We start from the raw sequence: 57,671 nt of genomic DNA, 5'->3' as shown, positions 1-57,671 counted from the left end.
GTAGCTATCCGTTCTACCCGGCTATGATCGCCGAGTGCGTTCTCTTCCAGAATCAGGTTGCGCCATTCGATATCCAGCGCGTCACGCTCCAGCACTAACTGTTCGCGCTGCGCCGTTAGCAGGCGCGTTTTATGCGTCGTTGTCACCACCATCACCGAGGACACCAGCACCGCAGCCAACAGCAACATTGGGATCTTGCCGAATCGCAACAAGTCCCCGCCGATGACGCCGGGTAAGCTGTGACGCTCGTTACCGATCATGATGCTGTTCTCTCCGCAATACGCAGTACCGAACTGCGCGCACGTGGGTTTTCGCTAACTTCTGCTTCACCGGGAATCAATTTGCCGAGGGTTTTCAATTCGCGGCCCCCCAAGGCTTTAAGCTGTGATTCGGTCATCGGAATACCGGCTGGCACTTGCGGACCGCGGCTCTGATCGCGCATGAAGCGCTTCACTAAGCGGTCTTCCAGCGAATGGAAGCTGATGATAGACAGTCTTCCGCCCGGAGCCAGCACCGAAAGAGCACCTTTCAATGCCGTTTCAATCTCTTCCAACTCGCTGTTGATCCAGATGCGAATCGCCTGAAAAGTGCGCGTCGCTGGATGTTTAAATTTGTCTTTAACCGGCATCGCCGCAGCGATCACCGTGGCCAGTTCTTTGGTGCGCGTCATTGGCTGCTCACGATTGCGTTCTACAATGGCGCGCGCGATACGTTTTCCGAAACGCTCTTCACCGTAGGTTTTAATCACGAACGCGATGTCTGCTTCTTCTGCGCTCAGCAACCATTCCGCCGCTGATTGTCCGCGCGTGGGATCCATACGCATATCCAGCGGCCCATCGCGCATGAAGGAGAAGCCACGTTCAGCGTCATCCAACTGCGGTGAAGAGACGCCGAGATCAAGTAAAACGCCATCGATCTTGCCAGTCAGCCCACGCTCTTCGACATACTCTGCCAGCGCCGAAAACGGCCCATGCACTATCGAGAAACGCGGATCATTTATCTCAGCGGCTGCGGCTATCGCTTGCGGATCGCGATCAATCGCTATCAATTGTCCTTTCTCGCCAAGCTGAGAGAGGATTAAGCGCGAGTGACCGCCGCGACCAAAAGTGCCGTCGATGTAGATGCCGTCTTCCCTGATATTCAGGCCGTTAACCGCCTCATCCAGCAGCACTGTGGTGTGTTTAAAATTTTCCTGCATAGCTATAGCGACAAGTCCTGCAACCGCTCAGATAAAGGCTCCTGAGCCGACTGTTCTGTGTCAATATCGTCCTTAACTTGTTGATACCAGGTCTGTTCATCCCACAGCTCAAACTTGTTGAACTGTCCAACCAGCATCACTTCTTTAGTTAGGCCAGCATGTTGTCGCAACGTATTCGCCAACAACAAACGGCCCGCGTTATCCATCTGACACTCACTGGCATGCCCTAACAGCAGTCGCTGCACGCGACGCTCACTCGGGTTCATGCTAGATAAGCGCGACAGTTTCTTCTCAATGATTTCCCATTCGGGCAAGGTGTAAAGCAGCAGGCATGGCTGGTGGAGGTCAATGGTACATACCATTTGCCCCTGAGACTCTGCGACAAGCAATTCGCGATAGCGTGTTGGTACTGCCAATCGTCCTTTGCTGTCGAGATTGACTAACGTTGCTCCACGGAACATGCCAGCCTTACCCCTCGATCACCCGTTTTCACCACTTTATCCCACTTTTTACCACGAAACGAGTTTACGGAGCCGATGAAATCCTTGTCAAGCCGCAACGGCAAGTGAATATCACTATTTACACCGGGTGAATTTAATCGGAGGCGGGAATAAATCGATGATAACTGGCAAAATTAAAAATTAACCTGATGAATAGTGGAATAAAAATTTCCGCAATATAAAAAATGGTGAAAAATAAAGCGCTTTTAAGCCGAAATATATTTGCCATGCAATCTGCGACGGCGGCTGCATTTTAGGGGATTTCCGAAAGGAAGCCCAGCACCATCGCGCCAGCTCTGCTACGCCGCGCTGCTGAACATGTAAACAAATAAGAAAAGTTAATCAGGTTAAATTGTTAGCTGAGGTGGCGATAATTTACGCTTTTTTACTTCGGAAGCTTCTGAGGAAATATCGTTGGCACAAATAAAATTGGGCAGCGAACTGCCCACGATTTCATTTAGCGCGGCGGCTTAATTGCCCGCGGCGGAATAAATTACGACGAATACGCGTTAAACCCGGTTTTGGTTTACGCGGTTCATCCAGAGACGCTAATACTAATTCCAATACCCGCTCTGCAACATCACGATGACGCTGCCCCACCGCCAGCACCGGACACTCAAGGAAATCCAGCAATTCATGGTCACCAAAAGTGGCAATCGCCAAATCGGTCGGCAAGCGGCCATCGCGCTTCAGCGTAATATCCATTACACCTTGCAGCAGCCCAAAAGAGGTGGTGAACAGTGCTTCCGGCATAGGATGATCTTCAAGGTACTTCTCAAACAAAGCAGCAGCGGCGGCACGATCAAAGCTATTACAGTAGATGTAATCGATCGGGCGTTCGTCATCCTTCCACGCATCACGGAAGCCTAGCTCACGCAAGAAACTGACAGACAATTCCGGCAGCGCGCCCAAAAACAGCACATTTTTAACTGGCAGCTGACGCAATTCAGCCGCCAACGCTTGTGCATCATCCTGGTCGGCACCCACCACGCTGGTGAAATGTTCACGATCCAGCGCGCGGTCGAGCGCGATAATGGGCAATGGATCGTTGATCCAACGCTGATAGAAAGGATGTTCAGGCGGCAAAGAAGTAGAGACGATGATGGCATCAACCTGACGCTGCAAAAGATGCTCAATACAACGCATCTCGTTATCCGGCTGATCTTCGGAGCACGCAATCAGCAGCTGATAGCCACGTTGACGCGCCTGACGCTCCAGATAATTGGCGATGCGTGTGTAACTGGTGTTTTCCAGATCGGGAATCACTAAACCAATCGAACGTGTACGCCCAGCGCGCAGTCCAGCCGCAACCGCATTCGGGTGATAATTATGCTCGCGCACCACCGCCATTACTTTCTCAACGGTTTTCTCGCTGACACGATACTGCCGCGCTTTGCCATTGATGACGTAGCTGGCCGTAGTGCGCGATACGCCCGCCAGGCGCGCAATTTCATCCAGTTTCACGATGACACCTTAATTCTGATAAGCCAGCGCTGACGAAAATATCCGCAGAGTAGCTATGGGTAAAACATTTGTAACATCTAACCGCAGAAAACCACGCTGAGCAACCGCTTTTCTCAAGCATCATCGAGAAGCGCATAAAATAAAAAAACCCGGCATTTCGCCGGGTTAGCACTGAATGTGATGTTTGCGCTGCGTGATTAACGCATCACACGATCACCGCGCGACACGCCCACGATTCCTGAACGCGCCACTTCAACAATCTCCGCCACGTCACGAACGGTGTTAAGAAACGCATCCAGTTTATCACTGGTGCCCGCAAGCTGAACCGTGTAAAGCGTTGGCGTGACATCAATAATCTGACCACGGAAAATCTCCGCGCTGCGCTTCACCTCTTCACGGCCGTAACCACTTGCCTGGATTTTCACCAGCATGATTTCACGCTCAACGTAAGCGCCTTGACCCAGTTCGCTGACACGTAACACGTCCACCAACTTGTGCAGTTGCTTCTCGATCTGCTCCAGCACTTTTTCATCGCCGACGGTTTGGATGGTCATGCGTGACAGCGTGGGATCATCGGTAGGCGCCACAGTCAGGCTTTCGATGTTGTAGCCACGTTGAGAGAACAGCCCGACTACGCGGGACAATGCGCCGGATTCATTTTCCAGCAGAACCGATAAAATACGACGCATAATTAAGTCCTCTCCGTTTTGCTCAGCCACATCTCATCCATCGAACCGCCACGAATTTGCATCGGGTAAACGTGCTCGCTGCCATCAATATTCACATCAACAAACACCAGACGCCCTTTCGCCAGCGTATCCAATGCCAATTGCAGCTTCTCTTCCAACTCGGCAGGATGCGCAATCGAAATGCCCACGTGGCCGTACGCTTCGGCTAAACGCACGAAGTCTGGCAGAGATTGCATATAAGATTGCGAGTGACGACCAGAGTAAATCATGTCCTGCCACTGCTTAACCATGCCGAGGAAGCCGTTGTTGAGGTTCAGCACCAGCACCGGCAAATCGTATTGCAGCGCGGTGGAAAGCTCCTGAATGTTCATCTGGATGCTGCCGTCGCCGGTCACGCAGATGACCGTTTCGTCCGGCAACGCCATTTTCACGCCCAACGCAGCAGGCAGGCCAAAGCCCATGGTGCCCAAACCGCCTGAGTTGATCCAACGGCGCGGCTTGTCGAACTGGTAGTAAAGTGCGGCAAACATCTGGTGTTGACCCACGTCAGAGGTGACGTAAGCGTCGCCTTTGGTCAAACGGCAAATCGTTTCAATAACTGCCTGAGGTTTGATTTTGTCGCTGGTGCGATCAAATTCCAGGCATTTGCGGCTGCGCCAGCCTTCAATGGTCTGCCACCAATCACGCAGGCTATCAAGTTCTTGCCTGGCATCGCTCTGCGCCAGCAGTTCCAGCATCTGCGCCAGTGTCTGTTTAGCATCGCCAACAATCGGGATATCAGCACTGACGGTTTTTGAAATCGAGGTTGGATCAACATCGATATGCATAATCGTCGCATTCGGGCAGTACTTCGCCAGATTGTTGGTGGTGCGATCGTCGAAGCGCACGCCAATGCCGAAGATCAAATCGGCGTTGTGCATGGTCATGTTGGCTTCGTAAGTTCCGTGCATACCCAACATGCCGACGCACTGGCGATGCGTGCCAGGGAACACACCCAAGCCCATCAACGAGGTGGTAACCGGAATATTCAGTTGTTCAGCCAGTTGCAGTAATTCTGCTTCGCAGCCCGACATAATCGCGCCGCCACCGGCATAGATGACTGGCTTGTGCGCCGCCAGCAGCGTTTGCAGCGCGCGCTTAATCTGCCCTTTGTGGCCTTGAATGGTCGGATTGTAGGAGCGCATGCTCACTGTTTCCGGCCAAACGTACGGCAACTTGTTCGCTGGATTGAGAATATCTTTTGGCAGATCGATAACCACTGGGCCAGGACGGCCGCTTGCCGCCAGCCAGAAAGCCTTTTTCAGAACGGTAGGAATTTCTTCGGCATTTTTAACCAGGAAGCTATGCTTCACCACTGGACGGGAGATGCCGACCATGTCGCACTCCTGGAACGCATCGTAGCCAATCAGCGAAGAAGGCACCTGGCCGGATAGAATTACCATCGGGATGGAATCCATGTAGGCGGTAGCAATGCCGGTAATCGCATTGGTCGCGCCAGGACCGGAAGTCACCAGCACCACGCCCACTTCGCCGGTTGCACGCGCCAGGCCATCGGCCATATGCACCGCACCTTGTTCATGGCGGACCAGCACGTGGTCAATTCCACCGACCGTTTGCAGCGCATCATAAATATCGAGCACTGCTCCGCCCGGATAACCGAATACTTGCTTAACGCCCTGATCGATTAACGAACGGACGACCATTTCGGCTCCTGACAACATCTCCATTTTCTGCCTCCAGGCTTGAGGGACTGAATCCACTGACGTTCGCGTTTCCCGCACGCCACTGATATCCGGCCCCCGATCGCCAATTAAGATCAAAACCTTATGTTTATGCTCAGAAGGCAGCGTCGATTACCGCCTTCCAGGTACAGGGAATCTACTTGAGTTAATTCTTTTGAGAGTAGGTCGATTACCATAACCGGAGACACCTCGGCCTGCAAACGCCAGGAGGTTATGTCACGCCAGATCCGGCAATAAAGGCACTGATGCGTGATTATTGCTTGCGAGGATTAAACTAATGCTTTGTCATAACCACAGAGGAAAATGCTAGTTTATGGATTATTTGCAGTGTCTTCTGAGAAATATGATTTTCATATCGCCGTAATGGTTAGCCCACAATGTTTAAAGCGAAATGCTTTCTGGCGTGATTATCTAAAAAAAACCTTATTCACATCACATTATTCCAGTCAACCAGCCTGGTCTCGTTTTATTGCCATTATCCATTAAGACTTAAAAATTAATACTATCAACTACTTAAAATATAATCGCGTTTTTAAAAGATTTTTTAAGGCAGATAACTCATTCATTTTGGCGCTAATTAATGGCATTGCTCTGTGCAGAAGAATAATCACAGCACATCGCCCTTCAACCAGTACAATAATACCCGCTCACTTTTGATTGACATTGCGTTTCGATTCAAGTACCAATATGTGCATCCAAAATTTACGAGGTTTGAATCATGTTTCATTCTTTCCGCCTACTCGGTCTACTACTAAACGCATCCAATGTGCGCGGTAGACTCGTGGGCGGAATCAACAACTGATTCGAACCTGCTGAAGTTTAAGAAACCCGCGCCAATGCGCGGGTTTTTTTATGCTCGTAGCACCGGCAAAGTTAATGCATAAGGAAGATTACGATGAGCCAGCAAGTTATTATTTTCGATACCACTCTGCGTGATGGCGAACAGGCGTTACAGGCCAGCCTGAGTGTTAAAGAAAAACTGCAAATCGCTCTGGCGTTGGAACGTATGGGCGTGGATGTGATGGAAGTGGGTTTCCCCGTTTCCTCTCCAGGCGATTTTGAATCCGTACAAACCATCGCTCGTACCATTAAAAACAGTCGTGTCTGCGGACTGGCACGCTGCGTAGAGAAGGACATCGACGCCGCTTACGAATCACTGCGTGTTGCAGAAGCGTTCCGTATCCACACCTTCATCGCCACCTCGCCAATGCACATCGCAACCAAGTTGCGCAGTACGTTGCCAGAAGTGATTGAGCGCGCGGTGCACATGATTAAACGCGCCCGCAACTACACTGATGACGTTGAATTCTCATGTGAAGATGGTGGCCGTACGCCAATCGACGATCTGTGCCGCATGGTTGAAGCCGCCATCAATGCTGGCGCCACCACCATTAATATTCCAGACACCGTGGGTTACACCTTGCCGGGCGAGTACGCCAATATCATCGGCCAATTGGTGGCGCGCGTGCCAAACATCGATAAAGCCATTTTGTCTGTTCATACCCACGACGATTTGGGCATGGCGACCGGCAACGCTATCGCGGCAGTTTTGGCCGGTGCGCGTCAGGTTGAAGGTACATTGAATGGTTTGGGTGAGCGCGCCGGTAACTGTGCGTTGGAAGAAGTGATTATGGCGATTAAAACTCGCCAGCAAATCATGAACGTCCACACCAATATCAATCATCAGGAAATCTACCGCACCAGCCAAACCGTTAGCCAAATCTGCAATATGCCGATTCCAGCCAACAAAGCGGTGGTCGGTTCCAACGCCTTCGCTCACTCATCCGGTATTCATCAGGATGGCGTGTTAAAGAATCGCGAAAACTACGAAATCCTGACGCCAGAATCGATCGGCCTGCACAAAATCCAGCTGAATCTGACGTCACGTTCAGGTCGTGCAGCGGTAAAACACCGCATGGAAGAGATGGGCTACAAAGAAACCGATTACAACCTGGATACCTTGTACGACGCCTTCCTGAAACTGGCCGACAAAAAAGGCCAGGTGTTTGATTACGATCTGGAAGCGTTGGCCTTCATCAACAAACAGAATGAAGAGCCGGAATATTTCCAGCTGAACGAATTCAACGTGCAGACCGGTTCCAGCGTTACGGCCACCGCATCGGTGCAATTGGGCTGTGGTGAAGAGACCAAAGCCGATGCAGCGACCGGCAATGGCCCGGTTGATGCGGTTTATCAAGCCATCAACCGTATTACCGGCTTTGAAGCCGAGCTGGTGAATTACAAATTGACCGCCAAAGGCCACGGCGAGAATGCGCTGGGTCAGGTGGATATCGTGGTCAACTACAACGGCCGTAAGTTCCACGGCGTTGGTCTGGCGACCGATATCGTTGAATCCTCTGCGAAGGCGATGGTTAACGCTCTGAACAACATTTGGCGCGCCAAGCAGGTCGAAAAAGAATTGCAGCGTAAATTTAAAGATCAGAAGGAAACGGTGTAACTATGTCTAAGTCTTCTCATATCGCGGTATTGCCAGGCGACGGAATTGGCCCAGAAGTGATGGCGCAGGCCATGAAAGTTCTCGACGCCATTCGTACGCGTTTCGATATGCGTATCACCACCAGCGAATATGATGTTGGCGGTATCGCCATCGATCGTCATGGTGAACCGCTGCCGCCAGCCACCGTTGCGGGCGCAGAGCAAGCGGATGCGATTCTGTTTGGTTCGGTAGGCGGTCCAAAATGGGAACATCTGCCACCGGCACAACAGCCAGAACGTGGCGCATTGTTGCCGCTGCGTAAGCACTTCAAGCTGTTCAGCAACCTGCGCCCTGCCGCGCTGTATAAGGGTTTGGAAGCGTTTTGCCCGTTGCGCAGCGATATCGCCGAACGTGGCTTCGACATCCTGTGCGTACGTGAGCTGACTGGCGGCATCTACTTCGGCCAACCGAAAGGTCGTGAAGGCAGTGGCCCACACGAACGTGCTTTTGATACCGAGGTGTATCACCGTTTTGAAATCGAACGCATTGCGCGCATTGCCTTCGAATCAGCGCGTAAACGTCGCAACATCGTGACCTCAATTGATAAAGCTAACGTGTTGCAGACTTCCGTGATGTGGCGCGAAATCGTCAACGAAGTGGCGAAGGATTATCCTGATGTGCAGTTGAGCCACATGTACATTGATAACGCCACTATGCAGCTGATTAAAGATCCGTCTCAATTTGACGTCTTACTCTGTTCTAATCTGTTCGGCGACATCCTGTCGGATGAATGCGCGATGATCACCGGTTCAATGGGCTTGCTGCCTTCTGCTAGCCTGAATGAAGAAGGTTTTGGTTTGTTTGAACCAGCAGGCGGCTCCGCGCCAGATATCGCCGGTCAGAACATTGCCAACCCAATTGCGCAGATCCTGTCGCTGTCGCTGCTGTTGCGCTACAGCCTGAATGCAGATGACGCTGCCGCGAGCATTGAACGCGCCGTGAGCCGTGCGCTGGAAGCGGGATACCGTACCCGTGATTTGGCCGGTGGCGGCAAAGCCGTTAGCACCGATGAAATGGGCAGCATTATTGCCGGGTTCATCGCTGAGGAAAAATAATAAAATGAAAAGCTTATACCAGAAGTTATTTGATGCACATGTCGTCCACGAAGCACCTAACGAAACGCCGTTACTTTACATCGATCGCCACTTGATCCATGAAGTGACCTCACCACAGGCCTTTGATGGTCTGCGTGCTCACGGTCGCCAGGTGCGCCAGCCGTCGAAGACGTTTGCCACCATGGACCACAACGTTTCTACCCAGACCAAAGATATCAATGCGTCGGGCGAGATGGCGCGCATTCAGATGCAAGAGCTGATGAAGAACTGTGAAGAGTTTGGCATTCAGTTGTATGACCTGAATCACCCGTTCCAGGGCATCGTGCACGTGATTGGGCCAGAGCAAGGCATGACCTTGCCGGGCATGACCATCGTCTGCGGCGATTCCCACACCGCCACGCACGGTGCATTTGGTTCACTGGCGTTCGGTATCGGTACTTCTGAAGTTGAGCATGTGTTTGCCACGCAGACCCTGAAGCAGGGCCGCGCGAAAACCATGAAGATTGAAGTGCTGGGCGAAGCTGCGCCGGGCATCACTGCCAAAGACATCGTGTTGGCGATCATCGGTAAAACCGGCAGTGCAGGCGGTACTGGGCACGTGGTTGAATTCTGTGGCCCAGCGATTGAAGCGCTGAGCATGGAAGGCCGCATGACGCTGTGCAACATGGCGATTGAAATGGGTGCAAAAGCGGGCTTGGTTGCGCCAGATGACACCACCTTCGCTTACCTGAAAGACAAGCAATTCGCGCCGAAGGGCGAGCAATGGGATCAAGCGGTGGCTTACTGGCGCACCATGAAATCCGACAGCGATGCTAAGTTCGATACCATCGTGACCTTGAATGCCGCGGATATCGCGCCACAAGTGACGTGGGGCACCAATCCAGGCCAGGTGATGGCGGTGGATCAAGCTATCCCGAATCCACAATCGTTTGCCGATCCGGTTGAACGTGCCTCGGCGGAAAAAGCCTTGGCGTACATGGATTTGCAGCCGGGCATCAAATTGACTGATGTGGCGATCGATAAAGTGTTTATCGGTTCTTGCACCAACTCACGTATTGAAGATCTGCGCGCTGCCGCGGCCATCGCTAAAGGCCGCAAAGTTGCGCCAGGCGTGGTTGCGATGGTGGTGCCGGGTTCAGGTCCGGTGAAAGCGCAAGCGGAAGCGGAAGGTCTGGATAAAATCTTCCTCGAAGCAGGCTTCGAATGGCGTTTGCCAGGTTGCTCAATGTGCCTGGCGATGAACAACGACCGCTTGAATCCGGGCGAGCGTTGCGCCTCCACCAGCAACCGTAACTTTGAAGGTCGTCAGGGCCGTGGTGGACGTACTCACCTCGTCAGCCCAGCAATGGCCGCCGCTGCGGCAGTAACTGGTCGTTTTGCCGACATTCGTGAATTGACTCAGGGAGCGTAAACCATGGCGAACAAATTTACTCAACACAGCGGCATCGTGGCGCCATTGGATGCGGCTAACGTTGATACCGATGCGATTATTCCAAAGCAGTTTTTACAGAAAGTGACGCGTACCGGTTTTGGTGCGCACCTGTTCCACGACTGGCGTTTCGATGACGATGCCGGCACCAAACCAACCGCCAGCTTTGTACTGAACAAACCTGAATTCAAAGGCACCAGCATTTTGCTGGCGCGTGAGAACTTCGGTTGCGGCTCATCGCGTGAGCACGCACCTTGGGCGCTGACTGACTTCGGCTTCCACGTGGTAATCGCGCCAAGCTTCGCCGACATCTTTTACGGCAACAGCTTCAACAACCAGCTGCTGCCGGTAAAACTCAGCGACGCAGAAGTGGATGAGATGTTCAAACTGGTGGCCGCGCAACCGGGCATCAGCTTCACCGTGGATTTGGAAGCGCAAACCGTGACAGCCGGTGACAAAACTTACAGTTTTGAAATCGACAGCTTCCGCCGTCATTGCATGATCAACGGCCTCGATAGCATTGGCCTGACGCTGCAACACGAAACGTCAATTTCCAGCTACGAAAGCAACCAGCCAGCGTTCTTACGCTAAGGCTAAAAGGGCGACTTCATGTCGCCCTTCTCTTTTCTAACTCTCCCGTACATCCCGCACGCGTGACGCCAATCCCAACGCCAGCACCGCTAATCCCAACGCCAGCCAATAGACTGATTCATGACCAAAGCGCTCACTCATGGTGCCCTGAATAATGCCTGCGATGATCATGCCAGTGGAGATTGAAGTGGTGAATAACGTAGTCGCAGCGCCTGCACGTCCCGGCATCAGATCCTGGAACCACAACATGCCAATCCCGGCGATGATGCCAATAAAGGCCGCGTTAAACAGTTGCAGCACCATCAGCGCGGTACGCGACTGGAACATCACCAGGCCGAAATAAAACACAATCGCCGCCACCAGCGCCAGTAGCATCAATTTGCGTTTACCAAAGCGGCGCGCGTAATGGCCCGCCAGCAGCATGATCGGGATTTCTAATCCGGCCGCCGTTCCCATCAGTAATCCCGCCAGCTTTTCCGGCAAGCCGAGCGTGGTGCTGATATACAGCGGCATATCAATGATATACATGGTGTTGCATGCCCACATCGTCACTGACGCGATAAACAGCAAGCGCACCTGGCTATCCCTCCAGGGGCTAAGCTGTGTGAGCACTTGCTCCGGCGAGGCCACTACGCGCGGTACCGACGGTAAAGTTCGCCATATCAGCAACATACTCAGCAGGAAGATTGCCGCCGCCACACAAAACAGCGTGACAAAGCCGTAATTGAGCGCCAGTGCAAAAGAGAGCGGCGGCCCAATCACCCACGCCAGCGACAGTTGCGCACGCATCACCGAACTGAACATCACCACTTCGCGCGAAGACTGATCGGCATATTCGCGTGCGAGCGCAAATACCTGCGGAATCGACACGCTCGCCAGCGCAGACAAGAACACGCCCAACGTCACCAGCGTTAAATAGTGGCGATTAAAGGCAAACAGCAGCGCATTGATGGTCGCCATCAGGCAGCAAAACAGAATCAGGTTGCGGCGATCGCCCTGATTATCAGAACGTTTGGCCATCAACAAGCTAATGACGATGCCGGCGATGGCATTGATGGTAAAGAACAAACCGACCCAAAACGGGCTGACCTGCACTTCACGTGTCAGAAACAGACTCAGCGTTGGTGCTTGCAGCGCACCGGCCACGCCAGTCATAAACGACACGGCCATAAATGAGAGATAAACCGGATTGGGGCGACGCTTGCGCATCAACAGCGATTTCATGCGAAATCCCTTTGCGGATAAAAATGGGGCCGAGAAATGAGGGTAGAAGATTCTACAGCAAAACGAAAAAAGCCAGCAGATAAAGCACTGCTGGCGGTGAAAATGCACCCTACTCAGAAAGAGGTCCCACGCGAGCGGAACCGCTGGCAGAGCGCCATTCATTGCTGAATGCCTCCCGCTCTTCCATTGCCAGCCAGTATGCCTTTAATATGAGGCAGGAAAAACTGAGCGATTCTGAGAAGGAGTTCCCCTTTTATGTCCTCTTCACGTTTGCAACAGCAATTCATCCGCTTATGGCAAAGCTGTCAGGGCCAGGATCAGGAAACCACCTTAAATGATCTGGCCGATCTGCTGCATTGTTCGCGTCGTCACATGCGTAACCTGCTTAATGCGATGCAGCATGAGGGTTGGTTGATTTGGCAGGCGGAAGCCGGACGCGGCAAGCGCTCGACGCTGAGTTTCTGCTACACCGGGCTGGCGCTACAGCAGCAGCGCGCGGAGGATCTGCTCGATCAGGATCGCATCGAACAGTTAGTCCAATTGGTCGGCGATAAGAATCAGGTACGGCAAATGATTGCCGCGCATTTAGGCCGCAGTTTTCGCCAGGGTAAACACATCCTGCGCGTGCTCTATTATCGTCCGCTGCCCAATTTACTGCCCGGTTCGCCGCTGCGCCGCTCAGAAACCCATCTGGCACGGCAAATTTTTAATGGCCTGATGCGTATAAATGAGGAAAAGGGGGAAATCGAACCCGACATCGCGCATCACTGGCAGCAAACCTCGCCGCTGCACTGGCGCTTCTTCCTGCGTCCGGCGATTCGTTTTCACCACGGTCGCGAACTGGAAATGGACGATGTGATTGCCTCGCTGGAACGCATGCGCAGCCAACCGCTGTTTTCACACATTGAAAAACTGCACTCTCCCGCACCGTGGACGCTAGACATTCACCTGAGCCAACCCGATGACTGGTTGCCGTGGCTGCTGGCCAGCGTCAGCGCGATGATCCTGCCTCGTGAATGGCCAACGCTGCGCCAGTTCGCCCGCCAGCCAATTGGCACCGGTCCGTACAGCGTGGTGCGCAATCAGCAAACGCAGCTAAAAATTGCCGCTTTTGATGATTATTTTGGCTATCGCGCGCTGATTGATGATGTGTCGATTTGGGTATTGCCAGAGATCAGCGATGAACTGGTGTATGCCGGAGTCAAACTTCAGGGCGAAACTGCCGATGAGAAATCCGAAGAGAGCCGCCTGGAAGAGGGCTGCTATTTCTTGCTGTACGATCAGCGTTCTGAACATGGCCGCGATGCGCATTTTCGCCGCTGGGTGAGCTATCTGTTTAATCCGATCGCCCTGCTCAATCATGCTGGCGTTGGCTATCAACGTTACTGGTTCCCGGCTTACGGCCTGCTGCCGCGCTGGCATCACCGGCGCGATATTACCGCTGTACAAAAACCAGCAGGATTAACCCAACTGACCATCAGCTGGTACAGCCATCACGTTGAGCATGAAGGCATCGCCAACGCGTTACGCCCGTTGCTGGCGCAGCAAGGTGTCGAGCTGATTACCCGCGAAGTGAGCTACGAAGAGTGGTTCGAAGGCCAGGGAGAAAGCGATATTTGGCTCGGCAGCGTCAATTTTACGCTGCCACTGGAGTACGCACTGTTCGCTCAACTGTTTGAATTACCGCTGATGCATCACTGCATCCCGATTAACTGGCAAGCCGATGCTACGCGCTGGCGACAAAAAATCTTGCCGCTGGCGGAGTGGAGCAAGCAACTTATCGACAGCGATTATTTGCATCCGCTGTTCCATCACTGGCTGCTGCTGGAAGGTCAACGCAGCATGCGCGGCGTGCGCCTCAATACATTGGGATGGTTTGACTTTAAATCCGCCTGGTTCGCGCCGCCGGAGCTGTGATCCTTTCGCGCTGTCATATAAATGTCTAGAATGAGCCGTTCTCAACGGGGTGCCCGGATTTTTGGGCTGAGATAAACCCGTCGAACCTGATCCGGTTAATACCGGCGTAGGGATTTGAGATGTCTTTCTCCTCAGATCCTTTGCGACTCAACCTTATCTTCTCCTCAAGGAGCGCAAAGTGTTAAACAAAGTTCTGCCTGTGTTGCTGCTGGTAGCCGCACCGGCTTTTGCTGCTAAACCGGTTCTCACCGTTTACACCTACGACTCGTTTTCTGCCGATTGGGGCCCTGGCCCGGCGGTGAAAAAAGCCTTTGAAGCGCAATGCGGCTGTGAACTGAAATACGTGGCGCTGGAAGATGGCGTTTCACTGCTTAACCGCGTGCGTATGGAAGGCAAAAACAGCAAAGCCGATGTGGTGCTTGGCCTCGACAACAATCTGGTACAAGCCGCGGAGAAAACCGGCCTGTTTGCCAAAAGCAGCGTCGATACCAGCAACGTGAAACTGCCGGATGGCTGGCATAACGATACCTTCGTGCCGTTCGATTACGGCTACTTCGCCTTCGTCTACGATAAAAACAAACTGAAAAATCCACCGAAAAGCCTGAAAAAGTTGGTCGAAAGCCCAGAAAAATGGCGCGTGATCTACGAAGATCCGCGTACCAGCACGCCTGGCCTCGGCTTGCTGCTGTGGATGCAGAAAGTCTATGGTGACAACGCGCCCGCAGCGTGGCAGAAACTGGCAAACAAAACCGTCACCGTGACTAAAGGCTGGAGCGAAGCCTACGGCCTGTTCCTCAAAGGCGAAGGCGATCTGGTGTTGAGTTACACCACTTCTCCGGCTTATCACATCATCGAAGAGAAAAAAGACAATTACGCGGCCGCGACCTTTAGCGAAGGCCACTATTTGCAAGTGGAAGTTGCCGCCCAACTCGCCAGCAGCAAGCAGCCAAAATTGGCGCAACAATTCATGCAGTTTATGGTGTCACCGGCCTTCCAGCAGACCATTCCCACTGGCAACTGGATGTATCCGGTGATCGCCAGCGATCTGCCTGCTGGCTATCAATCGCTGCCCGTTCCGGCCAACGCGCTGCAATATACGCCTGCTGAAGTCGCCGATCACCGTGCCGCGTGGATCAGCGCCTGGCAACAAGCCGTTAGTCGCTAATGCCGGGTTGGTTAATTCCTGGCAGCGCCGTCGCATTGCTACTGAGCGCGGTGGCGCTGCTGGCGTTTGGTGCTTTAGTGATGGTGGCGCCGGTCACGGACTGGCGCGCCCTGCTCGCTGACAGTTATCTGCATCATGTGTTGGTGTTCTCTTTTGAGCAGGCTTTACTGTCGGCGCTGTTATCAGTGCTGCCCGCGATTTTGCTGGCGCGCGCCTTGTATCGCCGCCGTTTTCCGGGACGCAATCTGTTGCTGCGTTTGTGCGCCATGACGCTGGTGTTGCCGGTGCTGGTAGCGGTATTTGGCTTGTTGAGCGTGTATGGCCGCAGCGGCTGGTTAGCGCAACTGCTTGCTCTGTTAGGATTCGACTACCACTTCTCGCCGTACGGCCTGCAAGGGATTCTGCTGGCACATGTGTTTTTCAACCTGCCGCTGGCAACGCGCATGCTGTTGCAAGCACTGGAAAGCATTCCCGGTGAACAACGCCAGCTAGCCGCACAGCTTGGCTTGCGGGGCTGGAATCTGTTTCGCTGGCTGGAGTGGCCGTGGCTGCGCCGACAGATTCTGCCAACCGCCGCGCTGATATTTATGCTGTGCTTCGCCAGTTTCGCCACGGTGCTGGCTTTAGGCGGCGGTCCGCAGGCCACCACGCTGGAGCTGGCCATCTATCAGGCGCTCAATTTCGATTATGATCCGGGACGCGCTGCGCTGTTGGCGCTATTGCAACTCGGCTGCTGTTTGCTGCTGGTGCTTTTGAGCCAGCGCTTTAGCAAAGCCATTCCCACCGGCAGCCAAAGTATTCGCGGCTGGCGCGATCCGCAAGATTCGTGGACTGCACGCTTCAGCGATATCTTATTGATTGGCCTCGCGTTGCTGCTGCTGTTGCCGCCGTTATTTGCCGTGATTGTTGATGGTTTGCGCGGTGGTGTGGCCGGTGCGCTACAACAAGCGGCGCTGTGGCAAGCCACATTGACCTCGCTGCGTATTGCCATCGGAGCCGGTGTGCTTTGCGTGGTACTGACCATGATGCTGCTGTGGAGCAGCCGCGAGCTGCGTCAACGCCAGCGCACCATTGCAGCGCAAACGATGGAACTCAGCGGCATGTTGATTCTGGCGATGCCGGGGATTGTGCTGGCAAGCGGCTTCTTCCTGCTATTCAACGCCACCGTCGGATTGCCGCAGCGCGCCGATGGTTTAGTGATCTTCACCAACGCGCTGATTGCTATTCCCTACGCGATGAAAGTGCTGGAGAATCCGATGCGCGATGTGAGCGCTCGTTACAGCCAACTTTGCGCTTCTCTGGGGATAAATGGCTTCAACCGCTTAAGATTGATTGAGCTGCGCGCATTGAAACGTCCGATTGCGCAGGCTCTGGCGTTTGCCTGCGTATTGTCGATTGGCGATTTTGGCGTGGTGGCGCTGTTTGGCAGCGCAGATTTCCGAACTCTGCCGTTCTACTTATTCCAGCAAATTGGCGCCTATCGTGGTGCTGACGGTGCCGTCACCGCGCTACTGCTGCTGCTGCTGTGCTTAATGCTGTTCACCTTGATGGAAAAATTACCGGGTCGCCATGCTGACACTGAATAACCTCACTTATCTATATCAGCATCTGCCGATGCGCTTCAGTTTCGCCGCGCAGGCAGGAGAACGCATCGCCATCCTTGGCCCCAGCGGCGCGGGTAAAAGTACGCTGCTCAGTTTGATCGGTGGCTTTTTGCCGATCAACCAAGGCGCGCTAATCATGAACGGCACCGATCACACGCACAGCGTGCCGGCGGTGCGTCCGGTGTCGATGCTGTTTCAGGAAAACAACCTGTTCCCGCATCTTACCGTGCAACAAAATATGGGACTGGGTTTGCATCCGGGTCTGAAATTAACCGGCGAACAGCAGCAACAAATCGCTGAGATTGCTGAGCAAACCGGCTTGCAGGAATTACTGGCGCGCTTGCCGGGCCAGCTTTCAGGCGGCCAGCGTCAGCGCGTGGCATTGGCGCGTTGCCTGCTGCGCAATCAGCCGATCTTGTTGCTGGATGAACCGTTCTCGGCACTTGATCCGGCGTTACGTGGTGAGATGCTGCAACTGGTGCGTTCCGTGTGCGAAAGCCGCAATATCACGTTGTTGATGGTGTCGCACAGCCTGGAAGATGCGCAGCAAATCGCGCCACGCAGTTTGGTGATCGTCGATGGGCGTATTTATTGGGATGGAAGTACCGAGAGTTTGCTGCGCGGTGAAGGTCCAGCCGCCGCCATCCTTGGCGTGCAGGCGCGTTAAGCGAAGAATACCTTCCACAGCAATTGGCGGAAGATCGGCATCATCGGATGGAACTGAATGGCGATAAATGCGCCGACACCGATGATTGCCGCCAGCGGTGCCAGCCAGCGCAGACGTGCGAGCGGCAGATATGTGGTTGCCCAATCCTGGGTTTTGCCGCTGCGCCACCAGCGCCACATCAACCAACCGCCCATCCACACCAGCAGCGCCACCAGCAACAACAGCCATTTAAAACTGCCGCCCTGCGCGGCCTGCGGCACATCGATCGCCACGCCAGCCAGAATGCCCGGCATCAAATAGGCGGGCGGCCAAAGAATACAACCGATAAGGTTTGGTGGCAGAAACTTGCGTACTGGCAACTCCAGCATGCCCGCGGCTAACGGGATCAGCGGGCGCGTCGGTCCAACAAAGCGGCCGACCAGAATGGTGAACATGCTGTGTTCGTGCAGCGCGTGCTCGGTTTTATCCAGCAACCCTTTGTATTTTTGAATGTATTTCCAGCGATGTAACGGCCCCTGAAACTTCCAGCCGATGCCATAGGAAACCCAATCACCGATTAAGCAGCCAGCAAAGCCCGCCGCCCACGCCGGATAAAGCCCAATTTGTCCACTACCGACCAGCGCCCCGAGGCTGGCCATTAAAACCGTGCCTGGCAACAGCAATCCCACGAAGGCCAGCGACTCAAGAAAAGTCACCAGCGCTACGGCGATCAGCGCGTACTCCAGCGATTGCGAAAACAGGTGTTGAATCCAGGCTTCCATAAATATCCTCTGCGGAATATAGAGGCTGGATTGTCCAGAGCCAGCCTCTCACCGTCAAGGCAAGAATTGTAGGAGGATGTTGACATTGTGCTGACAATTTCACCAGCCAAATGCACTGTATAAACATCCATGATATACTTTCACTAATTCATTTCCTGGAGTTCCCGTGACCGATCCGCGCGCAGGTTTTCTGCTTACCCGACACTGGCGAGACACGCCAACTGGCAGCGAAGTGGTGCTGTGGCTGGCGACCGACGACGGCCCGCAGCGTCTGGTGCTGCCGGCGCAGGAATCGGTGGCGTTTATTCCGCAGGAGTTTCGTGAGCAAACCGAAGCACTAATAAAAGATGAACGCCACACGCGGGTTCAAGCGCTAGAGCTCAGGGATTTTCGCCGCCGCCCGGTGTTTGGCCTCTATTGCCGCAGCAATCGCCAACTGCAAAATCTGGAAAAACGCCTGCGCGAAAGCGGTATTCCTGTCTACGAAGCCGATATTCGTCCACCCGAACGTTATTTGATGGAGCGCTTTATCACCGCGCCTGTGTGGTTTAGTGGCGATATGCGCGGCGACAGCGTGGTGAATGCGCGTCTCAAGCCGCATCCTGATTACCGTCCGCAGTTGAAATGGGTTTCACTGGATATTGAAACCACGCAGCACGGCGAGCTGTATTGCATCGGCTTAGAAGGCTGCGGCCAGCGCCAGGTTTACATGCTTGGCCCACCGAATGGTGATGCCAGCACGCTGGATTTCGAGCTGATCTATGTAGATAGCCGTCCACAGTTGCTGGAGCAGCTTAACGCGTGGTTTGCGCGCAACGAACCGGATGTGATCATTGGCTGGAATGTCGTGCAATTCGATCTGCGCGTATTGCAGAAACACGCCGATCGCTACGGCATTCCGCTGCGTTTAGGGCGGCAAAATCAGGCGCTGGAGTGGCGCGAACACGGTTTTAAACCCGGCGTGTTCTTCGCGCAGGCTAACGGCCGTTTGATCATTGATGGCATCGATGCGCTGAAATCCGCGTTCTGGGATTTCCCCTCATTCAGCCTTGAAGCGGTGTCACGCCAATTGCTCGGTGAAGGTAAAGCCATCGACAATCCGTGGGATCGCATGGAAGAGATCAACTGGCGCTTTGCCCACGATAAACCGGCGCTGGCGAAATACAACCTCAAGGATTGCGAGCTGGTAACACGCATTTTCCAGCATACCGCCATCATGCCATTCCTGTTGGAGCGCGCCACGGTCAACGGTTTAGCAGTCGATCGTCATGGCGGATCGGTGGCGGCATTCGGTCATCTTTATATTCCGCGCATGCATCGCGCCGGTTTTGTCGCGCCCAACCTGGGTGAAGTGGCGCCCGAAGCCAGTCCCGGCGGCTACGTGATGGATTCTCGGCCAGGTTTGTACGATTCGGTGCTGGTGCTGGATTACAAAAGCCTGTATCCCTCGATTATTCGCACCTTCCTGATTGATCCGGTTGGCCTGGTCGAAGGTCTGGCGCATCCCGATGATGCCGATTCGGTACCCGGCTTCCGCAACGCGCGTTTCTCGCGTGAAACGCACTGTTTACCGGCCATCGTCGAGCAAATCTGGCAAGGACGCGAAGCTGCCAAACGCGACGGCAACAAACCACTGTCGCAGGCGTTGAAGATCATCATGAATGCCTTTTACGGCGTGTTAGGCACCAGCGCTTGCCGTTTCTTCGATCCGCGTCTGGCTTCATCAATTACCCTGCGCGGCCACGCCATCATGCAGCAGACGCGAGAATTGATTGAAGCCGAAGGCTTTGATGTCATTTATGGCGATACCGATTCGACGTTCGTCTGGCTGAAAGGTGCACGCAGTGAAGAAGATGCGGCGGCGATTGGTCGACGTCTGGCGCATCAGGTGAACGATTGGTGGCAACAGCATTTGCAGCAAACCTATGGTTTAAGCAGTGCGCTGGAGCTGGAGTACGAAACCCACTTTTGCCGTTTCCTGATGCCAACTATCCGCGGTGCTGAGCAAGGCAGCAAAAAGCGTTATGCCGGGATGATTCGCAGCGATAGCAGCGAACGTTTGGTGTTTAAAGGGCTGGAATCGGTAAGAACGGATTGGACGCCGCTGGCGCAGCAGTTCCAGCAAAATCTGTATGGCCGCATCTTCCGTGGCGAGCCGTGGCAAGATTATATCCGCGAAACCGTGGCAAAATTGCTGGCGGGCGAATTAGACGATCAGCTGATTTATAAAAAACGGCTGCGTCGTGCGTTGAAAGATTACGAACGCAATGTGCCGCCGCACGTACGCGCCGCGCGCCTTGCCGATGAGCAAAACCGCAAGTTACAGCGCCCGTTGCAGTATCAAAATGGCGGTTCGATTCGCTATGTGATGGCGACCGGTGGACCGGAACCGCTTGAGGCGCGCATCACCCCGCTCGACTACGATCATTACGTCACCAAACAGCTGCAACCGGTGGCTGATGGCATTTTACCGTTCGTTGGTGATGACTTTGCTACACTGATCACTGGGCAGTTGGGGCTTTTTTGACAGGTGACGAATGCCTTGTCATCCAGTACCATAGCGCCCTTCCTGATTCTCACCGCACACACAATCTGACCAAACTCCCGTTTGGCGGTTGGGTATTGCCTGAGTACAGGTGAACTTCTTTATGGCATGTCAGAGAGTCGAGCTAAAAATATATGGTTTTTACACTGGGTCAGCGCTGGATTAGTGATACGGAAAGTGAACTGGGATTAGGCACGGTTGTGGCGCTCGATGCGCGCATGATCACCATGCTTTTTCCGGCAACCGGCGAAAATCGCCTGTACGCCCGAAATGATTCCCCCGTCACACGTGTGATTTTCAATCCGGGCGACACCATCACCAGCCACGAAGGCTGGCAGATGTGCGTTGATGAAGTCCGCAACGATAACGAATTAATGACTTACATCGGCACACGTCTGGATACCGCAGAAACTGGCGTGACCATGCGTGAAACCATGCTGGACAGCAAGTTGGTGTTCAGCAAGCCGCAGGATCGCCTGTTCGCCGGTCAGCTCGACCGCATGGATCGTTTTGCGCTGCGTTTCCGCGCACGCAAATATCACAGTGAGCAATATCGCCTGCCGATCAGTGGACTGCGCGGCATGCGCACCAACCTGATTCCACACCAATTACATATCGCCCACGATGTTGGTCGTCGCCATGCGCCGCGCGTGTTGCTCGCCGATGAAGTCGGTTTGGGTAAAACCATCGAAGCCGGGATGATCATCCAGCAGCAGCTGCTGGCCGGTCGTGCCGAGCGCGTACTGATCGTGGTGCCGGAAACCCTGCAACATCAATGGCTGGTGGAAATGCTGCGTCGCTTCAACCTGCGCTTTGCGCTATTTGATGACGATCGCTACACCGAAGCGCAGCACGACAGCGATAACGCCTTCGAAACCGAGCAATTGATTATTTGCTCGCTGGATTTCGTGCGTCGTAACAAACAGCGCCTGGAACTGCTGGCCGATGCCGATTGGGATCTGCTGGTGGTCGATGAAGCGCATCACCTCGCATGGAGCGAAGAAGCACCAAGCCGCGAATATCAGGTCATTGAGCAACTGGCAGAAAAAACGCCGGGCGTATTACTGCTGACCGCCACACCAGAACAGCTCGGTTTAGAGAGCCATTTTGCCCGTCTACGCCTGCTTGATCCAAATCGTTTCCACGATTTCAGCGTGTTTGTTGAAGAGCAGCAGAATTTTCGTCCGGTGGCCGATGCGGTGAGTTCTTTGCTGGCCGATCACGCCATCAGCAAAGATGAGATGAACCTGATCAATGATTTGATTGGTGAACAAGATATCGAGCCGCTGCTGCAAGTCGCCAATAGCGATCGTGACGGCAAAGAAGATGCGCGCAAAGAGCTGGTCTCAATGTTGATGGATCGCCACGGCACCAGCCGCGTGTTGTTCCGTAACACCCGCAACGGCGTGAAGGGCTTCCCGAAACGCGAACTGCATCAGATCCGCTTGCCGCTGCCGGCGCAATATCAAACCGCCATCAAAGTCTCTGGCATCATGGGTACACGTAAAAGTGCCGAAGAACGCGCGCGTGACATGCTGTACCCCGAGAAAATTTATCAGGAATTTGAAGGCGACAGCGGCACGTGGTGGAACTTCGATCCGCGCGTTGAATGGTTGATGGGTTATCTCACCAGTAATCGCAAAGAGAAAGTGCTGGTGATTTGCGCGCAAGCCGCCACCGCGTTGCAACTGGAACAAGTGCTGCGTGAACGCGAAGGTATTCGTGCGGCGGTGTTCCACGAAGGTTTATCGATTATTGAACGCGATCGCGCCGCTGCCTTCTTCGCGTCCGAAGAAGATGGTGCGCAGGTGTTGCTGTGTTCGGAAATCGGTTCTGAAGGCCGTAACTTCCAGTTCGCCAGCCGTTTGGTAATGTTCGATCTGCCGTTCAACCCGGATCTGCTGGAACAGCGTATTGGTCGTCTTGATCGTATCGGCCAGATGCATGACATTCAGATTCTGGTGCCGTGGCTGGAAAAAACCGCCCAGGCAGTATTGCTGCGCTGGTATAACGAAGGGCTGGACGCGTTTGAACATACTTGCCCAACTGGCCGCGCGATTTATGACAAAGAGTACAGCCAGCTAATTGAGTACCTCGCCGCACCGGAAAATCCGCAAGGTTTGGATGAGTTCATCGCCGAGAGCCGCAAACAGCATGATGCGCTGAAGTCCCAACTGGAACAGGGCCGTGATCGCTTGTTGGAACTCAACTCCAACGGCGGCGAAGCGGCACAAGCGCTAGCGAATGCCATTGGCGAGCAGGACAACGACACCGATCTGGTGAACTTTGCGCTGAACCTGTTCGATATCGTCGGCATCAATCAGGAAGATCGTAGCGATAGCCTAATCGTACTGACGCCATCCGATCACATGTTAGTACCTGATTTCCCTGGCTTGCCGGAAGATGGCTGCACCGTCACCTTCAACCGTAATCAGGCGCTGTCGCGCGAAGATACCCAGTTCATTACCTGGGAGCATCCGCTGATCCTTAACGGTCTTGACCTGATTCTTTCTGGCGATACCGGCAGCTGTGCGCTGTCGCTGCTGAAGAACAAGGCGCTGCCGGTTGGTACGTTGCTGGTGGAGATGGTTTATGTGGTCGAAGCGCAGGCACCAAAAAGTCTGCAACTCACCCGCTTCCTGCCGCCAACGCCAGTGCGTTTGTTGATGGATCGCGCGGGCAATAATTTGGCGGGCAAAGTTGAGTTTGAAAGCTTTAACCGCCAGCTGAATGCGGTAAATCGTCATACTGGCAGCAAGCTGGTGAATGCAGTGCAGCAAGATGTGCACGAGATTCTGACGCAAGCGGAAAAAGTGATTGTGCCGGAAGCACAGGCGATTATCGCAGCGGCGAAAGTGGAAGCCGAAGAGAAACTTGGCGCTGAGCTGTCGCGTCTCGAAGCGCTGAGAGCGGTCAACCCCAATATCCGTGATGATGAAGTTGAAGCGCTGGAAAGCAATCGCGAACAGGTACTGGAGAGCCTCGGTGATGCCGGTTGGCGCCTGGATGCGCTGCGCCTGATCGTTGTGACGCACCAATAATGTTCAGGACCACGACAACATGCTGATGGAACCGTACAACCCGCCGCTCGAACCCTGGCTGCATATTTTGTATCAGGACGAGCATATTATGGTGGTGAATAAACCAAGCGGGCTGCTGTCGGTGCCGGGCCGCCTGGAGGAGCACAAAGATAGCGTGATGACGCGCATTCAGCGTGACTTCCCGCAGGGGGAATCGGTGCATCGGCTGGATATGGCCACCAGCGGCGTGATTGTTGTGGCGTTGAACAAGGTGGCAGAACGTGAGTTGAAGCGGCAGTTTCGTGAGCGCGAGCCGTCGAAATACTATGTGGCGCGCGTTTTTGGCCATCCAGCGGCAGAGAAAGGCTTGATCGATTTGCCGCTGATTTGCGATTGGCCGAACCGGCCGAAGCAGATGGTGTGTTTCGAGAACGGCAAAGCGGCGCAAACGGAGTATCAGGTTTTGGAGTACGAAGCCAGCAACAGCGCACGCGTGCAGCTGAAGCCGATTACCGGTCGTTCGCATCAGTTGCGCGTGCATTTGCTGGCGCTGGGCCACCCAATTCTCGGCGACCGCTTTTATGCACATGAAGAGGCATTGGCCATGGCACCGCGTTTGCAACTGCATGCCGAGTCGCTAACGATTACCCATCCGGTGTTCGGCAACAGCATGACGTTTCGCCAGCCGGCAGATTTTTAGTCATAAAAAAAGGTCGTCATAAATGACGACCCTACAAATTCAATCGGCGCTCTATTTAAATCCCTTCTCCTTACGAATCAAATCGTAAGCTGCCTGAATTTCCTGTGCTTTCTGTTTCGCCATCTCCATCATTTCCGGCGGCAAGCCTTTTGCTACCAACTTATCAGGATGATGTTCGCTCATTAACTTACGGTAGGCGCGCTTGATGGTGGTGCCATCATCGCTGCTCTTCACGCCGAGTACGCTGCACGCATCCTCCAGCGTTGGGCCGCGTTTGGCCTGCTGATACGCGCCGCCGCCATACGATGAACCGCCGCCGCCAAATTGCTGGCCGCCTTCCATCATGCGCAGGAACTGGTCGAACTGCGCGCGGGAAATACCCAGTTCTTCAGCAATCACATACAGCACCTGACGTTCATTGGGATGCAGGGAACCATCAGCAAACGCCGCCTGAATCTGAATTTCCAGAAACATCCGAATCAAATCGAAACGACCAAAGCAGGCGCTGCGCAGCTCACGCAGTTTATTGCGCAGCGGATAGTCGCTCTGCTTGCCTTCACGAAACGCGCGTTGTGCCGCGGTACGCGCATCACCGTGCAACTGCATGCGATCCATAAATAAGGAAGCAATCTGAATATCTGCTTCAGTAACGCGCCCTTTTGACTTGGTTAAATGGCCCATCACCTGGAAAGTGGTGCTGAAGAACAGCGTTTGACGCGCCTGGTTATTGGCAAAATAACCCTGTCCTTTCACGCTACGTACTTTGTCAAACATGTGACCAATGATCAGACCCAGTACAATGCCCCAAAAGCCTGCCCCGGAAAATATGCCGAGCATCAGACCAATAACTTTTCCCCAGTAGCGCATAAACTCCTCAATTCGCCATGCTTGCGGCTGAAAATTGCATTATCATACCTGTCATTTATCTCAGCGCCTAACGGCAACGCGGACAGACAAGGATTAACACTGGCGCAACGCCGGGCAGTAAGTTAGTCTCTGACCGGATTGTCGGCATGATGCCAGTTTTCATGGAATTATCGAAACCGCGTATGAAGAAACATATACCTACCTTGCTGGCTACCATGATTGGTGCAGCGCTTTATAGCCAGTCATCGCTTGCCGACGATCTGATGTCGCAGTGCATGTTGGGCGTGCCAAGCTACAACCGCCCGCTGGTTAATGGCGATACCAATTCGCTGCCTGTCACCATCAATTCTGATTCCGCCAAAGGCAATTATCCGGATGATGCGGTGTTCACGGGCAATGTCGATGTGCAGCAAGGCAACAGCCGCCTGCGCGCCGACGAAATGCAGCTGCATCAGCGTCCACAGGATGGTCAAACTACACCGGTTCGTACCGTCGATGCGCTGGGTAATGTGCACTATGACGACAATCAGGTCATCCTCAAAGGTCCGAAAGCGTGGTCAAATCTGAACACCAAAGACACTAACGTGTGGAATGGTGATTATCAGATGGTAGGCCGCCAGGGGCGTGGCGTCGCCGATCAGATGAAACTGCGCGGCAACAATCGCTATACCATTATGGAAAACGGCAGCTTTACCTCCTGCTTGCCGGGTTCTAACAGCTGGAGCGTAGTAGGTTCCGAAGTGATTCAGGATCGCCAGGAAGAAGTGGCGGAAATCTGGAACGCGCGCTTCAAGCTCGGCAATGTGCCGGTGTTTTACAGCCCGTATTTGCAGCTGCCACTCGGCGATCGTCGCCGCTCCGGCTTCCTGATCCCCAACGCGAAGTACGGTAGCAATAACGGCTTCGAGTTCATGCTGCCGTATTACTGGAACATCGCGCCGCAAGCAGATGCCACTATCACGCCACACTATATGGAAAAACGTGGTCTGCAATTGCAGAACGAATTCCGTTATCTGACGGTGTTTGGCGCGGGCTTGATGGAATTGGATTATCTGCAATCAGATAAACAGTACGACAACGATAAAGCGGTGCGCGGTATCGCGCAAAACGATAGCTCCGATCGTTGGTTGTTCTACTGGCAGCACGCCGGTGTTTATGAGCAGCATTGGCGCTTCAACGCGAATTACACCAAAGTCAGCGACCCGTATTACTTCAACGATCTCGATTCGAAGTACTACAACTCGACTGATGGCTACGCGACACAGAAATTCAGCTTTGGTTACGCGGATACCAATTGGGATGCGACGTTGTCGTCCAAAGACTTCCAGGTCTTCGGCAATACCAGCAATTCCAATGTTTATCGCGCACAACCGCAGCTCGATTTGAATTTCTATCAAAATGACATCGGCCCGTTTGATGGACGTGTCTATGCGCAGGCAGTGAAATTCACCAACGTGAACAGCCGCATGCCAGAAGCGACACGTTTACACATTGAGCCAACGCTGGATCTGCCGTTGTCGAACGGTTGGGCAAGTCTTGATACTGAAGCCAAATTCCTTGCGACTCATTACCAGCAAGAAAATGTCGACCACTACAACAATGGCGAAATCGCTAACGTTGGCGGTGCAAGTGGCCGTTTGGATGATTCAGTCAATCGCACGTTGCCTCAGTTTAAAGTGGATGGTCGTTTAGTGTTTGACCGCGATATGGATTGGCAACCGGGTTATACGCAGACGCTGGAACCACGCGTGCAGTACCTTTATATCCCGTATCGCGATCAGAGCAATATCTATCCTTACGACTCAACGCTGTTGCAAACCGACTATACCGGTTTGTTCCGTGATCGTACTTATAGCGGCCTGGATCGCATCGCTTCGTCTAACGAAGTTTCAACCGGTGTGACCACGCGTATTTATGATAACGATCTGGTTGAACGTTTTAACGTTTCTGTGGGTCAAATCTACTCGTTTACCCCGTCTCGTACCGGCGTAAACCTGACGAACAAAGAAGATGACACCGGCAGCCTGGTATGGGCCGGCGACACTTACTGGAAAATCAGCGACCGCTGGGGCGCTCGTGGCGGCCTGCAATACGACACCCGCCTTGATAACGTCGCGCAAGGCAATGCGATAGTTGAGTATCGTCAGGATGCCGATCGTATGGTGCAGTTGAGCTATCGCTACAGCAGCCCGGAATATGTCGCGCAGGCGTTGAACAACTCAAATCTGGTGACTGACCCGATCTATAAAAACGGGATTTCACAGGTTGGCGCCACCGGCAGTTGGCCAATTGCCGATGCATGGTCACTGGTGGGCGGGTATTACTACGATACCCGCAACAGCAGACCAGCAGAACAATTGGTTGGCCTGCAATATAGCTCGTGCTGCTATGCCATTCGTCTGGGTTACGAACGCAAGATCAACGGTTGGGAAAACAACGACAGTAAGTATGACAACCAAATCTCATTCAACATTGAGCTACGTGGTCTGAGTTCCAATTATGGCTTAGGCACCAATGAAATGCTGCGTCAGGGCATCATCCCTTACCAGCGCGCTTTCTGATGTTGTGATGTTTGACAGGCTATCCCGCAGTGCGGAAACAACAATGGATAAAGTATGAAGAACTGGAGAATGCTGATTCTTGGTGTAGCGATTACCGCTAACACTGCGTTCGCAGCCCCACAAGTGGTTGATAAAGTTGCCGCCGTCGTGAATAACGGCGTGGTACTGGAAAGTGACGTTGATGACATGATGCGCACCGTGAAATCACAGGCGCAGCAAGCTAAGCAGCAACTTCCAGATGATAAAACATTGCGTCATCAGATCCTTGAGCGTCAGGTCATGGATAACATCATTTTGCAGATGGCGGAAAAAGCGGGCGTTCAGGTTAACGATCAGCAGTTGGATCAGGCGATTCAAAACATCGCGGCCCAGAACCGCATGAGCCTCGATCAGCTGCGCAGCCGTTTGGCGTATGACGGTATGAACTACAACGTTTACCGCGCGCAGATTCGTCGTGAAATGCTGATTTCTGAAGTGCGTAACAACGAAGTACGCCGCCGTATCACTATCCTGCCGCAGGAAGTTGATACGCTGGCCGCGCAAGTGGGTGCACAAAATAGCCAGGGAACTGAGCTGAACATCAGCCAGATCTTGCTGCCATTGTCAGAAAACCCAACGCAGCAACAGGTTGACGACCAGGAAGCACTGGCTCGCCAGTTAGTGGGACAACTGAAAGGCGGTGCCGATTTCGGCAAGCTGGCCGTAACCTACTCTGCCGATCCGCAAGCGCTGAAAGGCGGCAACATGGGCTGGGGCAAAATTGAAGAACTGCCAACCCTGTTCTCGCAGGCGCTGAGCACCGCCAAGAAAGGTGATATCGTCGGTCCAATCCGTTCAGGCGTGGGCTTCCACATCCTGAAAGTGAACGATCTGCGCGGTGAGAGCAAAAACATCTCCGTGACCGAAGTGCATGCGCGCCACATTCTGTTGAAACCATCACCGATCCTGACTGATGCGCAAGCGCAAGCCAAGATCGAACAGATCGCCGCCGATATTCAGTCTGGCAAAACCACCTTTGCCGCTGCGGCCAAGCAGTTCTCGGACGATCCGGGTTCAGCCAATCAGGGCGGCGATCTGGGTTGGGCATCACCAGAAATTTACGATCCGGCGTTCCGCGATGCGTTGCTGAAATTGCAGAAAGGCCAGGTGAGCCAACCGGTACACTCCTCGTTTGGCTGGCACTTGATTCAGTTGCTGGATACGCGCCAGGTTGATAAGACCGACGCAGCGCAGAAAGAGCGTGCGTATCGTCTGCTGTTCAACCGTAAATTTGCGGAAGAAGCACAAACCTGGATGCAGGAACAACGCGCCAGCGCTTACGTGAAAATTCTGGATGACAATGGTCAGTAATTATCGAGTGGTGATCACTCCCGGCGAACCCGCCGGGATTGGTCCCGATCTCACCCTTCAACTGGCGCAGCAAAACTGGCCGGTTGAATTGGTGGTCTGCGGCGACGGCGAGCTTTTGCGCCGTCGCGCTGCTTTATTGGGTTTGCCGCTGACGCTGCGCGACTATCAGCCCGGCGTTGCAGCCCAACCGCAGCAGGCAGGCAGCTTAACGCTGCTGCAAGTTGATACTGCCCAACAGGTCACTCCGGGTGAACTCAATGTAGCAAACAGCCATTATGTGCTGGAAACGTTGGCTCGCGCCTGTGACGGTAGCCTGAACGGCGAGTTCGCCGCGCTGATTACCGGGCCGGTGCACAAAGGCGTAATCAACGATGCAGGCATTCCGTTTACCGGCCATACTGAATTCTTTGCCGATCGTGCCGGTGGCGATTTAGTGGTGATGATGCTGGCAACGGAAGAGTTGCGCGTGGCATTAGCCACCACCCATCTGCCATTGAAAGATGTTTCTGCTGCGATTACCCGTGACACGCTGCACGAAGTGATCACTATTCTGCATCGCGATCTGCAGCAGAAGTTTGGTTTGCCAAACCCGCACATCTTCGTCTGCGGCCTGAATCCGCACGCGGGCGAAAGCGGCCATATGGGCCGTGAAGAGATCGATACCATCATTCCGGCGCTCAATGAATTGCGCCAGCAAGGTATGCAGTTAACCGGACCTTTACCGGCCGATACGTTGTTCCAGCCGAAATATCTGCAACATGCTGATGCGGTTTTGGCGATGTATCATGACCAGGGTTTACCGGTGCTAAAATTCCAGGGGTTTGGTCGCGCAGTGAATATCACGCTTGGCCTGCCCTTTATCCGGACTTCTGTCGACCACGGCACCGCGCTTGAATTAGCCGGTCTGGGCCAGGCAGATCCGGGCAGCTTTATCACGGCGCTTAATCTCGCCATCACTATGATCAAGAGCAGTAATGAATAATCGCGTCCATCAGGGGCACTATGCCCGTAAACGTTTCGGGCAGAACTTCCTGAACGATCAGTACATTATCGACAGCATTGTCTCCGCCATTCACCCGCAAAAAGGTGAAGCCATCGTGGAAATCGGCCCCGGCCTTGGTGCATTAACCGAGCCGGTAGGCGAACGTCTGGATGAGCTGACTGTTGTCGAGCTGGACCGCGACCTTGCCGCGCGCCTGCAAACGCATCCGTTCCTCGGACCTAAGCTGACCATTTTCCAGCAGGATGCGATGACCTTTGATTTCGCCGCATTAGCGCAAGAGAAAGGCCTGCCGTTGCGCGTGTTCGGCAACCTGCCGTACAACATCTCCACCCCGCTGATGTTCCACCTTTTCAGCTATACTGGTTCGATTAAAGACATGCACTTCATGCTGCAAAAAGAAGTGGTCAATCGTTTAGTCGCCGGGCCGGGCAGCAAAGCTTATGGTCGTTTGAGCGTGATGGCGCAGTATTACTGCCAGGTGATTCCCGTACTGGAAGTGCCGCCAGAGTCCTTCACTCCAGCGCCAAAAGTGGAATCTGCGGTGGTGCGTTTAGTGCCGTATATGCAGCCACAGCATCCGGTCAGCGATATTCGCCTGCTGAGCCGCATTACCACTGAAGCCTTTGGTAAACGCCGTAAAACGCTGCGCAACAGCCTTGCTCACATGTTTGCGGCTGGTGCGTTGGATCAATTAGACATCGATGCCTCGCTGCGTGCAGAGAACGTCTCTGTGGCGCAATATTGCCAACTGGCAAACTGGTTGAGCAATCATCAGGCGGAAACTCCGGAGAACTGAGTGCATGAGTGATTTGGCCCGCGTCTGTATCCACGTGCACAGCCAGTATGTGGAGTCGCAATCCTTGCCTGATGAGGATCGCTACGTGTTTGCCTACACCATCACCATTCGCAACCTGGGGCGCAACAATGTGCAGTTGCGCAGCCGCTATTGGCTAATCACCAACGGCAACGGTCGTGAGACTGAAGTGCAAGGTGAAGGTGTGGTCGGCGAACAGCCGCACATCGCCGCCGGCGGCGAGTATCAGTACACCAGCGGCGCGATTCTTGAAACGCCGATGGGCACCATGCAAGGCCACTATGTGATGATCGATGACGAGGGCGAAGAGTTCCACGTTGAGATCCCAGTGTTTCGCCTAGCGGTGCAAACCCACATACATTAATCCTCCCCCGCCCGGTTCGTCCGGGCGGCGTGTTTTGATCGGACTGACAATGAGTACATACCTGATTGGCGATATTCATGGCTGTTATGACGAGCTTCGTGCGCTGTTGGCGCAGGTTGATTTCGATCCGCAGCACGACACATTGTGGCTCACCGGTGATTTGGTGGCGCGCGGCCCCGGCTCGCTCGATGTGCTGCGCTATGTGAAATCGCTGGGTGATTGCGTGCGCTTGGTGCTGGGCAATCACGATCTGCATTTGCTGGCGGTCTACGCGGGTATCAGCCGTAATAAGCCAAAAGATCGCCTCACCTCGCTGCTGGAAGCCGATGACGCCGATGAGCTGATTAACTGGTTACGCCGTCAGCCGTTGCTGCAAGTGGATGAAGAGAAAAAGCTGTTAATGGCGCACGCGGGCATCACGCCTCAATGGGATCTGGAGACCGCGCAGATGTGCGCGCGTGAAGTGGAATCCGTACTCTCCAGCGACAGTTATCCGCTGTTTCTCGATGCCATGTATGGCGACATGCCAAACAACTGGACGCCAGAACTGAGCGGTTTAGCACGTCTGCGTTTTAGCACCAATGCACTGACGCGCATGCGCTTCTGCTTCCCCAATGGCCAATTGGATATGATCTGCAAAGACACACCAAATTCAGCGCCACCGCCGCTTAAGCCATGGTTTATGGTGCCGGGAAAAATCAGCAGCGACTACACGCAGATTTTTGGTCATTGGGCCTCGCTGGAAGGCAAAGGCACACCAGAACACGTGATTGGATTGGATACCGGCTGCTGCTGGGGTGGGACGCTCACGCTGCTGCATTGGGAAACCAAACAGTATTACGTGCAAGCATCCAACCGTGAACAGGCGATGGCGGAAAGTGCGGCGAGTGCACATCCGCCGTTGAGTGATACGCCTTAAATAAAAAAGCCCACTATTTTAGCGGGCTTTTTGTTGGTCGCCATAAAGACTAGCGACGATCCAGAATCTCGAAGCAGTAGCTATGCGAATTCTGCTCATCAGCATCATGGAATTCGCTGAAAGTAGATTGCCATTCATCAGGCTCGTAATCCGGGAACTGCGTATCCCCTTCTACTTCCGCGTCGATGTGCGTCAGATACAGACGATCGGCGCGCGCCAGCATCTGCTCGTATACGCGTCCACCGCCAATCACCATCATCTCTTCAACATCACCAGCGGCTTTGATCGCCTCTTCCAGTGAAGTTACCCAAGTGACACCTTCGTGGTTGCCTGGCTTGCTGCTCACCACAATATTCAGACGACCCGGAAGTGGGCGGCCAATCGATTCAAAGGTCAAACGACCCATAATCACCGGCTTATTCAAGGTATTACGTTTGAACCATGCCAAATCTGCCGGCAGGTTCCATGGCATGGCGTTTTCCATACCAATAATGCGATCCGCTGCCAGTGCCGCGATCAGACTAATCATGTTAAAAGACCTACTGGAAAAAATTGGCGCCATCATACGTAAAGGCGAAACTTTCGTCGATAGGAGGCACCCGCTATTTGCGTAAAGCTCCAATGCCACCGCACTTTGGTTATTGGACAGAGTTTTACACCGGGTTTCAGGACTTAAGCGGGGAGAGGAGCCAGAAACGCCCGTTAAGACGGCACAACTCAGTATGAAAAGGCGGAATGACGGTACAGCAGTGTAAAGAAAAGCGCACTCTGTGCCACAAAGAAAAACGGCTCCCGCAGGAGCCGTAGAGACAAGTTAGAAATCGTAGCGCAGACGCACCAGATTCACATTGCCCAGTGATTTATCGGTGCTTGAGGTAATCACGTATTCGTAATCAACACGGAAGCCGTAGTCGAGCTGCGCGCTGATACCGACGCCGTTATCGATACGTTGGTAGTTACGGCCATTCAGGTATTCCAGACGGTCGCCCATGAAGTAAGGCTGGATAGATTTAACCGCGTACTGACCAATTGGGAATTTGTAGCCAGCAAAGTATTCTACGCCCCACGCATCATCAGCGAAGTAGTTGCTAGCCACTGATTTCTTGGTGGTCAGGAAGTTCTGGTAGTAACCGCCACCCGCTGACAACGTCCAGTTGCCTGGCGTATAGCTCAGCGCGGTACCGTAGATGTTCTGGTTGTAATCTTTGCTGTCGTCGGTCGCGGTGTTACGCATCGTTGCGTGCGTATAGTTCCACGCGGTGCCCCACGTCAGGTTTTTGCTGATGTGATAATCCACACCCAACGAACCGCCGCCTTTACGCTTGTAGCGCAGGTTGTTGCCTTTCTGCAGCAGGTCGTCGTCAGAGAACAGATACGATGCATAGACATCAACATCGCCGAAGGTGTTTTTGTATTTCAGCATCTTACGTGAACGGTATGAACCGTCGTAATCGCCGTTGATCCCGTTACCTGGCGCCTGCGCCAGCATGTCGTAATCCCAGATATCGGTCTTCGCACCCACTACATCGTAGTAAATGCTGTTCTGCTGACCGAAGGTTAACTGACCCCAGGTTTTGCTTTTCAGACCGGTATACAGCTGGCGACGCGTGGTGTTGTTAGCGCCATCGGCATAGTGTTCATCCCATCCCCACCAGGCCGGGAAGTTAACACCCAACTCGTAGTAGCTGACCCAGCTGATGTCATCAAACAGGTAGTAATCAGCAGAGAAACGGAAACGTGAACCGCCATCGTAGCCATTACGCTTATACGATTTATCGTTCACGCCATTTTGATGCAGGAACTGTGGACGAATACTTCCGCCCACTTTGAAGTCGAGACGGCTGAGCGGATCGCCCGCCTGCGGGTCCTGCTTGAGCAGAGTAATTTCCGCCTGGCTAGCGAGTGGCGCTGCGGCAAGTAACGCAGCAACAGCCGTGAGAGTGAAAGCACGCATTTTCATTTTATATTCCCGATTAAGGTGAGCGCCCTATTAATGAGCGTGCGAAATACTACGGTGCGCTTAGCGGGATCGTATTTATAAATTTGTGCGGATAATCGGGAGTGTTTCGAGTTCAGCATCAACTGATAAAATTTATGTCAAATTTTACGAAGTTTTACCGACAAGCGTTTCAATATTGCAAGAGAATGACAAAACAAAAACGGCTCCCGCAGGAGCCGTACTTTTTTGTCAACGTGTTGATTAGCCTTTGATTTGTGCGTGCATTTCCTGCACGGAAATCACTTGCTCCGTTGGGTCAGCATTCAGCGACATCGCGGTAGCAAAACCACCGTTCAGCGTGGTGTCATAATGCACTTTATATTGCAGCGCACTGCGGCGAATCAGTTTGGAATCTTCAATCGCCTGACGTCCCGCGGTGGTGTTAACGATGTAAGTATATTCACCGTTCTTCAGGCGATCCTGAATGTGCGGACGACCTTCATGCACCTTGTTCACCAAACGTGGGTTGATACCCGCTTCGCCCAGCACCACAGCGGTACCGTGCGTGGCATCCAACTCGAAACCAAACTTCTGCAACTTAGCCGCCAGGTCGACGATACGTTTCTTATCGCCTTCACGCACTGACAGCAGCGCACGGCCGGTTTTCTTCATGTTGCTCTGCGCACCTAGCATCGCTTTGGCGAAGGCTTCCGCGAAGGTACGACCTACGCCCATCACTTCGCCGGTAGAACGCATCTCTGGGCCGAGGATGGGGTCAACGCCTGGGAACTTGTTGAACGGCAACACCACTTCTTTCACCGAGTAGTACGGTGGAATCACTTCTTTGGTGACGCCTTGCTCAGCCAGGGTTTTGCCCGCCATCACGCGCGCAGCCACTTTCGCCAGCGCTACGCCGGTCGCTTTCGAGACGAATGGCACAGTACGCGCGGCACGTGGGTTAACCTCAATCAGGTAAACCTCGTTGTCCTTCACCGCGAACTGTACGTTCATCAAGCCACGTACGTTCAGCTCGAAGGCCAGTTTTTCTACCTGCTGACGCATCACGTTCTGAATTTCAGTGCTCAGCGTGTAAGCCGGCAGCGAACAGGCCGAGTCACCTGAGTGCACGCCCGCTTGTTCGATGTGCTCCATAATGCCGCCAATCAGCACGCGCTCGCCGTCGCAAATCGCATCGACATCGACTTCAACCGCATCGTCAAGGAAGCGATCCAGCAGTACCGGCGCATCGTTTGATACCGAAACAGCGGTCTGGAAGTAGCGCTTCAGGTCGATTTCGTCGTAAACGATCTCCATCGCACGGCCGCCCAACACATAGGAAGGACGCACCACCAGCGGATAACCGATGCCAGCCGCTTTTTCTACCGCTTGCTCCAGCGTTGCTACTGTGGCGTTGGCCGGTTGCTTCAGGTTCAGGCGATCAACCGCTTGTTGGAAGCGTTCACGGTCTTCTGCGCGGTCAATGGAATCCGGGCTGGTACCAATCACCGGAACGCCAGCGGCTTCAAGCGCACGCGCCAGTTTCAGTGGCGTCTGACCACCGTATTGCACGATAACGCCTTTCGGCTGCTCGATGCGCACGATTTCCAGCACGTCTTCCAGCGTAACCGGCTCGAAGTACAGGCGATCCGAGGTGTCGTAATCAGTTGATACGGTTTCCGGGTTACAGTTGACCATGATGGTCTCGTAACCGTCTTCACGCAGCGCCAGCGCCGCATGTACGCAGCAGTAATCGAATTCGATGCCCTGGCCGATACGGTTTGGACCACCGCCCAAAATCATGATTTTTTCACGATCCTGGTTTGGATTGGCTTCGCACTCTTCTTCATACGTTGAGTACATGTAGGCGGTATCGGTAGCGAACTCAGCCGCACAGGTATCAACGCGCTTGTATACCGGATGCAGGTTGAATTGCTGACGCAGCTTGCGAATTTCGCTCTCTGATACGCCAGCCAACGCAGCCAGACGCACATCGGCAAAGCCTTTACGCTTCAACGCGCGCAGGAAGTCGGCATTCAGTGAGTTAACACCTTCGCGCTCCACCTGCTCTTCCAAACGCACCAGCTCTTCAATCTGCACCAGGAACCAGCGATCAATATTGGTGAGGTTGAACACGCCATCCACCGACATGCCTGCACGGAAGGCATCAGCGATGTACCAGATACGGTCAGAACCGGCATCTTTCAGCTCACGGCGGATGCGCGTCAGTGCTTCGGCATCATCAAGGCTGACTTTTGGGTCAAAGCCGCTGGCGCCAACTTCCAGGCCGCGCAGTGCTTTTTGCATCGACTCCTGGAAAGTACGGCCAATCGCCATTACTTCACCCACCGATTTCATCTGCGTGGTCAGACGATCGTTTGCACCGGCGAATTTCTCGAAGTTGAAGCGAGGAATCTTGGTCACAACGTAGTCGATTGACGGTTCGAACGATGCAGGCGTTAAGCCGCCAGTGATGTCGTTCATCAGCTCATCAAGGGTGAAGCCCACCGCCAGTTTCGCCGCCACTTTAGCAATCGGGAAGCCGGTGGCTTTCGATGCCAGCGCTGACGAACGCGATACGCGCGGGTTCATTTCGATGACGATCATGCGGCCATCTTTCGGGTTCACCGAGAACTGCACGTTAGAACCGCCGGTTTCTACGCCGATTTCACGCAGTACCGCCAGCGAGGCGTTACGCATGATTTGGTATTCTTTGTCGGTCAGCGTTTGCGCCGGTGCCACGGTGATGGAGTCACCGGTGTGGATACCCATCGCATCGAAGTTTTCGATTGAGCAGACGATGATGCAGTTGTCGTTTTTATCACGCACCACTTCCATCTCGTACTCTTTCCAGCCAATCAGCGACTCATCAATCAGCAGCTCATTGGTTGGCGACAAGTCCAGACCGCGCTCGCAAATCTCTTCAAACTCTTCGCGGTTATAAGCGATACCGCCACCGGTGCCGCCCATTGTAAAGGAAGGACGAATGATGCACGGGAAGCCGACATCTTCAGCCACCGCCAGCGCTTCTTCCATGGTATGCGCGATACCGGAACGTGCAGTGCCGAGGCCAATGCTTTTCATCGCCACGTCGAAACGGCGACGATCTTCCGCTTTATCAATCGCATCAGCGGTGGCACCAATCATGGTGACGCCGAACTCGGCCAACACACCTTGACGCTCCAACTCCAGCGCACAGTTCAGCGCAGTCTGGCCGCCCATTGTTGGCAGCACCGCATCCGGGCGCTCTTTTTCGATAATTTTGCGCACCACTTCCCAGTGAATTGGCTCGATATAAGTGGCATCGGCCATTTCTGGGTCGGTCATGATGGTTGCCGGGTTGGAGTTCACCAGAATGACGCGGTAACCCTCTTCACGCAGCGCTTTACACGCCTGCGCACCGGAGTAGTCAAATTCACATGCCTGGCCGATGACGATCGGGCCAGCACCAAGAATCAGGATGGATTTTATGTCTGTACGTTTTGGCATCGTGGGCTCCTGATTACTTCGCGTTAGAACGGTAAGCTTCGATCAGTTCGATAAAGTGATCGAACAGCGGCGCCGCATCGTGCGGGCCTGGGCTCGCTTCCGGGTGTCCCTGGAAGCTAAAGGCCGGTTTGTCAGTGCGGTGAATGCCCTGCACAGTTTGGTCGAACAGCGACACATGCGTCACGCGCAGATTGGCCGGTAACTGGCTGTCATCTACCGCAAAACCGTGGTTTTGTGCAGTGATCATCACTGTGTTGTTGTCGAGATCTTTCACCGGGTGGTTACCGCCGTGATGACCAAGTTTCATCTTGACGGTTTTGGCACCGCTCGCCAGCGCTAACAGCTGATGACCGAGGCAGATGCCGAATACTGGGATGTCGGTTTTCAGGAAAGCCTGAATCGCGTTGATGGCGTAATCACACGGCTCCGGGTCACCAGGACCGTTCGACAGGAAAATGCCGTCTGGATTGAGCGCCAGAACCTCTTCGGCTGGCGTTTTCGCCGGCACGACTGTCAGGCGGCAGCCGCGATCCACCAGCATACGCAGGATGTTACGTTTCGCGCCGTAATCGTACGCCACCACATGGAACGGCAGCTCTTCCGCGCTTTTCTGCTCCGGCAAATCACCTTCCAGTGTCCAGCTACCCTGCTGCCACGCGTAAGTTTCTGCGGTGGTCACTTCTTTCGCCAGGTCCATCCCTTTCAAGCCCGGGAACGCCTGCGCTTTTTGCAGCGCCAGCGCAGCATCCGGATTATCGCCCGCAATAATGCAGCCGCTCTGTGCACCTTTCTCGCGCAGCAAACGGGTCAGTTTGCGCGTGTCGATATCGGCGATGCCAACGATGTTATTGCGCTGCAAGTAAGCTGACAGACTTTCTTCACTGCGGAAGTTGCTGGTAATCAGCGGCAGATCGCGAATAACCAGGCCTTGAGCATGGATTTGGCTGGATTCTTCATCGGCGGCGTTAACGCCAACATTGCCGATATGGGGATAAGTGAGGGTAACGATTTGGCGGGAATAGGAAGGATCAGTGAGGATTTCTTGATAACCGGTCATTGAAGTGTTGAAAACGACTTCTCCCACTGCCGATCCCGTTGCCCCGATGGCCCGACCGTGGAATTGGGTTCCGTCTTCCAGAACCAAGAGCGCTGACTTAATCAAAACATCCTCCAGGGAATAAACAGTCACAATATTTGCATATTAATTCAAAACCAGTGGCAGAATCAATGCAAAACCCGCCTGAGTACTCGAATTTTGGCAAATTGCGCGCATTCTAATGATCGCCCCGCACCTTGTCTACAGTGAGCGTCTATTTTTTTGTATATTTCGGGCAACTGAATGTTAAAAACGGTGAAAGGCGATAAAAGAGTGAGATAACTCGAAAAAATAATCGGTTGCCTGGCAGCAATAATGGCAAAGTGATGCTACGGCGCATAAATTTTTGACCAAATGGTCAAAATTAGCTTTCAGCAGCATCAAAAACACCCAGCAACCACCAAAAACACACACTTCAAATAAAAATTATCACAGGATCGGTATTTTTACATAAAATTAAGGGCAATGATTACATTGCCCTCGTCAATCAAGGTCTTACCGATTGAAATAACCACATCACGATGGTTCACAACACTCACAACATCAATAAATCCAGCACATCACGCATATCATAAAGGCCAGATTTCTTGTCTTTCAGCCAACTTGCCGCCTTAACCGCGCCATTTGCGAAGGTCATGCGGCTGGAGGCCTTGTGGGTAATCTCTACACGCTCGCCAATATCGGCAAACATCGCGGTATGTTCACCGACGATATCACCCGCACGTACCGTGGCGAAGCCGATGGTTTGTGGCTTGCGCTCGCCGGTATGGCCTTCACGGGCATACACTGCGTGTTCGTCCAGATTCCACTTCATGGCATCGGCAATCGCTTCGCCCATTGCCAACGCGGTTCCTGATGGTGCATCAACTTTATGACGATGGTGCGCTTCAACGATTTCGATATCCGCATAATCGCCCATCACTTTCGCCGCTTGTTGCAGCAGGTTCAGCACCAGATTTACGCCCACGCTAAAGTTGGCCGCAAACACAATGCCGATATCTTGCGCTGCCGCGCGGATCGCTGCTTTGCCCGCGTCGTCAAAACCGGTGGTACCGATGACCATTGCTTTGTTGTGCTGGCGGCAAAACGCCAGATACTCCAGCGTGCCTTCCGGGCGGGTGAAGTCGATCAGCACATCAAAGTCATTGGCGACCTTGTTTAAATCGTCGGTGACGATGACACCGGTTTTACCGATGCCTGCTAATTCGCCAGCATCAACGCCTAATAGTGATGAACCACTGCGTGCCAGCGCTGCGCCGAGCGCCACACCTTCCGCTTGCTGCGCGGCCTGAATCAAATTGCGTCCCATGCGACCCGGCGCACCAACGATAGCAATGCGGATTTCACTCATAATTATTCATTCCTGATACAAATCTATGCACGTAAAGCGTAAACAGGTTAACGGTCAGATAACAGTCACGCCACAATAAAAAAGGGATATAAGAATTTTATGCCAACCGCGAAACATTATCAGTAAAAGCAATCCCGCATGCTGGAAATGGGATTTTGTGCGGCGACAGATAAAGAAAAGGCCGAACAATGTCGGCCTCATTTTGTAGCAGTTTGAATCGCTTACTGCACGTTACGCACTTCAACGCGCAGCTCTTTCGGCACTTCAAACACGATGTTCTCTTCACGACCAATCAGCTCAATCGCCGCTTCGCCGCCCAGCTCACGCAGACGCTGAATTACCTGCTGCACCAGAATGTCGGGCGCAGAAGCGCCAGCGGTGACACCGATGATTTTTTTGTCTTTAACCCACTCTTCCTGAATGTCATCCGCTGAATCAATCAGCTTCGCCAACTTGCCAGCGCGTTGCGCCAACTCAGCCAAACGGTTCGAGTTCGAGGAGTTTTTAGAACCGACCACCAGCACCACTTCAGCATCACGCGCTAAAACGCGCACCGCTTCCTGACGGTTTGTGGTGGCGTAGCAGATATCATCTTTACGTGGACCGATAATCGCTGGGAAGCGCTGACGCAACGCATCAATTACGTCAGAGGTATCATCAACCGAAAGCGTGGTCTGCGTCATGAAGCACAGGTTGCTTTCATCTTTCACGTTCAGTTTGAAGACATCTTCCGGTGATTCCACCAGATACATGCCGCCGTTGGGATTGCTGTATTGGCCCATGGTGCCTTCCACTTCGGGATGGCCCGCGTGACCAATCAAAATCGCTTCAACACCTTTACGGCTGGCACGCGCCACTTCCATATGCACTTTAGTAACCAGTGGACAGGTGGCATCAAACAGCATGGTGAGATTGCGCGCTTTGGCTTCGGCACGCACAGCTTGAGACACGCCGTGCGCCGAGAAGATCAGAATCGCGTCATCCGGTACTTCGGAGATCTCTTCGATAAAGATCGCACCGCGCTCACGCAGGCTACTCACCACGTAGCGGTTATGCACCACTTCGTGACGCACGTAGATCGGTGCGCCGTACATCTCCAGCGCACGCTCGACGATGCTGATGGCGCGATCAACGCCAGCACAGAAACCGCGTGGATTAGCTAACAGGATTTGCATCGTTAGTCTCCAGCACCGGATCAATCTCCAGCACTTCAATTTCAAACTGAATGCGTTGACCGGCCAGCGGATGGTTGAAATCCACGGTGATCGAATCACCGGAGATTTCACGGATCACGCCCGGCATTTCGCTGCCGCCACGACCGCTGAACAGCATAATGGCACCGACTTCCGGTTCACCCGCATCGTTAAAATCACGTCGCGAGAAGTACTGCACCAGATCCGGGCTGCTGCCGCCAAAGGCATCTTCCGGTTCCAGAGTGAAGGCGTGCTTGTCACCCACTTTGCGGCCCAGCAATTGCTGCTCCAACGCGGCTGAAAGGCTGCCATCACCCAGACGGAACAGCGCTGGTTTGCCGTTGGCGCGCGTGGATTCGGCTGTCGAGCCATCTTCCAGCTTCAGCGTAAAGTGCACCAGCAACGCGCTATCGCGCTGTACAGAATCTGTCATCAGTTACCCTTTCAATTTTTCCTGTTTGCCGTTCGGGCTGAGAAACCCTTCCAGCACCACCAACGCTGCGCCGATACAGATAGCGCAGTCGGCGATATTGAAGGTGGCGAAGTGCCAATCTCCGACATAGAAGTCGATAAAATCGACCACAAAGCCGTGATACGAACGGTCAAACAGATTACCTAATGCCCCGCCAATGATCAGTGCGTAGGCAATGTTGGTTAATTTGTTGCTTGCGCGGTTGCGATACATCATCACCAGCAACGCCACCACGATAGCAATGGCGATGCCAGCAAAGAACCAGCGCTGCCAGCCGCCTTTGTCTGCCAGGAAGCTGAACGCCGCGCCATAATTGTGCGCGTAGAACAGATTCAGATACGGCATCAGCGGCTGCGTTTCATGCAGCATCATGTTGTCCATGACCCACATTTTGCTGCCAAAATCGATGGCGATCACCACCAGCACCAACCACAGCCAGCGCAAACCAGTCGAACAAATAGCTTTACTCATTAGGCAAATTTCCGCTGCTCGCCGTTTCCGGACACATTGGTGTAGCAACGACCACAGACCGCCGCGTGCTCAGGATTCTGGCCAACGTCGGTAGTGTAATGCCAGCAGCGTGGACATTTCTCGCCTTCTGCTTTGTGCAACGCAATTTTCAGACCTTTCAACACTTCGCTCTGCTGCGCTTCATCGCTGGCTGTGACGTAATCCGCCACCGTTGCGCCTGAAGTCAGTAGCACAAAGCGCAGTTCATCGCCCAGTGCTTGCAGCTTGGCAGCCAGTTCCGCATCTGCATACAGCGTTACCGTGGCTTCTAATGCACCACCAATACGCTTGTCGCTACGCGCTTGCTCAATCACCTTGTTCACTTCGCCGCGCACTTTAAGCAGCTCGTCCCAATAGGCATCGTTCAGCGCTTCGTTGTCTGCCAGCCCAAACAGATCTTGATACCACTCTTCAGTAAACACGTATTTCACGCGCTCGCCCGGCAAATAGCCCCAGATTTCGTCGGCGGTGAAGGACATAATTGGTGCCATCCAGCGCACCAGCGCTTCAACGATGTGCCACAGCGCGGTTTGGCAGCTACGACGCGCCAGGCTGTCGCCTTTGGCGGTGTATTGACGATCTTTAATCACATCGAGATAGAACGAGCCCATTTCGATCGAGCAGAAGTGCATCAGACGTTGCACCACTTCGTGGAAATCATAGTTTTCGTAAGATTGAACGATGTCTTGTTGCGCAGCCAGCGCACGGCCAACGGCCCAACGATCCACCACCACCATCTCTTCAGGCTTAACGCAATCTGTCGCCGGGTTGAAGCCCGCCAGGTTTGCCAGCAGGAAACGCGCGGTGTTACGGATACGACGATAGCTGTCGGCGGCACGTTTCAGGATTTCATCAGAAACCGCCATTTCACCGGAATAGTCGGTTGAGGCCACCCACAGACGCAGAATATCCGCGCCGAGTTTATCCATTACATCTTGCGGTGCCACGGTGTTGCCGATCGATTTCGACATCTTGCGGCCCTGACCATCCACGGTGAAACCGTGCGTCAGTACCTGACGATAAGGCGCTTTGCCTTTCATCGCCGTGGAGATCATCAGCGAAGACATGAACCAGCCGCGATGCTGATCCGAACCTTCCAGATACATATCCGGCGTGTTGCCGCCGAACTCTGGACGCGCATCAACCACTGCATAGCTGGTTGATCCTGAATCGAACCACACGTCTAAGGTGTCTGGCACTTTGACGTAATGATCAGCATCGTCGCCCATCAGATCGCGCGGATCGAGATCCCACCACGCCTGAATCCCGTCTTGCTCAACCAGCCTGGCGACTTTTTCCATCAGCTCCAGCGTATCCGGGTGCAGTTGCTCGCTCTCTTTGTGCACGAACAGCGCCATCGGCACGCCCCACGTACGTTGACGCGAGATACACCAGTCCGGACGGTTTGCCACCATCGCTTCGATACGCGCCTGGCCCCAATCTGGGATCCACTGCACGCCTTTGATCTCTTTCAACGACTGTGCACGCAAGCCTTTCTGATCCATGCTGATGAACCATTGTGGCGTGGCACGGAAGATGATCGGCGTTTTGTGACGCCAGCAGTGCGGATAGCTGTGCAGCAGTTTTTCAACGTGCAGCAACGCACCTTTCTCTTTCAGCAACTCAACGATCATGTCGTTGGCTTTAAAGACGTTCACACCATCCAGCGTTGGGTAAGTGCCTGGCAGATACGCACCATCTGGACCAACTGGGTTGGCCGTTTCCAGACCGTATTTCTGGCCGATCACGTAGTCATCCGGGCCGTGGCCCGGCGCGGTATGGACTGCGCCAGTACCGGCTTCCAGCGTAACGTGTTCGCCCAGCACCACTTTAGATTGGATATTCTCAAGGAACGGATGCTGGAACAGCTGCAACTCCAGCGCTGCGCCATTACATTCGCCCAGCACGGTCCAGTTACTGATGCCGGCGCGCTTCATGACGCTCTCAACCATCTCTTTGGCGAGGATCACGCTACGGCCATCTATTTGCAGCAGCTGATATTCAAATTCTGGGTGCAGTGAGATACCGCGGTTAGCTGGCATGGTCCACGGTGTGGTGGTCCAGATCACCAAAGAAACCGGGCCTTCTGAAGTGGTTACGCCAAATTTCGCGCGCACCGCATCAGCATCAACGGCATTGAACATCACGTCGATGGATGGCGAGGTTTTGTCGTAATACTCGACTTCCGCTTCAGCGAGGGCTGAACGGCAATCCATGCACCAGTGCACCGGCTTCGCGCCTTTGTGCAAGTGGCCGTTACCGATGATTTTGCCCAACGCACGAATGATGTTGGCTTCGGTCTGGAAATTCATGGTCAAGTACGGACGATCCCAGTCGCCCAGCACGCCGAGGCGGATGAAGTCATTTTTTTGGCCTTCAACCTGCTCCGCTGCATATTGGCGGCAAGCAGCACGGAATTCAGCCGCGCTGACTTTCTCGCCCGGCTTACCGATCATCTGCTCGACTTTGTGTTCAATCGGTAAACCGTGGCAGTCCCAACCAGGAACATACGGCGAGTCATATCCCGCCATGCCTTTCGACTTAACGATAATGTCTTTCAGAATCTTGTTTACTGAGTGACCAATATGAATGCTGCCGTTCGCATAAGGAGGGCCATCATGCAAAATAAAGGTTTTTTTCCCTTTCTTGGCTTCGCGGATGATGCCGTACAGGTTGTCATCATACCAACGTTGCAGCATTCCCGGTTCGCGCTTGGCCAGATCGCCACGCATCGGGAACCCCGTTTCCGGCAAATTCAGGGTAGATTTATAGTCACTCATCAGATTCTCGATTCCGTATTTCGGTCATTAAACCGGTGTTTTTAGCCCAAAGAATTGGCGGGCTGTCACCACATCTTTCGCAATTTGTTCTTTCAACGCGTCCAGCGAAGCGAAACGCTGTTCATCGCGAATCTTCTGCTTCAGCACCACTTCAATGTGATGCCCATAGAGATTCATATTTGTGTCGAGCAGGTGAACTTCAAGCTGCTGACGTAAACCTTTTACCGTTGGACGTGTACCGATATTAGCCACGCCCGGCAACGGCTGTGCGCCGAGGCCCAAAACTTCAACCGCAAACACGCCTTTAACCGGCGTAACGCTGCGACGTAATGGGATATTTGCGGTAGGAAAACCGATGGTGCGCCCAAGTGCATCACCGTGCACCACGCGACCTGAAATACCAAACGGATGGCCCAGCAACGCTTCGGCTTGTGCAAAATCATCTTGTGCCAGCGCCTGACGTACTGCCGTGCTGCTGATACGCTTGCCGCCATCGCAGTAAGTTTGGGTGCTGATGACCTCAAAACCATACTCGATACCGGCTTTCTGTAATAACAGGAAATCGCCCTGGCGACCAGCGCCGAAGCGGAAATCATCGCCGACCGCCAGGAACTTGACGTTGAGCTTATCCACCAGCAATTCAGAGATAAAACTCTGCGCCGAGTGTGCGGCAAAGCGGCGATCAAAACGCACGCACAGCACCGCATCCACACCCGCAATTTCCAGGTATTTCAGTTTTTCGCGCAAACGCGTTAGACGCGCTGGCGCTTTGTCACCGGCAAACAACTCAAGCGGTTGTGGTTCGAAGACCATGACCACCACCGGCAGATTGCGTTTTCGTCCCTCGGCAATTAATTCCGCCATCAAAGCCTGATGGCCGCGATGTACGCCGTCGAAATTACCAATAGTCAGGACGCAGCCGCGATGCTGCTCTTTCAGATTATAAATACCGCGGATAAACTTCATGGCTGACTCAAACCGGTGGAAATCGGCGGATTATACCCTTGAATGGCGTTTAGGTTAACCCGTATACGTGCCTTTCCTGCTTCGGAAGCGGCTTAATCCGCGTGTGACCAGATGCTTAGCGAGGATCTGAAGATTTTTGCTGCGAAATACTGTATTCAGCGGCGTGTTGCTGGTAGAATCCTGCGCCATCAATTACGTAATCAAGTGTTGTTGCTGAAACGACGCTTATTTGCACAAATCCATTGACATAAGAAGGCGCAAAAGGCATAGTCCTCGGCCTTTGATTTGTCCATATAGATCACATTTGGGAGTTGGACCTTGGCTAATATCAAATCAGCTAAGAAACGCGCCGTAACATCTGAGAAACGTCGCAAGCATAACGCAAGCAACCGTTCAATGATGCGTACTTTCATCAAGAAAGTATACGCGGCTATCGCAACAGGCGACAAAGCTGCTGCGCAGAACGCATTCAACGAAATGCAACCACTCGTGGACCGTCAGGCTGCTAAAGGTCTGATCCACAAAAACAAAGCTGCACGTCATAAAGCAAACTTGACTGCTCAGATCAACAAACTGGCTTAATCGCCCGTCTGTTTATCGTTTTGTAGAAAGAACCGGCGCTTAGCCGGTTTTTTTATACCTGCGATTCGTTGGTAAACAGTGCACTAAAGTCGCGATGGCAAATACGCTGCACCGCCGGATGTTGAATCATGCGCTCAGCGAAGATCACGTGATACTCCTCCATCACTTCCTCTAAACGCCCAATCTCCTTGATCGCATCGTCACGATAAATTTCTGCGCCATACAGCGTTGGGGCAACGAAAATCGCGTTATTCAACGCACCAAATGCCTTCATCAAGGCGGCATCATCAAACTCGCCAAGAATCTCCACCTGCAAGCCCTGGCTGTGAATCCAGTTCAATAATTTGCGACCCAGCATCGAGCGGCGGCCAGGAATCAATAAGCGGCGTTCTTCCAGGCAAGCGGGGAATGGCAAGGACGGCAAAGGAGTGTTGCACCAGAAACTGATCGGACACTCACCCAGCTTGAGTGAAAACAGCCCTTCCTGTTGCGTTGAGTCGATGGAGCAATCGGAGAGGATCATGTCCAGTTTGTGCTGGCTAAGTTGCTCCAGCAGCATCTCATGGGTTGATTCAAAGCAGCGCAGATGGATTTTTTCATCCGTCATCACCGCCGTTTCGAGCACCTTGCTGACCAACTGCTTCGACAACGCATCCGCGACGCCGACATCAAACAACAGATGCGACTCTTTACGATAGTTAACGATATCGAGCATTTCCTGGCTCAGCATGAACATGCGATCGGCATAACGAAACACCAGCTGACCAAGTTCATTGGGCACTAAACCGCGCCCTTGTCGCCGAAACAGCACGCCGCCCAGCTGATCTTCCAGCGCTTTGATTTGGCCGGTTACCGTTTGCGGCGCCAGACACAAGACATCCGCCGCACGCACCACCGAACCGGTTTTGCACACCTGCCAGAAATAGTAGAGATGATTAAAATTGAGCTGATTCATCGGCAAAAAAGGAGGCTTACGCCTCCTTCCTGTATTAACGCAGTTTAACGCGTAGCAGTACGTAACCCAGCACCGCCGACAGCAGCGAACCACTGAGGATGCCCAATTTAGAGAACGTCACCAGCTGTTCATGCGCGGCATCGAATGCCAGCGAACTGATAAAGATCGACATGGTAAAGCCGATACCGCACAGCACACCAATCGCCATGATATCGCGTATCGTGGTGCCAGCCGGCAGCACCGCCAGCCGCCATTTCACCGCCAACCAGCAGAACAAGGTGATACCCAATGGTTTACCAATCAACAGGCCGAGAATGATGCCCAGCGGCTCTGGTGACAGCGCATCCATAAAGGTGATACCGGTCAGCGAAATGCCCGCATTGGCGAAAGCAAACAGCGGCAGAATCAGCCAGTTTACCCACGGCATCAATCCATGCGCTAAATGCTCAGCCGGTGAATGCCCATCCTTCTCTTCCAATGGAACAAAGAAGCCGACGATAACGCCCGCTAGGGTGGCGTGCACGCCGGACTTGAGCACCGCCGTCCACAGTACAATACCCACCAGCATGTAAATCGCGATATTACGCACGCCACAGCGATTAAGAATCGCCAGCAACACAATCGCGCCCGCCGCCACGCTCAACGACAGTACCGAGAGATCGCTGGTGTAGAACAGCGCGATAATCACGATGGCGCCAAGATCATCGATAATCGCCAGCGCCATCAGGAACACTTTCAGCGCAGTAGGAACGCGACTGCCGAGCAACGCCAATACACCCAAAGCAAAGGCAATATCGGTCGCGGTAGGAATTGCCCAACCGTTACGCGCAATCGGATCGCCATGGTTTAGCATCAGGAAAATCAATCCTGGCGCCACCATGCCGCCCAGCGCGGCAATTACCGGGAAGATGGCACGATCGCGGCTAGCAAGTTCGCCGGTGATCAGCTCGCGTTTCACTTCCAAACCGATCACCAGGAAAAACAGCGCCATCATCGCATCGTTAATCCACAGCAGCAGGTTTTTGCTGATATCCAATGCGCCAAAGCGAATTTGCACCGGTTCCGCCAGCAGCGATTGATAGCCTTGAGCGGTCTCCGCGCTGTTAGCCAAAATCATGGCGGCGACTGCAGCCAGAATCAGCACCATGCCGTTACTGGCGTCACTGGCAATAAAGCTTTTCAATAAGCTTCGAATAGAACGGGTTTTGTTCACAACTCCTCCTGAGTAGGGACATGTAGGCTGAGAAGTGTAGCGAGTTGAACACCTCGTTAAAAGCAGCTTATGTCTCGTTAATTGCTCGATAATACCGAAGTATTCAAATAACGTTTATGGCGTATATCAATGAAGAGGCAGAGTTGAGCATAGAGCAGAGGCGGCGGCTTGGCGGGAAAACATAAAAAAAGCGGAGAGTTGCCTCTCCGCTTTTTAATTCATCGCTTACGAAATTAACGTGTCAGGTCATCGAAGAACTTCTTCACGCCGTCGAAGAAGCTTTTGGAGCGCGGGCTATTTTTCTCGCCGCTTGGTCCACCAAAGCTCTCTTCCAATTCACGCAGCAACGCTTTCTGCTTGTCGTTCAGGCTAACTGGCGTTTCCACCACCACACGACACAGCAAATCACCAACTGCACCGCCACGCACTGATTTCACGCCTTTACCGCGCATGCGGAACAGCTTGCCGGTTTGTGTTTCAGATGGCACTTTCAGGTTCACACGGCCATCGAGCGTCGGCACTTCAATCTCGCCACCTAATGCTGCCATGGCAAAATTGATCGGCACTTCGCAGTACAGGTTGTTATCTTCACGTTCAAAGATGGGGTGTTTCTTCACTGAAACCTGAACGTAAAGATCGCCTGCCGGTGCACCGTGCTCACCTGCTTCGCCTTCGCCACTGAGACGGATGCGATCGCCGGTATCCACGCCCGCCGGAATCTTCACCGACAGCGTTTTGCTGCGCTCAACACGGCCGTGACCATGACACGCGTTGCACGGATCTTTGATCACCGAACCGCGACCGTGACAGGTTGGACACGCTTGCTGCACCGTGAAGAAGCCCTGACGCATCTGCACCTGGCCGGCACCGTGACAGGTATGACAGGTCTGCGGTTTGGTGCCCGCTTTCGCACCGCTGCCGTGGCAAACATCGCACTCTTCCAGCGTAGGAATGCGGATCTCTTTGGTCACGCCGCGTACCGCTTCTTCAAGCGTCAGCTCCATGTTGTAGCGTAAATCGGCGCCACGAGCAGCACGCTGACGGCGGCCACCACCAAAAATATCGCCAAATACGTCGCCAAAGATATCGCTGAAGTCAGCTCCGCCACCACCGAAGCCGCCACCGCCGCCCATGCCACCTTGTTCAAAGGCTGCATGACCGTATTGGTCGTAGGCCGCACGCTTCTGCGCATCGGTCAGAATTTCGTAGGCTTCCTTAACCTCTTTAAACTTCGCTTCGGCTTCTTTATTGTCCGGATTACGATCCGGATGGTATTTCATCGCCAGGCGCTTGTAAGCCTTTTTGATTTCACGCTCATCCGCGGATTTAGAGACGCCTAAGATCTCGTATAAATCACTCTTAGCCATATTTGTTCTGCCCTTAACATGATCGCACGGGCGTGGAGAAATCTCCTACGCCCGTGCTGGTTTCAACGGCTGTCAGGCCAGCCGTCGCGCCCGGTCAGGGGCAATTATTTTTTGTCTTTAACTTCTTCGAATTCAGCGTCGACAACGTCGTCATCTTGCTTTGCAGAAGCCTCGCCAGCGTCAGCTTGACCTTGCTGCTGCTGTGCCAGTTCCATCAGCTTGCTAGACACTTCCATCAATGCCTGCATTTTGGCTTCGATTTCGGCTTTGTCTTCGCCTTTCAGCGCGGTATTCAGCTCGGTCAGTGCCGCTTCGATTGGTGCTTTATCCTCAGCGGACAGCTTGTCACCGGCTTCATCCAGCTGCTTACGGGTGCTGTGAGAGATCTGATCACCTTGGTTACGGGTCTGAACCAGTTCTTCGAACTTACGGTCAGACTCGGCGTTCGCTTCCGCGTCGCGCACCATTTTTTCGATCTCTTCTTCGTTCAGACCAGAAGAAGCCTTGATGGTGATCTTCTGCTCTTTACCGCTGTTTTTGTCCTTCGCTGATACGTGCAGGATGCCGTCTGCATCGATGTCAAAGGTGACTTCGATCTGTGGCATTCCGCGCGGTGCAGCCTGGATACCATCAAGGTTGAACTGGCCCAGTGATTTGTTATCACCAGAACGCTTACGCTCACCCTGCAGCACGTGAATGGTCACGGCAGACTGGTTATCTTCAGCCGTTGAGAACACCTGGCTGTGCTTGGTTGGGATCGTGGTGTTCTTGCTGATCAGCGAAGTCATCACGCCACCCATGGTTTCGATACCCAGCGACAGCGGAGTTACGTCCAGCAACAGAACGTCTTTTACTTCACCCGCCAACACGCCGCCCTGAACCGCAGCACCGACGGCAACCGCTTCATCCGGGTTCACGTCTTTACGTGGCTCTTTGCCGAAGAATTCAGTCACTTTAGCCTGAACCATTGGCATACGAGTCTGACCGCCAACCAGGATCACATCGTTGATGTCAGAAACTGACAGGCCTGCATCTTGCAGAGCCACTTTCAACGGCTCGATTGAGCGAGAAACCAGATCTTCAACCAGTGATTCCAGTTTCGCACGCGTCACTTTGATGTTCAGGTGCTTAGGACCGGTTGCATCCGCCGTGATGTACGGCAGGTTAACGTCGGTCTGCTGAGCTGAAGACAGCTCGATCTTGGCTTTCTCTGCGGCTTCTTTCAGACGCTGCATTGCCAACGGATCGTTGTGCAGATCGATGCCCTGATCTTTCTTAAATTCAGCCACCAGATAGTTAATCAGACGGCTATCGAAGTCTTCACCACCCAGGTGGGTATCACCGTTGGTTGCCAACACTTCAAAGGTTTTTTCGCCATCAACGTCATCGATCTCAATGATTGAGATATCGAAAGTACCGCCGCCCAGGTCATATACCGCGATAGTACGGTTGCCCTGACCTTTATCCAGACCGTAAGCCAGTGCAGCTGCGGTTGGTTCGTTGATGATACGTTTTACTTCCAGACCCGCGATACGGCCGGCGTCTTTGGTCGCCTGACGCTGCGCATCGTTGAAGTAAGCTGGAACAGTGATTACTGCTTCAGTTACCGCTTCACCGAGGAAATCTTCCGCGGTTTTCTTCATTTTTTTCAGCACTTCAGCAGAGATCTGCGGCGGTGCCATTTTCTGGCCTTTCACGTCCAGCCATGCGTCGCCGTTATCAGCGCCGATGATTTTGTATGGCATGATTTTGATATCACGCTGTACTTCTTCGTCCTGGAAACGACGGCCAATCAGGCGCTTGATCGCAAACAGGGTGTTCTGCGGGTTGGTCACAGACTGACGTTTAGCCGGAGAACCAACCAGAGTTTCGCCATCTTGTGCATACGCAATGATCGACGGCGTGGTGCGATCGCCTTCGGCGTTTTCCAGCACGCGTGCTTTACCACCATCCATAACTGCAACACATGAGTTGGTTGTACCCAAGTCAATACCAATAATCTTACCCATCTAAACGTCTCCTACTTAAATTCTTTGCCAATTTGGGTTGTGAAACACAGATGCGGCCTAACTGACCACTTTCAACTGCTGAAGCAGGCTTTTTTTGCTGCCTCACAACGCTCGATGACAAGTAAATGGGGCCAGTTAGATGCGCATCAAGGGTTAAAACTAAAAAAATTTCATTCTTTAGCGCGATTCAGATCAAAGTTGGGCAAAAAGAGGCCGCTTATCATGCTGCGCCTCGCGCCCCACCGCGGTTTGCGCGGGCAAAACACAAAAAGCAATTCACAACATCACCTCTGAGGAAATATGAGCAACACCACGCTGGCGAATCCCGCCCCGCTGGGCTTAATGGGATTCGGTATGACCACCATTCTGCTCAACTTACACAACACCGGCCTGTTTGCCATGGACGTCATCATTCTGTCGATGGGCATCTTCTATGGCGGCATCGCGCAAATCTTTGCCGGTCTGTTGGAATATAAGAAAGGCAACACCTTCGGTCTTACTGCCTTCACCTCGTATGGTTGCTTCTGGCTGACGCTGGTGGCGATTCTGCTGTTGCCAAGAGTTGGGCTGACAGAAGCGGCTGATAGCCACTTCCTCGGTGCCTGGCTGGCGCTGTGGGGCGTATTCACTGCATTCCTGTTTATCGGCACGCTGAAGTCGCCAAAGATGTTGCAGTTCATCTTTGCCAGCTTGACGATTCTGTTTGCGTTGCTGGCCGTTGGTCATTTGACGGATAACGCAGCACTGCTGCGCATTGCCGGTTACATTGGCATCGTTTGCGGATCGAGCGCGTTCTATCTGGCGATGGGCGAAGTGCTGAACGAGAAGTTTGGCCGCACTATTCTGTGGATTGGCGAGTAATGAAAAAAACGCGGAGCTTGCTGGCTCCGCGTTTTTATTATGACGAATGCAGCGACATATCCAGCTGCGCATGCTGCTGACGGCTATCGCGCCACAGCCAAATCCCCACCACAAAGCCGATTCCCGCCAGCGCCAGCACATACCAGGCGGGTGCCATCGGCGTTAGGCTCATCATTAACGTCACGCTGATTGGCGTCAGACCACCAAAAATCGCGTACGCCACATTGTACGAGAATGAAATACCGGTAAAGCGCACCGGCGCTGGGAAAGCGCGCACCATGACAAACGGCACGATGCCGACCACGCCAACGCTTAAACCCGCCAGGCCGTACCAAACGAACAGCATTTCTGGCGTACTACTCAATTGATGGAAGAAATTCCAGCTGCCGATCGCCAGCAATAATGAACCCACCATCAAGGTACGCGCCGCGCCAAAACGATCCACCAGCCAACCGGCAATCACACAACCTAACAGCAGCATCACCGTGGCGAAGCTGTTGGCTTGCAGGCTTAACGCCGCCGGAATGCCGTGCTGTTTCTGCATCAAGGTCGGTGCCATCAAAATCACCACCACGATGCAGGCCGAGAGCAACCAAGTCAGCAGCATCGAAATCACAATGCTGCGTTTATGGTTGGCAAGGATGGTTTGCAGCGGCATTTTTTCAGCCAGCGCTTTGCGTTGCTGCATTTGCTGGAATACCGGTGTTTCATGCAGCCAGCGGCGCAGATACATCGCCAGCAAGCCGAACACACCGCCAAGGAAAAATGGAATGCGCCAGCCGTGATCGCGAATCGCTGCCGGGGAAAGCGTGGTATTCAGCACGGTTGCCACCAGTGAACCAAGCAGAATGCCAGCGGTTAAACCGGCAGTCAGCGTACCGCAGGCAAAACCAATGCGTTTTTCCGGCACATGTTCGGCAACAAATACCCACGCGCCCGGCACTTCACCGCCAATTGCCGCGCCTTGCAGCACGCGCATCAGCAGCATTAACAACGGCGCAGCAATGCCAATGCTGGCATAAGTGGGGAGCGCGCCCATCGCCAATGTTGGCAAGGCCATCAGCAGTATGCTCAGACTGAACATTTTCTTACGCCCCACTTTGTCACCAAAGTGCGCCATGATAATGCCGCCGAGCGGACGCGCCAGATAACCGGCAGCAAAGATGGCGAAGGTCTGCACCTGACGCAGCCATTCAGGGATATCGGGTGGGAAGAAGAGCTCGCCGATGACGGCGGCGAAAAAGACGAAAATGATGAAGTCGTAAAATTCCAGCGCCCCGCCAAGGGCAGCCAGCGACAGGGTTTTATAATCCTGTCCATTGAGTCGACGCGTTGCTTGCGTATCCATAATCCAGCGTTATCCAGAGGCAAAATAAGGTTGTAAAGCTGGGGTTACTATATCGTCAATATTTTGCCACACCAGCGCCGCTAGATTTTATGCCTGAAAACGGCAATCTTTAGTCATTTGTCTCACGGCGAGCGCTTTTCGGGCGAAAAGCTGCTACCACTTCGCTGTGCGTTTCCACATACGGCCCTTCCAGCAGCTGTAAACAATAAGGTACAGCAGCGAAGATCCCCGGCACTTTAACCGATCCATCTTCTGCTTTAAGTCCTTCCAGCGTCTCTTTAATGGATTTTGGCTGGCCAGGCAGATTAAGGATTAAAGACTGTTTGCGGATCACGCCAACCTGACGCGACAAAATCGCTGTTGGCACGAATTGCAGGCTGATTTGGCGCATCTGCTCGCCAAACCCCGGCATCTCACGGTCGGCAATGGCTAATGTGGCATCCGGCGTGACATCACGACGTGCCGGTCCGGTGCCGCCGGTGGTCAGCACTAAGTTACAGAACAGTTCATCGACCAATTCACAGATCGCTTGTTCAATCATCGGCTGCTCATCCGGCACCAAACGCGTTTCGATTTCAAACGGCGTAGCGAGTGCAGCAGCGAGCCAGCTTTCTAATGCCGGAATGCCCTGATCCTGGTAAATGCCATTGGCAGCACGATCGGAAACGGAAATTAATCCAATACGTAAAGTATCCATAGAGTTATCGCTGTGGTTGGCTGCATCGCAGCTGAAAAGAAGGAGGATTTAAACAGGATAATACAAGAAGCGGGGAAAAAACGTAAAACCGTGGCAGCTAGTTGCCGCCACGGCGTATCACCTTACAGCAGTTCGGCGATCATCTTCTCAAGTTTGCCCTGGTCGATGGCAAAGTTGCGGATACCTTCAGCCAGTTTAGTCACGGCCATTGGATCCTGGTTGTGCTGCCAGAAGAACTCAGCTTCAGTCATCTTCGCTGGACGCGCTTTCACTTCGCCGGTGTAGCTCAGTTTGCGCTCAACGGTACCTTCGGTCTCAGCCAGCTCTTTCAGCAGGCCCGGAGAGATGGTCAGGCGGTCGCAGCCAGCCAGTTCAATGATTTCGCCAACGTTACGGAAGCTGGCGCCCATCACCACGGTTTCATAGCCGTGCTGCTTGTAGTAGTTGTAGATTTCAGCCACTGAAACCACGCCTGGATCTTCGTGTGCAGCGTACTCTTTCTTATCGGTGTTCTGCTTGTACCAGTCGAGGATACGGCCAACGAATGGTGAAATCAGGAATACGCCCGCTTCCGCACATGCACGCGCCTGCGCGAAGGAGAACAGCAGCGTCAGGTTACAGTTGATGCCTTCTTTTTCCAGCTGCTCAGCAGCACGGATACCCTGCCAGGTCGAAGCCAGTTTGATCAGGATACGATCGTTGCTGATGCCAGCATCGTTGTACAGTTTGATCAGGCTACGCGCTTTCGCGATGCTCGCTTCAGTGTCGTAAGACAGGCGCGCATCAACTTCAGTTGAGATACGACCAGGGATCAGTTTGAGAATTTCCAGACCAATGTTGACGGCCAGCTTGTCTGATACCAGCGCCAGTTGTTCTTCTTTATTGCTGCTCTGCTGACGTGCCCAAGTGATGGCTTCGTCAATCAGTTTGCGGTATTCAGGGATTTGAGCGGCGTTGAGAATCAAAGAAGGGTTGGTGGTCGCATCTTGCGGCTGGTAAAGCTTCATTGCCGCGATATCACCGGTGTCGGCGACCACAGTAGTCAGCTGACGCAAGGAAGTAAGTTTGTCCGTCATGGTTCTCTTTCTCTTAGGTTGACTGTCAGGGTGTAAAAGGCTGTTGCGATAATATCACGCACAATTCACCACGCAACACCACGAAGTGCCCTTTACGATAGCGCTAACAAATGGCAGCGATTTGCCGATCCGCCGCGCTTTTTTGCTACACTCGCTGCGATATTTTTCCCTTCAATCCCCTGATAAACCTGCGGGTCAACGAGGACGTAAACAATGCTGATGGTTATCTCGCCAGCGAAAACTCTGGACTATGAAAGCCCGCTGGCGACACAACGCTATACACAACCGGCGCTGTTAGAAAAATCACACCAATTAATTGACGTTGCGCGCGATCTTTCACCGGCGCAAATTGGTTCGCTGATGAGCATCAGCGACAAGCTGGCGCACCTCAACGCCGAGCGATTTAATCAGTGGCAACCACCCTTCTCGCTCGACAACGCACGTCAGGCGATTCTGGCGTTTAAAGGTGACGTGTACACCGGTTTGCAGGCTGAAACCTTCAATGATGGCGATTTCGAGTTTGCTCAGCAGCATTTGCGCATGTTGTCCGGTTTGTACGGTTTGCTGCGCCCGCTGGATTTAATGCAGCCGTATCGCCTTGAAATGGGCATCAAGCTGGCAAATCCGGCTGGCAAAGATCTTTACGGTTTCTGGGGCGATTTGCTCACTGAGAAGCTGAATGAAGCGATTGCCGAACAAGGCGATGAGGTGCTGATAAATCTGGCATCTGATGAATATTTCAAAGCCATCAAGCCGAAGAAGCTCAACGCGCAGCTGATTAAACCGGTGTTCCTTGATGAGAAGAACGGCAAGTTCAAAGTGATTAGCTTCTACGCCAAGAAAGCGCGTGGATTGATGAGTCGTTACGTGATTCAGAACCGCCTGACCAAGCCAGCGCAACTGAAGAAATTCGATGTGGATGGCTATTTCTTAGATAGCGCAGAAAGCAGCGAGAACGAGCTGGTGTTTAAGCGCCGCGAGCAGAAATAATAAAGGTCGCCAAAAATGGCGTAATGCCGATCAGTTAAGCCAAAAATGATCGGTTGAACGATCCGGCAGTTCTGCAAGAATCCGTAATCTATCAGGGATTACGGATTTTTTTATGTTACTCAGTCAGGCTCTCG

General features: G+C 53.4%; 47 protein-coding genes and 1 riboswitch (1 of these 48 running past the window's edge). Of the genes, 21 read left to right on the top strand and 26 right to left on the bottom strand.

What is annotated here, in order from left to right; genetic code table 11:
- The 6 genes from ftsL to ilvI all read right to left on the bottom strand — a co-directional run.
- On the bottom strand, positions 1-260 hold the 5' portion of the coding sequence (gene ftsL / locus ACPUC7_RS17010) for a cell division protein FtsL (protein WP_256695601.1). 61 nt of this gene lie to the left of the window's left edge; only the first 260 of its 321 coding nucleotides appear in the window; it begins with the start codon at positions 258-260; its stop codon lies off the left edge, out of view.
- The gene (gene rsmH, locus ACPUC7_RS17005) at positions 257-1,198 is read right to left on the bottom strand and encodes a 16S rRNA (cytosine(1402)-N(4))-methyltransferase RsmH (RefSeq protein ID WP_343554889.1); all 942 of its coding nucleotides are present in this window, start codon (positions 1,196-1,198) and stop codon (positions 257-259) included. Before rsmH ends, ftsL begins: the two co-directional genes overlap by 4 nt.
- Before the next feature lie 2 nt (positions 1,199-1,200).
- Complete coding sequence (gene mraZ, locus ACPUC7_RS17000) at positions 1,201-1,659, bottom strand: division/cell wall cluster transcriptional repressor MraZ (RefSeq protein ID WP_343554873.1); 459 nt, start codon at positions 1,657-1,659, stop codon at positions 1,201-1,203.
- A gap of 492 nt (positions 1,660-2,151) precedes the next feature.
- Positions 2,152-3,162, bottom strand: coding sequence for a catabolite repressor/activator (gene cra / locus ACPUC7_RS16995; RefSeq protein ID WP_343554872.1), 1,011 nt, complete (start codon positions 3,160-3,162; stop codon positions 2,152-2,154).
- 197 nt (positions 3,163-3,359) lie between these two features.
- The gene (gene ilvN / locus ACPUC7_RS16990; protein WP_008108620.1) at positions 3,360-3,851 is read right to left on the bottom strand and encodes an acetolactate synthase small subunit; all 492 of its coding nucleotides are present in this window, start codon (positions 3,849-3,851) and stop codon (positions 3,360-3,362) included.
- A 2-nt stretch (positions 3,852-3,853) separates the two neighbouring features.
- Positions 3,854-5,578, bottom strand: a complete 1,725-nt coding sequence (gene ilvI / locus ACPUC7_RS16985) for an acetolactate synthase 3 large subunit (RefSeq protein ID WP_494923795.1) — start codon at positions 5,576-5,578, stop codon at positions 3,854-3,856.
- 733 nt (positions 5,579-6,311) lie between these two features.
- Here ilvI and leuL point away from each other — a divergent pair.
- From leuL to leuD, 5 genes are all read left to right on the top strand, one after another.
- Positions 6,312-6,395, top strand: coding sequence for a leu operon leader peptide (gene leuL / locus ACPUC7_RS16980; protein ID WP_494923886.1), 84 nt, complete (start codon positions 6,312-6,314; stop codon positions 6,393-6,395).
- Between the two features lie 93 nt (positions 6,396-6,488).
- On the top strand, positions 6,489-8,051 hold the full coding sequence (gene leuA, locus ACPUC7_RS16975; RefSeq protein ID WP_343554533.1) for a 2-isopropylmalate synthase: 1,563 nt from the start codon (positions 6,489-6,491) through the stop codon (positions 8,049-8,051).
- Between the two features lie 2 nt (positions 8,052-8,053).
- Positions 8,054-9,145, top strand: a complete 1,092-nt coding sequence (gene leuB / locus ACPUC7_RS16970; protein WP_343554532.1) for a 3-isopropylmalate dehydrogenase — start codon at positions 8,054-8,056, stop codon at positions 9,143-9,145.
- Positions 9,146-9,149: 4 nt separating this feature from the next.
- A complete protein-coding gene (gene leuC, locus ACPUC7_RS16965; protein WP_494923794.1) occupies positions 9,150-10,556 on the top strand; it encodes a 3-isopropylmalate dehydratase large subunit in 1,407 nt (468 codons plus the stop codon).
- Between the two features lie 3 nt (positions 10,557-10,559).
- Positions 10,560-11,165 carry a 3-isopropylmalate dehydratase small subunit gene (gene leuD, locus ACPUC7_RS16960; protein WP_494923793.1) on the top strand — a complete coding sequence of 202 codons (606 nt, stop codon included), beginning with the start codon at positions 10,560-10,562 and terminating at the stop codon, positions 11,163-11,165.
- Between the two features lie 36 nt (positions 11,166-11,201).
- On the opposite strand, the gene ACPUC7_RS16955 is transcribed toward leuD, so the two are convergent.
- A complete protein-coding gene (locus tag ACPUC7_RS16955; RefSeq protein ID WP_494923792.1) occupies positions 11,202-12,389 on the bottom strand; it encodes an MFS transporter in 1,188 nt (395 codons plus the stop codon).
- A 255-nt stretch (positions 12,390-12,644) separates the two neighbouring features.
- Here ACPUC7_RS16955 and sgrR point away from each other — a divergent pair, with 255 nt between their 5' ends.
- The 4 genes from sgrR (at position 12,645) to thiQ (ending at position 17,742) form a co-directional block, all read left to right on the top strand.
- Positions 12,645-14,306, top strand: coding sequence for an HTH-type transcriptional regulator SgrR (gene sgrR / locus ACPUC7_RS16950; protein WP_494923791.1), 1,662 nt, complete (start codon positions 12,645-12,647; stop codon positions 14,304-14,306).
- A 35-nt stretch (positions 14,307-14,341) separates the two neighbouring features.
- Positions 14,342-14,437: riboswitch (TPP riboswitch) on the top strand.
- 47 nt (positions 14,438-14,484) lie between these two features.
- Positions 14,485-15,471 (top strand): thiamine ABC transporter substrate binding subunit, encoded by a 987-nt coding sequence (thiB, locus tag ACPUC7_RS16945; protein WP_494923790.1) that lies wholly within the window; start codon positions 14,485-14,487, stop codon positions 15,469-15,471.
- Positions 15,471-17,057, top strand: a complete 1,587-nt coding sequence (gene thiP, locus ACPUC7_RS16940) for a thiamine/thiamine pyrophosphate ABC transporter permease ThiP (RefSeq protein ID WP_494923789.1) — start codon at positions 15,471-15,473, stop codon at positions 17,055-17,057. The genes thiB and thiP overlap by 1 nt, the downstream gene beginning before the upstream one ends.
- Complete coding sequence (gene thiQ, locus ACPUC7_RS16935; protein ID WP_494923788.1) at positions 17,041-17,742, top strand: thiamine ABC transporter ATP-binding protein ThiQ; 702 nt, start codon at positions 17,041-17,043, stop codon at positions 17,740-17,742. The genes thiP and thiQ overlap by 17 nt, the downstream gene beginning before the upstream one ends.
- Here thiQ and ACPUC7_RS16930 read toward each other — a convergent pair.
- Positions 17,739-18,503, bottom strand: coding sequence for a DedA family protein (locus ACPUC7_RS16930; RefSeq protein ID WP_494923787.1), 765 nt, complete (start codon positions 18,501-18,503; stop codon positions 17,739-17,741). The two genes, thiQ and ACPUC7_RS16930, sit on opposite strands and share 4 nt — an antisense overlap.
- A 166-nt stretch (positions 18,504-18,669) precedes the next feature.
- Here ACPUC7_RS16930 and polB point away from each other — a divergent pair, with 166 nt between their 5' ends.
- The 3 genes from polB (at position 18,670) to rluA (ending at position 24,768) form a co-directional block, all read left to right on the top strand.
- The gene (gene polB, locus ACPUC7_RS16925) at positions 18,670-21,030 is read left to right on the top strand and encodes a DNA polymerase II (protein WP_494923786.1); all 2,361 of its coding nucleotides are present in this window, start codon (positions 18,670-18,672) and stop codon (positions 21,028-21,030) included.
- Between the two features lie 152 nt (positions 21,031-21,182).
- On the top strand, positions 21,183-24,089 hold the full coding sequence (rapA, locus tag ACPUC7_RS16920) for an RNA polymerase-associated protein RapA (RefSeq protein ID WP_494923785.1): 2,907 nt from the start codon (positions 21,183-21,185) through the stop codon (positions 24,087-24,089).
- 19 nt (positions 24,090-24,108) lie between these two features.
- Positions 24,109-24,768 (top strand): bifunctional tRNA pseudouridine(32) synthase/23S rRNA pseudouridine(746) synthase RluA, encoded by a 660-nt coding sequence (gene rluA / locus ACPUC7_RS16915; RefSeq protein WP_494923784.1) that lies wholly within the window; start codon positions 24,109-24,111, stop codon positions 24,766-24,768.
- A gap of 51 nt (positions 24,769-24,819) precedes the next feature.
- Here the strand turns inward: rluA and djlA are convergent, their stop codons facing one another.
- Entirely contained in the window at positions 24,820-25,635 is an 816-nt protein-coding gene (gene djlA, locus ACPUC7_RS16910) for a co-chaperone DjlA (protein ID WP_343554520.1), read from the bottom strand.
- A gap of 146 nt (positions 25,636-25,781) precedes the next feature.
- Here djlA and lptD point away from each other — a divergent pair, with 146 nt between their 5' ends.
- The 6 genes from lptD to apaH are packed head-to-tail and all read left to right on the top strand — an operon-like array spanning position 25,782 to position 32,646.
- Positions 25,782-28,196 carry an LPS assembly protein LptD gene (gene lptD / locus ACPUC7_RS16905; RefSeq protein WP_494923783.1) on the top strand — a complete coding sequence of 805 codons (2,415 nt, stop codon included), beginning with the start codon at positions 25,782-25,784 and terminating at the stop codon, positions 28,194-28,196.
- 54 nt (positions 28,197-28,250) lie between these two features.
- Positions 28,251-29,546, top strand: coding sequence for a peptidylprolyl isomerase SurA (surA, locus tag ACPUC7_RS16900; protein WP_494923782.1), 1,296 nt, complete (start codon positions 28,251-28,253; stop codon positions 29,544-29,546).
- The gene (gene pdxA / locus ACPUC7_RS16895) at positions 29,536-30,528 is read left to right on the top strand and encodes a 4-hydroxythreonine-4-phosphate dehydrogenase PdxA (RefSeq protein ID WP_494923781.1); all 993 of its coding nucleotides are present in this window, start codon (positions 29,536-29,538) and stop codon (positions 30,526-30,528) included. Before surA ends, pdxA begins: the two co-directional genes overlap by 11 nt.
- Positions 30,521-31,345, top strand: coding sequence for a 16S rRNA (adenine(1518)-N(6)/adenine(1519)-N(6))-dimethyltransferase RsmA (rsmA, locus tag ACPUC7_RS16890; protein ID WP_494923780.1), 825 nt, complete (start codon positions 30,521-30,523; stop codon positions 31,343-31,345). The genes pdxA and rsmA overlap by 8 nt, the downstream gene beginning before the upstream one ends.
- A gap of 4 nt (positions 31,346-31,349) precedes the next feature.
- The gene (gene apaG / locus ACPUC7_RS16885) at positions 31,350-31,727 is read left to right on the top strand and encodes a Co2+/Mg2+ efflux facilitator ApaG/CorD (RefSeq protein ID WP_343554704.1); all 378 of its coding nucleotides are present in this window, start codon (positions 31,350-31,352) and stop codon (positions 31,725-31,727) included.
- A 49-nt stretch (positions 31,728-31,776) separates the two neighbouring features.
- A complete protein-coding gene (apaH, locus tag ACPUC7_RS16880) occupies positions 31,777-32,646 on the top strand; it encodes a bis(5'-nucleosyl)-tetraphosphatase (symmetrical) ApaH (RefSeq protein WP_494923779.1) in 870 nt (289 codons plus the stop codon).
- Between the two features lie 49 nt (positions 32,647-32,695).
- On the opposite strand, the gene folA is transcribed toward apaH, so the two are convergent.
- From folA to ribF, 10 genes are all read right to left on the bottom strand, one after another.
- A complete protein-coding gene (gene folA, locus ACPUC7_RS16875) occupies positions 32,696-33,175 on the bottom strand; it encodes a type 3 dihydrofolate reductase (protein WP_494923778.1) in 480 nt (159 codons plus the stop codon).
- A 285-nt stretch (positions 33,176-33,460) separates the two neighbouring features.
- Positions 33,461-34,606, bottom strand: coding sequence for a porin (locus ACPUC7_RS16870; protein WP_343554707.1), 1,146 nt, complete (start codon positions 34,604-34,606; stop codon positions 33,461-33,463).
- Positions 34,607-34,846: 240 nt separating this feature from the next.
- Positions 34,847-38,071: a carbamoyl-phosphate synthase large subunit gene (carB, locus tag ACPUC7_RS16865; RefSeq protein WP_343554708.1), complete on the bottom strand. Its 3,225-nt coding sequence runs from the start codon at positions 38,069-38,071 to the stop codon at positions 34,847-34,849.
- A gap of 13 nt (positions 38,072-38,084) precedes the next feature.
- Positions 38,085-39,233: a glutamine-hydrolyzing carbamoyl-phosphate synthase small subunit gene (gene carA, locus ACPUC7_RS16860; RefSeq protein WP_494923777.1), complete on the bottom strand. Its 1,149-nt coding sequence runs from the start codon at positions 39,231-39,233 to the stop codon at positions 38,085-38,087.
- A 469-nt stretch (positions 39,234-39,702) separates the two neighbouring features.
- The gene (dapB, locus tag ACPUC7_RS16855) at positions 39,703-40,518 is read right to left on the bottom strand and encodes a 4-hydroxy-tetrahydrodipicolinate reductase (RefSeq protein WP_494923776.1); all 816 of its coding nucleotides are present in this window, start codon (positions 40,516-40,518) and stop codon (positions 39,703-39,705) included.
- Between the two features lie 221 nt (positions 40,519-40,739).
- On the bottom strand, positions 40,740-41,693 hold the full coding sequence (ispH, locus tag ACPUC7_RS16850) for a 4-hydroxy-3-methylbut-2-enyl diphosphate reductase (protein WP_343554265.1): 954 nt from the start codon (positions 41,691-41,693) through the stop codon (positions 40,740-40,742).
- Entirely contained in the window at positions 41,674-42,144 is a 471-nt protein-coding gene (gene fkpB / locus ACPUC7_RS16845) for an FKBP-type peptidyl-prolyl cis-trans isomerase (protein ID WP_343554264.1), read from the bottom strand. Before fkpB ends, ispH begins: the two co-directional genes overlap by 20 nt.
- A gap of 3 nt (positions 42,145-42,147) precedes the next feature.
- Positions 42,148-42,654 carry a signal peptidase II gene (lspA, locus tag ACPUC7_RS16840; protein ID WP_494923775.1) on the bottom strand — a complete coding sequence of 169 codons (507 nt, stop codon included), beginning with the start codon at positions 42,652-42,654 and terminating at the stop codon, positions 42,148-42,150.
- Entirely contained in the window at positions 42,654-45,473 is a 2,820-nt protein-coding gene (ileS, locus tag ACPUC7_RS16835) for an isoleucine--tRNA ligase (RefSeq protein WP_494923774.1), read from the bottom strand. Before ileS ends, lspA begins: the two co-directional genes overlap by 1 nt.
- 27 nt (positions 45,474-45,500) lie before the next feature.
- Entirely contained in the window at positions 45,501-46,439 is a 939-nt protein-coding gene (ribF, locus tag ACPUC7_RS16830; protein ID WP_494923773.1) for a bifunctional riboflavin kinase/FAD synthetase, read from the bottom strand.
- 318 nt (positions 46,440-46,757) lie between these two features.
- On the opposite strand from ribF, the gene rpsT reads away from it, so the two are divergent.
- Positions 46,758-47,021 (top strand): 30S ribosomal protein S20, encoded by a 264-nt coding sequence (gene rpsT / locus ACPUC7_RS16825; RefSeq protein ID WP_036619798.1) that lies wholly within the window; start codon positions 46,758-46,760, stop codon positions 47,019-47,021.
- A gap of 52 nt (positions 47,022-47,073) precedes the next feature.
- Here rpsT and nhaR read toward each other — a convergent pair whose 3' ends face one another.
- The 4 genes from nhaR to dnaK all read right to left on the bottom strand — a co-directional run bounded on the left by nhaR (position 47,074) and on the right by dnaK (position 52,565).
- Complete coding sequence (nhaR, locus tag ACPUC7_RS16820; RefSeq protein ID WP_494923772.1) at positions 47,074-47,976, bottom strand: transcriptional activator NhaR; 903 nt, start codon at positions 47,974-47,976, stop codon at positions 47,074-47,076.
- 34 nt (positions 47,977-48,010) lie between these two features.
- Complete coding sequence (nhaA, locus tag ACPUC7_RS16815; protein WP_494923771.1) at positions 48,011-49,189, bottom strand: Na+/H+ antiporter NhaA; 1,179 nt, start codon at positions 49,187-49,189, stop codon at positions 48,011-48,013.
- 233 nt (positions 49,190-49,422) lie between these two features.
- On the bottom strand, positions 49,423-50,556 hold the full coding sequence (dnaJ, locus tag ACPUC7_RS16810) for a molecular chaperone DnaJ (protein WP_343554256.1): 1,134 nt from the start codon (positions 50,554-50,556) through the stop codon (positions 49,423-49,425).
- Between the two features lie 104 nt (positions 50,557-50,660).
- Entirely contained in the window at positions 50,661-52,565 is a 1,905-nt protein-coding gene (dnaK, locus tag ACPUC7_RS16805) for a molecular chaperone DnaK (RefSeq protein ID WP_494923770.1), read from the bottom strand.
- Positions 52,566-52,865: 300 nt separating this feature from the next.
- Between dnaK and satP the strand changes: the two genes are divergently transcribed.
- A complete protein-coding gene (gene satP, locus ACPUC7_RS16800) occupies positions 52,866-53,426 on the top strand; it encodes an acetate uptake transporter (RefSeq protein WP_494923769.1) in 561 nt (186 codons plus the stop codon).
- Between the two features lie 37 nt (positions 53,427-53,463).
- Here satP and ACPUC7_RS16795 read toward each other — a convergent pair whose 3' ends face one another.
- The 3 genes from ACPUC7_RS16795 to tal form a co-directional block, all read right to left on the bottom strand.
- On the bottom strand, positions 53,464-54,774 hold the full coding sequence (locus ACPUC7_RS16795; RefSeq protein ID WP_494923768.1) for an MFS transporter: 1,311 nt from the start codon (positions 54,772-54,774) through the stop codon (positions 53,464-53,466).
- Between the two features lie 109 nt (positions 54,775-54,883).
- A complete protein-coding gene (mog, locus tag ACPUC7_RS16790) occupies positions 54,884-55,471 on the bottom strand; it encodes a molybdopterin adenylyltransferase (RefSeq protein ID WP_494923767.1) in 588 nt (195 codons plus the stop codon).
- Between the two features lie 122 nt (positions 55,472-55,593).
- Positions 55,594-56,547 (bottom strand): transaldolase, encoded by a 954-nt coding sequence (gene tal, locus ACPUC7_RS16785; RefSeq protein ID WP_343554251.1) that lies wholly within the window; start codon positions 56,545-56,547, stop codon positions 55,594-55,596.
- 213 nt (positions 56,548-56,760) lie between these two features.
- Here tal and yaaA point away from each other — a divergent pair, with 213 nt between their 5' ends.
- Positions 56,761-57,537, top strand: coding sequence for a peroxide stress protein YaaA (yaaA, locus tag ACPUC7_RS16780; RefSeq protein WP_343554250.1), 777 nt, complete (start codon positions 56,761-56,763; stop codon positions 57,535-57,537).
- The last annotated feature ends 134 nt before the right edge of the window (positions 57,538-57,671 follow it).

This window comes from Pantoea sp. CFCC18179 (genome assembly GCF_059412405.1).
Note: the sequence above shows the minus strand (reverse complement) of the source record. Positions and strands in the feature narration are given on the sequence as shown.

What these genes read in the sequence shown, in the direction of transcription:
- folA (WP_494923778.1), bottom strand. Translation starts at nt 33,175, where the DNA reads ATGATTAGTCTGATCGCGGCACTGGCAGCGGATCGCATTATTGGTATG.
- rsmH (WP_343554889.1), bottom strand. Translation starts at nt 1,198, where the DNA reads ATGCAGGAAAATTTTAAACACACCACAGTGCTGCTGGATGAGGCGGTT.
- rapA (WP_494923785.1), top strand. Translation starts at nt 21,183, where the DNA reads ATGGTTTTTACACTGGGTCAGCGCTGGATTAGTGATACGGAAAGTGAA.
- ACPUC7_RS16930 (WP_494923787.1), bottom strand. Translation starts at nt 18,503, where the DNA reads ATGGAAGCCTGGATTCAACACCTGTTTTCGCAATCGCTGGAGTACGCG.
- leuD (WP_494923793.1), top strand. Translation starts at nt 10,560, where the DNA reads ATGGCGAACAAATTTACTCAACACAGCGGCATCGTGGCGCCATTGGAT.
- lptD (WP_494923783.1), top strand. Translation starts at nt 25,782, where the DNA reads ATGATGCCAGTTTTCATGGAATTATCGAAACCGCGTATGAAGAAACAT.
- lspA (WP_494923775.1), bottom strand. Translation starts at nt 42,654, where the DNA reads ATGAGTAAAGCTATTTGTTCGACTGGTTTGCGCTGGCTGTGGTTGGTG.
- ilvI (WP_494923795.1), bottom strand. Translation starts at nt 5,578, where the DNA reads ATGGAGATGTTGTCAGGAGCCGAAATGGTCGTCCGTTCGTTAATCGAT.
- thiP (WP_494923789.1), top strand. Translation starts at nt 15,471, where the DNA reads ATGCCGGGTTGGTTAATTCCTGGCAGCGCCGTCGCATTGCTACTGAGC.
- nhaR (WP_494923772.1), bottom strand. Translation starts at nt 47,976, where the DNA reads ATGAATCAGCTCAATTTTAATCATCTCTACTATTTCTGGCAGGTGTGC.
- ileS (WP_494923774.1), bottom strand. Translation starts at nt 45,473, where the DNA reads ATGAGTGACTATAAATCTACCCTGAATTTGCCGGAAACGGGGTTCCCG.
- ilvN (WP_008108620.1), bottom strand. Translation starts at nt 3,851, where the DNA reads ATGCGTCGTATTTTATCGGTTCTGCTGGAAAATGAATCCGGCGCATTG.
- surA (WP_494923782.1), top strand. Translation starts at nt 28,251, where the DNA reads ATGAAGAACTGGAGAATGCTGATTCTTGGTGTAGCGATTACCGCTAAC.
- ACPUC7_RS16955 (WP_494923792.1), bottom strand. Translation starts at nt 12,389, where the DNA reads ATGAAATCGCTGTTGATGCGCAAGCGTCGCCCCAATCCGGTTTATCTC.
- satP (WP_494923769.1), top strand. Translation starts at nt 52,866, where the DNA reads ATGAGCAACACCACGCTGGCGAATCCCGCCCCGCTGGGCTTAATGGGA.
- yaaA (WP_343554250.1), top strand. Translation starts at nt 56,761, where the DNA reads ATGCTGATGGTTATCTCGCCAGCGAAAACTCTGGACTATGAAAGCCCG.
- apaH (WP_494923779.1), top strand. Translation starts at nt 31,777, where the DNA reads ATGAGTACATACCTGATTGGCGATATTCATGGCTGTTATGACGAGCTT.
- ACPUC7_RS16795 (WP_494923768.1), bottom strand. Translation starts at nt 54,774, where the DNA reads ATGGATACGCAAGCAACGCGTCGACTCAATGGACAGGATTATAAAACC.
- leuL (WP_494923886.1), top strand. Translation starts at nt 6,312, where the DNA reads ATGTTTCATTCTTTCCGCCTACTCGGTCTACTACTAAACGCATCCAAT.
- djlA (WP_343554520.1), bottom strand. Translation starts at nt 25,635, where the DNA reads ATGCGCTACTGGGGAAAAGTTATTGGTCTGATGCTCGGCATATTTTCC.
- dapB (WP_494923776.1), bottom strand. Translation starts at nt 40,518, where the DNA reads ATGAGTGAAATCCGCATTGCTATCGTTGGTGCGCCGGGTCGCATGGGA.
- ribF (WP_494923773.1), bottom strand. Translation starts at nt 46,439, where the DNA reads ATGAAGTTTATCCGCGGTATTTATAATCTGAAAGAGCAGCATCGCGGC.
- thiQ (WP_494923788.1), top strand. Translation starts at nt 17,041, where the DNA reads ATGCTGACACTGAATAACCTCACTTATCTATATCAGCATCTGCCGATG.
- fkpB (WP_343554264.1), bottom strand. Translation starts at nt 42,144, where the DNA reads ATGACAGATTCTGTACAGCGCGATAGCGCGTTGCTGGTGCACTTTACG.
- dnaJ (WP_343554256.1), bottom strand. Translation starts at nt 50,556, where the DNA reads ATGGCTAAGAGTGATTTATACGAGATCTTAGGCGTCTCTAAATCCGCG.
- apaG (WP_343554704.1), top strand. Translation starts at nt 31,350, where the DNA reads ATGAGTGATTTGGCCCGCGTCTGTATCCACGTGCACAGCCAGTATGTG.
- dnaK (WP_494923770.1), bottom strand. Translation starts at nt 52,565, where the DNA reads ATGGGTAAGATTATTGGTATTGACTTGGGTACAACCAACTCATGTGTT.
- rsmA (WP_494923780.1), top strand. Translation starts at nt 30,521, where the DNA reads ATGAATAATCGCGTCCATCAGGGGCACTATGCCCGTAAACGTTTCGGG.
- carB (WP_343554708.1), bottom strand. Translation starts at nt 38,071, where the DNA reads ATGCCAAAACGTACAGACATAAAATCCATCCTGATTCTTGGTGCTGGC.
- pdxA (WP_494923781.1), top strand. Translation starts at nt 29,536, where the DNA reads ATGGTCAGTAATTATCGAGTGGTGATCACTCCCGGCGAACCCGCCGGG.
- leuC (WP_494923794.1), top strand. Translation starts at nt 9,150, where the DNA reads ATGAAAAGCTTATACCAGAAGTTATTTGATGCACATGTCGTCCACGAA.
- sgrR (WP_494923791.1), top strand. Translation starts at nt 12,645, where the DNA reads ATGTCCTCTTCACGTTTGCAACAGCAATTCATCCGCTTATGGCAAAGC.
- leuB (WP_343554532.1), top strand. Translation starts at nt 8,054, where the DNA reads ATGTCTAAGTCTTCTCATATCGCGGTATTGCCAGGCGACGGAATTGGC.
- leuA (WP_343554533.1), top strand. Translation starts at nt 6,489, where the DNA reads ATGAGCCAGCAAGTTATTATTTTCGATACCACTCTGCGTGATGGCGAA.
- tal (WP_343554251.1), bottom strand. Translation starts at nt 56,547, where the DNA reads ATGACGGACAAACTTACTTCCTTGCGTCAGCTGACTACTGTGGTCGCC.
- ispH (WP_343554265.1), bottom strand. Translation starts at nt 41,693, where the DNA reads ATGCAAATCCTGTTAGCTAATCCACGCGGTTTCTGTGCTGGCGTTGAT.
- mog (WP_494923767.1), bottom strand. Translation starts at nt 55,471, where the DNA reads ATGGATACTTTACGTATTGGATTAATTTCCGTTTCCGATCGTGCTGCC.
- rluA (WP_494923784.1), top strand. Translation starts at nt 24,109, where the DNA reads ATGCTGATGGAACCGTACAACCCGCCGCTCGAACCCTGGCTGCATATT.
- mraZ (WP_343554873.1), bottom strand. Translation starts at nt 1,659, where the DNA reads ATGTTCCGTGGAGCAACGTTAGTCAATCTCGACAGCAAAGGACGATTG.
- ACPUC7_RS16870 (WP_343554707.1), bottom strand. Translation starts at nt 34,606, where the DNA reads ATGAAAATGCGTGCTTTCACTCTCACGGCTGTTGCTGCGTTACTTGCC.